General features: G+C 43.5%; 50 protein-coding genes (2 of these 50 cut by a window edge). All 50 read left to right on the top strand.

All coding sequences use genetic code 11. The features are described from left to right. On the top strand, positions 1-775 hold the 3' portion of the coding sequence (gene cdsA / locus JMN17_RS05710) for a phosphatidate cytidylyltransferase (protein WP_087991627.1). The gene continues 35 nt to the left of window position 1, outside the view; only the last 775 of its 810 coding nucleotides appear in the window; the start codon falls outside the window, past its left edge; the stop codon is at positions 773-775. Between the two features lie 60 nt (positions 776-835). Then, on the top strand, positions 836-1987 hold the full coding sequence (gene dxr, locus JMN17_RS05705; protein WP_087991628.1) for a 1-deoxy-D-xylulose-5-phosphate reductoisomerase: 1152 nt from the start codon (positions 836-838) through the stop codon (positions 1985-1987). Positions 1988-1993: 6 nt separating this feature from the next. After that, positions 1994-3262, top strand: coding sequence for an RIP metalloprotease RseP (rseP, locus tag JMN17_RS05700; RefSeq protein WP_087991629.1), 1269 nt, complete (start codon positions 1994-1996; stop codon positions 3260-3262). Between the two features lie 32 nt (positions 3263-3294). After that, positions 3295-4989 carry a proline--tRNA ligase gene (gene proS, locus JMN17_RS05695; protein WP_087991630.1) on the top strand — a complete coding sequence of 565 codons (1695 nt, stop codon included), beginning with the start codon at positions 3295-3297 and terminating at the stop codon, positions 4987-4989. A 109-nt stretch (positions 4990-5098) separates the two neighbouring features. Continuing rightward, positions 5099-9412, top strand: coding sequence for a PolC-type DNA polymerase III (locus JMN17_RS05690; protein ID WP_087991631.1), 4314 nt, complete (start codon positions 5099-5101; stop codon positions 9410-9412). A 327-nt stretch (positions 9413-9739) separates the two neighbouring features. Next, positions 9740-10210 carry a ribosome maturation factor RimP gene (gene rimP, locus JMN17_RS05685; RefSeq protein ID WP_202327674.1) on the top strand — a complete coding sequence of 157 codons (471 nt, stop codon included), beginning with the start codon at positions 9740-9742 and terminating at the stop codon, positions 10208-10210. A gap of 34 nt (positions 10211-10244) precedes the next feature. Next, positions 10245-11363: a transcription termination factor NusA gene (gene nusA / locus JMN17_RS05680; RefSeq protein ID WP_087991632.1), complete on the top strand. Its 1119-nt coding sequence runs from the start codon at positions 10245-10247 to the stop codon at positions 11361-11363. A gap of 13 nt (positions 11364-11376) precedes the next feature. Continuing rightward, on the top strand, positions 11377-11652 hold the full coding sequence (rulR, locus tag JMN17_RS05675) for a glucose-induced regulator RulR (protein WP_010334283.1): 276 nt from the start codon (positions 11377-11379) through the stop codon (positions 11650-11652). 1 nt (position 11653) lies between these two features. Continuing rightward, positions 11654-11956, top strand: a complete 303-nt coding sequence (locus JMN17_RS05670; RefSeq protein ID WP_087991633.1) for a YlxQ family RNA-binding protein — start codon at positions 11654-11656, stop codon at positions 11954-11956. A gap of 19 nt (positions 11957-11975) precedes the next feature. Next, entirely contained in the window at positions 11976-14123 is a 2148-nt protein-coding gene (gene infB, locus JMN17_RS05665; protein WP_087991634.1) for a translation initiation factor IF-2, read from the top strand. Then, the gene (locus tag JMN17_RS05660; protein WP_010328005.1) at positions 14120-14398 is read left to right on the top strand and encodes a DUF503 domain-containing protein; all 279 of its coding nucleotides are present in this window, start codon (positions 14120-14122) and stop codon (positions 14396-14398) included. The genes infB and JMN17_RS05660 overlap by 4 nt, the downstream gene beginning before the upstream one ends. 16 nt (positions 14399-14414) lie before the next feature. Continuing rightward, on the top strand, positions 14415-14768 hold the full coding sequence (gene rbfA / locus JMN17_RS05655) for a 30S ribosome-binding factor RbfA (RefSeq protein ID WP_009967251.1): 354 nt from the start codon (positions 14415-14417) through the stop codon (positions 14766-14768). An 82-nt stretch (positions 14769-14850) separates the two neighbouring features. After that, on the top strand, positions 14851-15780 hold the full coding sequence (truB, locus tag JMN17_RS05650) for a tRNA pseudouridine(55) synthase TruB (protein ID WP_087991635.1): 930 nt from the start codon (positions 14851-14853) through the stop codon (positions 15778-15780). An 18-nt stretch (positions 15781-15798) separates the two neighbouring features. After that, entirely contained in the window at positions 15799-16749 is a 951-nt protein-coding gene (ribF, locus tag JMN17_RS05645) for a bifunctional riboflavin kinase/FAD synthetase (RefSeq protein WP_087991636.1), read from the top strand. 156 nt (positions 16750-16905) lie between these two features. Then, positions 16906-17175: a 30S ribosomal protein S15 gene (gene rpsO, locus JMN17_RS05640; RefSeq protein ID WP_003154182.1), complete on the top strand. Its 270-nt coding sequence runs from the start codon at positions 16906-16908 to the stop codon at positions 17173-17175. Between the two features lie 173 nt (positions 17176-17348). Further along, positions 17349-19466 (top strand): polyribonucleotide nucleotidyltransferase, encoded by a 2118-nt coding sequence (pnp, locus tag JMN17_RS05635; protein ID WP_202327673.1) that lies wholly within the window; start codon positions 17349-17351, stop codon positions 19464-19466. A 116-nt stretch (positions 19467-19582) separates the two neighbouring features. Next, positions 19583-20542, top strand: coding sequence for a polysaccharide deacetylase family protein (locus JMN17_RS05630; protein WP_202327672.1), 960 nt, complete (start codon positions 19583-19585; stop codon positions 20540-20542). A 40-nt stretch (positions 20543-20582) separates the two neighbouring features. After that, positions 20583-21812: a M16 family metallopeptidase gene (locus JMN17_RS05625; RefSeq protein ID WP_087991639.1), complete on the top strand. Its 1230-nt coding sequence runs from the start codon at positions 20583-20585 to the stop codon at positions 21810-21812. Positions 21813-21890: 78 nt separating this feature from the next. Beyond that, on the top strand, positions 21891-22148 hold the full coding sequence (locus JMN17_RS05620) for a YlmC/YmxH family sporulation protein (RefSeq protein WP_003238478.1): 258 nt from the start codon (positions 21891-21893) through the stop codon (positions 22146-22148). A gap of 186 nt (positions 22149-22334) precedes the next feature. Then, on the top strand, positions 22335-23228 hold the full coding sequence (gene dpaA / locus JMN17_RS05615) for a dipicolinic acid synthetase subunit A (protein ID WP_087991640.1): 894 nt from the start codon (positions 22335-22337) through the stop codon (positions 23226-23228). Between the two features lie 2 nt (positions 23229-23230). Next, entirely contained in the window at positions 23231-23833 is a 603-nt protein-coding gene (gene dpaB, locus JMN17_RS05610; RefSeq protein WP_087991641.1) for a dipicolinate synthase subunit B, read from the top strand. Between the two features lie 125 nt (positions 23834-23958). Continuing rightward, complete coding sequence (gene asd, locus JMN17_RS05605; protein WP_087991642.1) at positions 23959-24999, top strand: aspartate-semialdehyde dehydrogenase; 1041 nt, start codon at positions 23959-23961, stop codon at positions 24997-24999. A 91-nt stretch (positions 25000-25090) separates the two neighbouring features. Beyond that, positions 25091-26305, top strand: a complete 1215-nt coding sequence (gene dapG, locus JMN17_RS05600) for an aspartate kinase (RefSeq protein WP_202327671.1) — start codon at positions 25091-25093, stop codon at positions 26303-26305. Between the two features lie 30 nt (positions 26306-26335). Then, complete coding sequence (gene dapA / locus JMN17_RS05595) at positions 26336-27208, top strand: 4-hydroxy-tetrahydrodipicolinate synthase (RefSeq protein WP_087991644.1); 873 nt, start codon at positions 26336-26338, stop codon at positions 27206-27208. A 179-nt stretch (positions 27209-27387) separates the two neighbouring features. Continuing rightward, entirely contained in the window at positions 27388-29055 is a 1668-nt protein-coding gene (gene rnjB / locus JMN17_RS05590) for a ribonuclease J2 (RefSeq protein WP_087991645.1), read from the top strand. Between the two features lie 115 nt (positions 29056-29170). Then, on the top strand, positions 29171-29908 hold the full coding sequence (gene tepA / locus JMN17_RS05585; protein WP_087991646.1) for a translocation-enhancing protein TepA: 738 nt from the start codon (positions 29171-29173) through the stop codon (positions 29906-29908). Then, positions 29905-30117 carry a TepA modulator TepJ gene (gene tepJ, locus JMN17_RS05580; RefSeq protein WP_087991647.1) on the top strand — a complete coding sequence of 71 codons (213 nt, stop codon included), beginning with the start codon at positions 29905-29907 and terminating at the stop codon, positions 30115-30117. Before tepA ends, tepJ begins: the two co-directional genes overlap by 4 nt. 130 nt (positions 30118-30247) lie before the next feature. Further along, a complete protein-coding gene (gene spoIIIE / locus JMN17_RS05575) occupies positions 30248-32617 on the top strand; it encodes a DNA translocase SpoIIIE (protein WP_141113400.1) in 2370 nt (789 codons plus the stop codon). A gap of 141 nt (positions 32618-32758) precedes the next feature. Beyond that, positions 32759-33484 (top strand): GntR family transcriptional regulator, encoded by a 726-nt coding sequence (locus JMN17_RS05570; protein WP_087991649.1) that lies wholly within the window; start codon positions 32759-32761, stop codon positions 33482-33484. Positions 33485-33622: 138 nt separating this feature from the next. Further along, positions 33623-34834, top strand: coding sequence for a bacillibactin exporter BcbE (gene bcbE / locus JMN17_RS05565; RefSeq protein ID WP_087991668.1), 1212 nt, complete (start codon positions 33623-33625; stop codon positions 34832-34834). A gap of 345 nt (positions 34835-35179) precedes the next feature. Continuing rightward, positions 35180-36460 (top strand): EF-P 5-aminopentanol modification-associated protein YfmF, encoded by a 1281-nt coding sequence (gene yfmF, locus JMN17_RS05560; RefSeq protein WP_202327670.1) that lies wholly within the window; start codon positions 35180-35182, stop codon positions 36458-36460. Then, a complete protein-coding gene (gene yfmH, locus JMN17_RS05555; RefSeq protein ID WP_202327669.1) occupies positions 36457-37743 on the top strand; it encodes an EF-P 5-aminopentanol modification-associated protein YfmH in 1287 nt (428 codons plus the stop codon). The genes yfmF and yfmH overlap by 4 nt, the downstream gene beginning before the upstream one ends. Positions 37744-37794: 51 nt before the next feature. Continuing rightward, positions 37795-38523: an elongation factor P 5-aminopentanone reductase gene (gene ymfI, locus JMN17_RS05550; RefSeq protein WP_087991652.1), complete on the top strand. Its 729-nt coding sequence runs from the start codon at positions 37795-37797 to the stop codon at positions 38521-38523. 80 nt (positions 38524-38603) lie between these two features. Beyond that, positions 38604-38861 (top strand): DUF3243 domain-containing protein, encoded by a 258-nt coding sequence (locus tag JMN17_RS05545; RefSeq protein WP_087991653.1) that lies wholly within the window; start codon positions 38604-38606, stop codon positions 38859-38861. Positions 38862-38990: 129 nt separating this feature from the next. Next, positions 38991-39782 (top strand): DUF3388 domain-containing protein, encoded by a 792-nt coding sequence (locus JMN17_RS05540; RefSeq protein WP_087991654.1) that lies wholly within the window; start codon positions 38991-38993, stop codon positions 39780-39782. An 18-nt stretch (positions 39783-39800) separates the two neighbouring features. Next, on the top strand, positions 39801-40715 hold the full coding sequence (gene rodZ, locus JMN17_RS05535) for a cell shape determination protein RodZ (RefSeq protein ID WP_087991655.1): 915 nt from the start codon (positions 39801-39803) through the stop codon (positions 40713-40715). Positions 40716-40764: 49 nt separating this feature from the next. Next, entirely contained in the window at positions 40765-41346 is a 582-nt protein-coding gene (pgsA, locus tag JMN17_RS05530) for a CDP-diacylglycerol--glycerol-3-phosphate 3-phosphatidyltransferase (RefSeq protein WP_087991656.1), read from the top strand. Between the two features lie 18 nt (positions 41347-41364). Then, complete coding sequence (locus JMN17_RS05525) at positions 41365-42615, top strand: competence/damage-inducible protein A (protein ID WP_087991657.1); 1251 nt, start codon at positions 41365-41367, stop codon at positions 42613-42615. Positions 42616-42787: 172 nt separating this feature from the next. Beyond that, positions 42788-43831, top strand: a complete 1044-nt coding sequence (gene recA / locus JMN17_RS05520; RefSeq protein WP_087991658.1) for a recombinase RecA — start codon at positions 42788-42790, stop codon at positions 43829-43831. 168 nt (positions 43832-43999) lie between these two features. Next, positions 44000-45175: a serine hydrolase domain-containing protein gene (locus JMN17_RS05515; protein WP_202327668.1), complete on the top strand. Its 1176-nt coding sequence runs from the start codon at positions 44000-44002 to the stop codon at positions 45173-45175. A 276-nt stretch (positions 45176-45451) separates the two neighbouring features. After that, the gene (gene rny / locus JMN17_RS05510; protein WP_003221010.1) at positions 45452-47014 is read left to right on the top strand and encodes a ribonuclease Y; all 1563 of its coding nucleotides are present in this window, start codon (positions 45452-45454) and stop codon (positions 47012-47014) included. Between the two features lie 72 nt (positions 47015-47086). Further along, a complete protein-coding gene (ymdB, locus tag JMN17_RS05505; protein WP_148961786.1) occupies positions 47087-47881 on the top strand; it encodes a 2',3'-cyclic-nucleotide 2'-phosphodiesterase in 795 nt (264 codons plus the stop codon). 199 nt (positions 47882-48080) lie between these two features. Beyond that, entirely contained in the window at positions 48081-48341 is a 261-nt protein-coding gene (gene spoVS, locus JMN17_RS05500; protein WP_003154135.1) for a stage V sporulation protein SpoVS, read from the top strand. Positions 48342-48606: 265 nt separating this feature from the next. Next, positions 48607-49650, top strand: coding sequence for an L-threonine 3-dehydrogenase (gene tdh, locus JMN17_RS05495; RefSeq protein WP_087991660.1), 1044 nt, complete (start codon positions 48607-48609; stop codon positions 49648-49650). A gap of 13 nt (positions 49651-49663) precedes the next feature. Further along, the gene (locus tag JMN17_RS05490) at positions 49664-50842 is read left to right on the top strand and encodes a glycine C-acetyltransferase (protein WP_087991661.1); all 1179 of its coding nucleotides are present in this window, start codon (positions 49664-49666) and stop codon (positions 50840-50842) included. A 144-nt stretch (positions 50843-50986) separates the two neighbouring features. Further along, positions 50987-52516, top strand: coding sequence for a tRNA (N6-isopentenyl adenosine(37)-C2)-methylthiotransferase MiaB (gene miaB, locus JMN17_RS05485; RefSeq protein WP_087991662.1), 1530 nt, complete (start codon positions 50987-50989; stop codon positions 52514-52516). Between the two features lies 1 nt (position 52517). Next, positions 52518-52949 (top strand): regulatory iron-sulfur-containing complex subunit RicA, encoded by a 432-nt coding sequence (gene ricA / locus JMN17_RS05480; RefSeq protein WP_202327667.1) that lies wholly within the window; start codon positions 52518-52520, stop codon positions 52947-52949. Positions 52950-53206: 257 nt separating this feature from the next. Next, complete coding sequence (cotE, locus tag JMN17_RS05475) at positions 53207-53752, top strand: outer spore coat protein CotE (protein WP_087991664.1); 546 nt, start codon at positions 53207-53209, stop codon at positions 53750-53752. A gap of 131 nt (positions 53753-53883) precedes the next feature. Further along, the gene (mutS, locus tag JMN17_RS05470; RefSeq protein ID WP_202327666.1) at positions 53884-56460 is read left to right on the top strand and encodes a DNA mismatch repair protein MutS; all 2577 of its coding nucleotides are present in this window, start codon (positions 53884-53886) and stop codon (positions 56458-56460) included. A 15-nt stretch (positions 56461-56475) separates the two neighbouring features. After that, a protein-coding gene (gene mutL, locus JMN17_RS05465) for a DNA mismatch repair endonuclease MutL (protein ID WP_202327665.1) crosses the window boundary here: on the top strand, positions 56476-57671 show its 5' portion. 691 nt of this gene lie beyond the right edge of the window; the window shows 1196 of its 1887 coding nt (coding positions 1-1196); it begins with the start codon at positions 56476-56478; its stop codon lies beyond the right edge, outside the window.

Here is a 57671-nt window from a genome sequence, read left to right as displayed (position 1 = left end):
TCTGGCAGCAATTGTATTTTTATTTTTGGTTATTGTCGGGAAATTGCCGTTCACCATATTAGTTTATGCTATGGGCAGTGTAGCGCTTTTTGAACTATTACGGATGAAAAAGCTGAGAATGGTTTCACTGCCAGGTTTGATCGGTCTTTTATTATTGTGGATGTTCTTATTGCCAAGCCAGTATTCGTTTTTAGAGGCGGATGGTATTTCAAAAGTGGAAATCGCTTTGTTCGCGGTACTGCTTTTGCTGACTTACACAGTGTTGGTGAAAAACACCTTTACTTTTGATGAAGTCGGGTTTATTACGCTTGCAGCAATTTACATTGGAATGTGTTTTCATTATTTTATAGAAATCAGAAATCTTGACCAATTTGGGTTAACATACATTTTTTACGCGTGTGTTGTGATTTGGTCTACTGATTCCGGTGCATATTTTGTCGGGAAAGCGCTCGGTAAGCGAAAACTGTGGCCTGAAATCAGTCCGAATAAAACAGTGGAAGGATTCGCAGGCGGAATTGTCATCGCACTTGTACTTGCGACGATTTTTCAACTTGTTGTACATCTTCCGATCCCGTATATCTATCTGCTGTTGATCACACTGTTTTTATCCATTTTCGGACAACTTGGAGATTTAGTGGAATCCGCCTTGAAAAGACATTACGATGTTAAGGATTCTGGGAATATTCTCCCGGGTCATGGCGGTATCTTGGACCGTTTTGACAGTTTCTTGTTTGTCATGCCTTTCTTGTACTTTCTGCTTGCTCTTTTTTCATAAAAAAGTCTAATATGAATATGAGAATGATTATGCAGCAAAAAGAATAGGAGTCGTGGCACTTTGAAAAATATTTGTCTTTTAGGAGCAACAGGATCGATCGGCGAACAGACGCTTGACGTATTGCGTACGCATCAAGATCAATTTCAGCTGGTATCTATGTCGTTTGGCAGAAATATTGATAAGGCTGTTCCGATGATAGAGGCTTTTCAGCCGAAGTTTGTCTCTGTCGGTGATCTGGATACATATCATAAATTAAAACAAGTTTCTTTTTCATTTGATTGCCAAATCGGGCTTGGAGAAGAAGGCCTGATTGAAGCGGCAGTTATGGAGGAAGTCGATGTTGTTGTCAATGCCTTGCTCGGAAGCGTCGGTCTTATCCCGACGTTAAAGGCAATTGAACAGAAAAAAACAATTGCGCTTGCAAATAAGGAAACTCTTGTCACTGCCGGGCATATAGTTAAAGAACATGCTAAGAAATACGATGTTCCGCTGCTGCCTGTTGACAGTGAGCATTCGGCAATATTTCAAGCACTCCAAGGCGAACAGGCAAAAAATATTGAACGCCTCATCATTACAGCCTCCGGCGGAAGCTTTCGGGACAAGACGCGGGAGGAGCTCGAATCAGTAACAGTTGAGGACGCATTAAAACATCCGAATTGGTCAATGGGTGCAAAAATTACGATCGATTCGGCTACAATGATGAATAAGGGATTAGAGGTGATCGAGGCACATTGGCTTTTCGATATCCCATATGAACAAATTGATGTGGTTTTACATAAGGAGAGCATCATCCATTCAATGGTTGAGTTTCATGACAAAAGTGTGATCGCACAGCTTGGAACTCCTGATATGAGGGTTCCAATTCAATATGCCCTAACCTATCCTGACCGGTTGCCATTACCAGATGCCAAAAGGCTTGAATTATGGGAAATCGGCTGCCTTCATTTTGAGAAAGCTGATTTTGACAGGTTCCGATGCTTACAATTTGCGTTTGAATCAGGTAAAATGGGAGGAACAATGCCGACAGTGCTAAATGCAGCAAATGAAGTAGCTGTCGCTGCCTTTTTAGCCGGTAAGATACCGTTTTTGGCTATTGAAGACTGTATCGAAAAGGCACTATCCCGCCATCAGGTAATGAACAAACCGAACCTGGCGGACATTCAAGAAGTGGACAAAGATACCCGGGGATACGTCAATTCAATACTCACATAAGGTGGTATGTTCGTGAATACAGTTATAGCGTTTATTATTATTTTCGGAACGCTCGTTTTCTTCCATGAACTGGGTCATTTATTGCTAGCCCAAAGAGCGGGAATTCTCTGCCGTGAATTTGCGATCGGATTCGGTCCGAAGATTTTTTCTTTCAAAAAAAATGAAACAGTTTATACCATCAGGCTGCTTCCGGTCGGCGGATTTGTCCGTATGGCCGGCGAAGATCCGGAAATGATTGAGGTAAAACCCGGTTACACGGTCGGGCTTCTGTTTAATAAAGACGATCAAGTTGAGAAAGTCATCATCAATCAAAAGGAAAAATACCCGGATGCTTTAGTCATTGAAGTAGAAACTGCGGATTTAGAGCATGACATGAAGATCACCGGCTATGAACAGGGGAAAGAAGATGAACTTTCCAGCTTTGCTGTCAGTGAAACATCCTTTTTCATTGTAGACGGAGAAGAAGTGCAGATTGCGCCGTATAATCGCCAATTTGGTTCCAAACCTGTGTGGCAGCGAATTAAAGCGATTGCTGCAGGGCCGATTATGAACTTTATTTTAGCTTACGTCATTTTAGTGATGCTTGGGCTGATTCAAGGCGTGCCGTCAAATGAGCCTGTGCTCGGGCAGCTGACTGACAATGGACGGGCGGCCGAAGCGGGGCTAAAAGAAGGGGACTATATTCAAAGCATTAACGGAGAGAAAATGAGGTCTTGGACGGACATTGTCTCTGCTGTAAAAGAAAATCCGGAAAAAGAAATGGACGTTGCAGTAAAAAGAGATAACAAAACGCTTCATATTTCAGTGACTCCGGAAGCTGTTAAAGATGAGAACAAAAAAACAATCGGGCGTTTCGGTTCCTATGCGCCGACTGAAAAAGGCGTTCTCTCAGCAGTTGCTTACGGCGCTACTTCAACAGTTGATGTCACTAAAGCCATTTTAACCAACTTAAGCAAATTAGTAACAGGCCAATTTAAACTTGATATGTTGTCAGGTCCTGTCGGCATATATGACATGACAGACCAGGTGGCGAAAACAGGGTTAGTGAACTTATTCCAGTTTGCTGCGTTTTTAAGCATTAACCTTGGGATTGTCAACCTGCTTCCGATTCCGGCGCTTGACGGAGGAAGGTTGTTATTTCTATTTATTGAAGCGATTCGGGGCAAACCGATTAACAGGGAAAAAGAAGCATTTGTTGTGTTTATCGGAGTAGCTTTCTTAATGCTTCTTATGCTGGTTGTCACATGGAACGATATCCAGCGGCTGTTCTTGTAAACGAAAAGTAAATCAATCAGAGGTGCGAAGAAATGAGACAAAGCTTGACGCTTATTCCTACGCTCCGTGAAGTTCCAGCTGATGCCGAAGCAAAAAGCCATCAGCTTCTTCTGAGAGCAGGGTTTATCAGACAGAATACGAGCGGGGTATACAGCTATATGCCTCTTGCGTATAAAGTGATTCAAAACATTCAGCAGATTGTTCGTGAAGAAATGGAGAAAATAGATGCCGTGGAAATGCTTATGCCCGCATTGCAGCAGGCTGAGACATGGCAGGAATCAGGCAGATGGTATACGTATGGTCCTGAACTGATGAGACTAAAAGACCGTCATGGCCGTGAATTTGCTTTAGGGGCAACGCATGAAGAAGTTATCACTTCACTTGTTCGCGATGAGGTTAAATCTTATAAGCGTCTCCCTCTGACTCTGTATCAAATTCAGTCTAAGTTCAGAGATGAAAAACGTCCCCGCTTCGGTTTGTTAAGAGGACGCGAATTTATTATGAAGGATGCGTATTCTTTCCATGCATCTGAAGAGAGCTTGGATAATACGTATCAAAAAATGTACGAGGCTTATTCTAATATTTTTGCCCGTTGCGGCATTAATGTAAGACCTGTCATCGCCGATTCAGGCGCAATGGGGGGAAAGGATACGCACGAGTTTATGGCACTTTCTGCAATCGGAGAGGATACGATTGCATATTCTGATGAATCACAGTATGCGGCTAATATCGAAATGGCTGAAGTTCTTTATCAAGAAGTCCCTTCTGATGAAGAGCCTCAAGCTTTAGAGAAAGTCCACACGCCTAACGTGAAAACAATCGAAGAACTGACTGCGTATTTACAGGTTTCCGCTGAAGCCTGCATGAAGTCAGTGCTGTTTAAAGCAGATGACCGTTTCGTCTTAGTGCTTGTAAGAGGGGACCATGAAGTTAACGAGATTAAAGTGAAAAACTTGCTTCATGCAGAAGTTGTGGAGCTTGCCTCACAAGAAGAGGTTATTCAGCAGCTTGGAACAGAACCGGGTTTTGTCGGCCCTGTCGGTGTCAAACAAGATGTTGAAGTATATGCCGATCATGCTGTGAAAGCAATGGTCAATGCTGTTGCCGGTGCAAATGAAGGAGATCATCACTATAAAAATGTCAACGTAAACCGTGACGCGCAAATTAAAGAATTTGCTGATCTTCGTTTTATTAAAGAGGGTGATCCTTCACCAGACGGCAAAGGTACAATCCGTTTTGCAGAAGGAATCGAAGTCGGACAAGTCTTTAAGCTTGGAACACGCTATTCAGAGGCGATGAATGCGACATACTTAGATGAAAACGGTCGCGCGCAGCCAATGCTGATGGGCTGTTACGGAATCGGTGTGTCAAGAACGCTTTCTGCTATTGCTGAACAGCACCACGACGATAAAGGATTGATATGGCCAAAAAGCGTTGCGCCGTACGATCTTCATATTCTTGCTTTGAACGTGAAAAACGATGGGCAAAGAGAGCTTGCTGAAAAGCTGTATGCCGATTTAAAAGCGGAAGGCTATGGAGTGCTCTATGATGATCGTGCTGAGCGCGCCGGTGTAAAATTCGCTGATTCAGATCTCATCGGCCTTCCAATCCGCATTACTGTCGGAAAACGTGCGGACGAAGGAATTGTCGAAGTGAAAATCCGTAAAACGGGTGAATCAACTGAAATTTCAGCAGACGAACTATCTGCTTTTATCAGCAAGCAGTAATCACCATAACGATTTATTAAAAAACATGTTAAAATAGAAATAATAGAAGGTACCTCATTTGCCTGAGGTACCTTCACTTATGAAGTTTTTAGGGAGGGGTACTGTCTTAATGGAACAGTTATCAGTAAACAGAAGGCAGTTTCAAATTCTTCTGCAGCAGATTAATATGACAGATGATACCTTCATGACATACTTTGAAGATGGTGAGATTAAAAAGTTGGCGATACACAAAGCGTCTAAGTCTTGGCATTTTCATTTTCAATTTAAATCTTTGCTGCCTTTTCAAATATATGACACATTAACAACGAGGCTGACGCAATCGTTTGCCCACATAGCAAAAGTGACATCTTCAATCGAAGTGCAAGATGCCGAGGTCAGCGAAAGTCTAGTACAAGATTACTGGTCACGCTGTATTGAGGAACTGCAAGGCATTTCACCGCCGATTATCAGTCTTTTAAACCAGCAAAAACCGAAATTGAAAGGCAATAAACTGATTGTCAAAACAAAAACGGACACGGAAGCGGCTGCTCTTAAGAACAAATATAGTTCTATGATTCAAGCCGGATACCGTCAATTTGGTTTCCCGGATCTTCAGCTTGATGCCGAAATCTTTGTATCCGAGCAAGAAGTTCAAAAGTTTCGGGAGCAAAAGCTTGCGGAAGACCAAGAGCGGGCCATGCAGGCACTGATTGAAATGGAGAAGAAAGATCAAGAAAGTGATGAAGATCAAATACCATCTGGGCCTCTTGTCATCGGTTATCAAATTAAAGATAACGAAGAAATCCGGACACTTGACAGCATCATGGACGAAGAACGGAGAATAACGGTCCAGGGTTACGTGTTTGATGTGGAGACACGAGAGCTGAAAAGCGGGCGTACGCTGTGTATCTTCAAAATTACAGACTACACAAATAGTATTTTAATCAAAATGTTTGCACGTGAAAAAGAAGATGCGGCACTGATGAAGTCTCTGAAAAAAGGAATGTGGGTAAAAGCACGCGGCAGCATTCAAAATGACACTTTTGTCAGAGATCTCGTCATGATCGCAAATGACGTAAACGAAATGAAAGCAAAAACCCGTGAAGATTCTGCATCTGAAGGAGAAAAAAGAGTGGAATTGCATTTGCATTCCCCAATGAGCCAAATGGATGCTGTTACGGGTGTCGGAAAGCTTGTCGAACAGGCAAAAAAATGGGGGCATGAGGCCATCGCTTTGACTGACCATGCTGTCGTTCAATCCTTCCCTGATGCGTATTCTGCCGCAAAAAAGCATGGAATTAAAATGATTTACGGGATGGAAGCGAATCTTGTTGATGATGGCGTGCCAATTGCTTATAACGCTGCACATCGGCTGCTTGAGGAAGAAACATATGTTGTTTTTGACGTCGAGACAACAGGACTGTCTGCTGTATACGATACCATTATTGAGCTGGCTGCAGTAAAAGTAAAAGGCGGAGAAATTATTGATAAATTTGAGGCGTTTGCGAACCCGCATCGTCCGCTTTCAGCCACAATCATAGAGCTGACCGGCATCACCGATGATATGCTTCGCGACGCTCCTGATGTCGTAGATGTAATAAGAGATTTCAGAGAATGGATCGGCGATGATATCCTTGTCGCTCACAATGCAAGTTTTGATATGGGATTCTTAAACGTAGCTTATAAAAGGCTTCTTGAAGTCGAAAAAGCTAAAAACCCAGTCATTGATACGCTTGAGCTTGGCCGTTTTCTCTATCCGGAATTTAAGAACCACCGTTTGAACACACTTTGTAAAAAGTTTGATATCGAACTGACACAGCATCACCGTGCGATCTACGATACTGAGGCGACGGCTTATTTGCTCCTGAAAATGCTGAAGGACGCGGCTGAAAAAGGCATTCAGTACCATGATGAGTTAAATGAAAATATGGGTCAGTCCAACGCTTATCAAAGATCGAGACCTTATCACGCAACATTACTTGCTGTGAACAGCACGGGTCTTAAAAATTTATTTAAGCTTGTGTCACTCTCTCATATCCATTATTTTTACAGAGTGCCTCGTATCCCGAGATCTCAGCTTGAGAAATATAGGGAAGGGCTTCTGATCGGTTCAGCCTGTGACAGGGGAGAGGTTTTTGAAGGAATGATGCAAAAATCGCCTGAAGAGGTGGAAGATGTCGCGTCATTCTATGATTATCTCGAAGTTCAGCCGCCTGAAGTGTACCGTCACTTGCTAGAACTTGAACTGGTCCGCGATGAAAAATCGCTTAAAGAAATTATTGCGAATATCACGAAACTGGGTGAAAAGCTAAATAAACCGGTTGTTGCTACGGGAAATGTACATTACTTGAATGACGAGGATAAAATCTACAGAAAGATTTTAGTATCCTCTCAAGGCGGGGCAAATCCGCTGAACAGACATGAACTGCCGAAAGTGCATTTCAGAACGACAGACGAAATGCTTGAAGCATTTTCTTTCTTAGGCGAAGAAAAAGCGAAGGAAATCGTTGTCACCAATACCCAAAAGGTTGCTTCTTTAATCGATGACATCAAGCCAATTAAAGATGATTTGTATACACCGAAAATCGAAGGCGCTGATGAAGAGATCAGAGAAATGAGCTATCAGCGTGCAAGAAGCATTTACGGCGAAGAGTTGCCTGAAATTGTGGAAGCGCGGATTGAAAAAGAATTAAAAAGTATCATTGGCCATGGCTTCGCTGTTATTTATTTGATCTCTCACAAACTTGTAAAACGTTCACTAGATGACGGATATCTCGTAGGTTCCCGTGGTTCCGTAGGCTCCTCATTAGTTGCGACGCTTACTGAGATCACTGAGGTCAACCCGCTGCCGCCGCATTATGTATGCTCTGAGTGCCAACATTCTGAGTTCTTTAATGACGGGTCTGTCGGTTCCGGTTTTGACCTGCCTGACAAGATATGCCCTCATTGCGGAACGCCTTTGAAAAAAGACGGCCATGATATTCCGTTTGAAACATTCTTAGGATTTAAAGGGGACAAAGTACCTGATATCGATTTGAACTTTTCAGGGGAATATCAGCCGCACGCACACAATTACACAAAAGTATTGTTCGGAGAAGACAATGTATATCGTGCGGGAACGATAGGAACAGTTGCAGAAAAAACAGCTTACGGATATGTAAAAGGCTATGCCGGGGACCACAATCTCCACATGCGCGGGGCCGAAATAGATCGGCTCGTACAGGGATGTACAGGTGTTAAACGTACGACCGGACAGCACCCTGGGGGTATTATCGTTGTCCCGGATTATATGGACATTTATGATTTTTCACCAATTCAGTTTCCGGCGGACGCCACAGGTTCAGAGTGGAAAACCACTCATTTTGATTTCCACTCCATCCATGACAACCTGTTAAAACTCGATATTCTCGGACACGATGACCCGACCGTTATTCGGATGCTTCAAGACTTAAGCGGAATTGATCCGAAAACCATTCCAACAGATGATCCTGAAGTGATGAAAATCTTCCAGGGAACCGAATCACTCGGTGTTACAGAAGAACAGATCGGCTGTAAAACGGGTACTCTGGGAATTCCTGAATTCGGAACCCGATTTGTGCGGCAGATGCTTGAAGATACAAAGCCGACAACTTTTTCCGAGCTCGTTCAGATTTCAGGCTTATCTCACGGAACTGATGTATGGCTCGGCAATGCACAAGAGCTCATCCACAATAATATTTGTGAGCTGAGTGAGGTTATCGGCTGCCGTGATGACATTATGGTTTATTTAATCTATCAAGGCCTTGAGCCATCCCTTGCCTTTAAAATCATGGAATTTGTACGTAAAGGAAAAGGATTAACGCCTGAATGGGAAGAAGAAATGAAAAATAACAATGTCCCGGACTGGTATATTGATTCTTGTAAAAAGATTAAATACATGTTCCCGAAAGCCCACGCCGCGGCTTATGTATTAATGGCGGTCCGCATCGCTTACTTTAAAGTGCATCACGCGCTTTTGTATTATGCGGCTTATTTTACCGTTCGTGCAGACGACTTTGATATCGATACAATGATCAAGGGTTCTACAGCAATCAAAGCCGTAATGGAGGATATTAACGCTAAAGGGCTTGATGCTTCACCGAAGGAAAAAAACCTTCTCACTGTGTTAGAATTAGCGCTTGAAATGTGTGAGAGAGGCTATACATTCCAAAAAGTCGATTTATATCGCTCCAGCGCTGCAGAGTTTATTATAGACGGCAACAGCCTTATCCCGCCGTTTAACTCCATTCCTGGATTAGGAACGAACGCTGCTCTGAATATTGTAAAGGCTCGTGAAGAAGGCGAATTCCTCTCTAAAGAAGATTTGCAAAAGAGAGGGAAAGTGTCAAAAACGATTTTAGAGTATTTAGATCGCCATGGCTGCCTGGAATCACTGCCTGATCAAAACCAATTGTCATTGTTTTAATATAGAAGCAGAATTTCTCAGGAAATTCTGCTTCTATGCATACATAAGCGCAAAAAGTGACATTGTAACATTAGAGTCTCTGTCATTTGCTTAGGTGAAGTTAAGTGTATATCCATTTGCAATAAAAATATGGTTATGGTATAGTTTTATTGGAAATGCTAACGATTACCGAGGCAAAGAGTGGGGAAACCCGCTCTTTTGTATTGAACAGGAGAATTTTGTCTCGACATGTTCATCGTTTACTTTTAAGCCCCTGCTCTTTTGAAGCAGGGTTTTTATGCAGAGTGACGAGACGAACATGAGATCGACAGCACAAGGAGGAAGAACATGAGCAAAAAAGTGACTGACACCGTTCAAGAGATGGCTCAGCCAATCGTAGACAGCCTTCAGCTGGAACTCGTTGACATTGAATTTGTCAAAGAGGGTCAAAGCTGGTTCCTTCGCGTGTTTATTGATTCCGATGACGGTGTGGATATTGAGGAATGTGCCAAAGTAAGCGAAGCTTTAAGCGAAAAGCTTGATGATGCAGACCCAATCAGCCAAAATTACTTTCTTGAAGTCTCATCTCCAGGAGCTGAGCGTCCGCTAAAGAAAAAAGCCGATTTTGAAAAATCACTTGGGAAAAATGTGTACATTAAGACGTATGAGCCTATTGATGGCGTAAAAGTGTTTGAAGGTGAACTGGCTGAATTTGATGGACAAACAGTGACAGTTGAGATCACGATCAAAACAAGAAAGAAACGGATCAATATTCCGTATGAAAAGATAGCTAATGCACGATTAGCTGTTACGTTCTAATGAATACAAATGCTTTAAGGGGGGAGACCGTTAAATGAGCAGTGAATTATTAGATGCTCTCACGATTCTTGAAAAAGAAAAAGGCATCAGTAAAGAAATTATCATTGAAGCAATCGAAGCTGCGTTAATTTCTGCTTATAAGCGGAATTTTAATCAAGCGCAAAATGTACGAGTGGATTTAAACCGTGAAACAGGCTCCATCCGTGTATTTGCAAGAAAAGATGTCGTTGACGAAGTATACGACCAAAGACTGGAGATCTCTATTGAAGAGGCGCAGGGCATCCATCCGGAATATATGGTCGGCGATGTTGTCGAAATCGAAGTAACGCCTAAGGATTTTGGGCGCATAGCTGCTCAAACAGCGAAGCAGGTCGTCACACAGCGTGTGCGCGAAGCTGAGCGCGGTGTGATTTATTCTGAATTTATCGACCGTGAAGAAGACATCATGACAGGTATCGTCCAGCGTCTGGACAATAAGTTTATCTACGTGTCTTTAGGCAAAATAGAAGCCTTGCTGCCGGTTAATGAGCAAATGCCAAATGAAAGCTACAAGCCTCATGACCGCATTAAGGTATTTATCACAAAAGTAGAAAAAACGACGAAGGGCCCGCAGATTTATGTGTCAAGAACACACCCAGGCCTGTTAAAGCGTTTGTTTGAAATCGAAGTGCCTGAAATTTATGATGGAACTGTCGAGCTGAAATCTGTAGCCAGAGAAGCCGGAGACCGTTCAAAAATTTCGGTCCGCACAGACGACCCTGACGTGGATCCTGTCGGCTCATGCGTAGGCCCTAAAGGCCAGCGTGTTCAGGCGATCGTCAATGAATTAAAAGGTGAAAAAATTGACATTGTCAACTGGTCCAGTGATCCTGTAGAATTTGTCGCAAATGCACTCAGTCCTTCGAAAGTGCTGGAAGTCATCGTTAATGAGGAAGAAAAAGCGACAACTGTTATTGTCCCTGATTACCAGCTGTCTCTGGCGATTGGCAAAAGAGGACAAAACGCACGCTTAGCTGCTAAACTGACAGGCTGGAAGATTGATATTAAGAGCGAAACGGACGCAAGAGAACTTGGAATCTATCCGAGAGAACTTGAAGCAGACGACGATGAGCCGCTTTTTACGGAGCCTGAAACTGCTGAAACGGATGAATAAGAGGTGGCCTTAGGTGAATAAACACAAGAAGATCCCGTTACGCAAATGTGTAGTGACTGGTGAAATGAAGCCTAAAAAAGAATTGATCCGAGTTGTACGTTCGAAAGAAGGCGAAATCTCAGTAGACCCGACCGGAAAGAAGAACGGGCGGGGTGCTTATTTAACGCTGGATAAAGAGTGCATTTTAGCAGCAAAAAAGAAAAACACTTTACAAAATCAATTTCAATCACAAATCGATGACCAGATTTTCGAAGAATTGCTAGAGCTGGCGGAAAAGGTGAAAAAATAAAATGTCTGGAATGGAATGGTTTCCCTTGCTGGGTCTGGCCAATCGAGCTCGTAAGGTCGTGTCAGGCGAGGACTTGGTAATTAAAGAAATCAGGAATGCGCGTGCAAAGCTTGTCCTGCTTACAGAGGATGCATCATCTAACACAGCGAAAAAAGTAACCGACAAGTGCAGCTATTATAAAGTCCCTTATAAAAAAGTCGAGAGTCGCGCGGTTCTTGGACGCTCTATCGGTAAAGAAGCCCGTGTCGTTGTCGCCGTCACTGACCAAGGTTTTGCGAATAAGCTGATCAGCTTGCTCGATTAATATTTTTGGGGGTGAACGAATGGCTAAAATGAGAGTATACGAATATGCAAAAGCATTAAATGTTTCAAGTAAGGAAATTTTGACCGCACTGAAAAACATGAATTTAGAAGTGAATAATCACATGGCCATGCTTGAAGAAAAGGCTATTAAACAGCTTGATGCCAAATATAAAAAAGGCGGCGCAGCCGTTAAATCTCAAAAGCCTGCAGAAACGAACAAAAACAAACAGACGCAAGGGGTTAATCAGCAATCTGCTGGAAATCAACCAAATAAAATTCGAGACGGAAAGAAGAATGACGTGCAGAATAATCAATTTAACAAAAACAAGAAGAATAACAACAACAAAAAAAATAAACGCAACAACAACAATAAGAATCAATATCAGCAAAAGCCTGTAAAGCCGAAAAAAGAGCTTCCTGAGAAAATTACATTCTCCGGCACTTTAACAGTCGGCGCATTGGCTGAGGAGCTTGGCAAAGAGCCTTCAGAACTCATTAAAAAGCTGATGCTTCTTGGCGTAATGGCAACCATTAACCAAGAGCTTGATAAAGATACAATCGAACTCATTGCATCAGAATATGGTGTAGAAACAGAAGAAGTCATTGTGCTTGAAGAAACAGAACTGGAAAAATATGAAGAGCCTGATAAAGAAGAGGATCTTGAAATTCGTCCTCCTGTCGTGACGATCATGGGTCACGTTGACCATGGGAAAACGACGCTTCTTGACAGCATCCGTAAAACGAAGGTTGTTGAAGGAGAAGCAGGCGGAATCACCCAGCATATCGGTGCTTACCAAATTGAAGAGAACGGCAAGAAAATTACGTTCTTGGATACTCCGGGCCACGCCGCATTTACGACAATGCGTGCACGCGGTGCAGAAGTAACTGATATTACGATTCTCGTTGTGGCTGCAGATGACGGTGTAATGCCGCAAACTGTAGAAGCGATTAACCATGCAAAAGCAGCTGAGGTTCCAATTATCGTTGCTGTGAATAAAGTTGATAAAGAATCCGCAAATCCTGACCGTGTGATGCAGGAACTGACGGAATACGGACTTGTCCCTGAAGCTTGGGGCGGAGAAACCATTTTTGTTCCGCTTTCCGCTTTAACCGGAAAAGGCATTGATGAACTCGTTGAAATGATTTTGCTTGTCAGTGAAGTAGAGGAATTGAAAGCGAATCCGAAACGCCAGGCAAAAGGAACGGTTATTGAAGCGGAACTTGATAAAGGCAGAGGGTCAGTTGCGACATTGCTCGTACAGACTGGGACACTGAATGTCGGTGATCCTATCGTAGTTGGCAATACATTTGGCCGTGTCCGTGCCATGGTCAACGATATTGGACGCCGTGTAAAAACTGCCGGCCCGTCAACTCCGGTTGAAATTACCGGTTTGAACGATGTCCCTCAAGCTGGAGACCAATTCCTTGTCTTTAAGGATGAAAAAACAGCTCGTTCTGTCGGGGAAGCCCGTGCTTCGAAACAGCTTGAAGAGCAGCGCAGCGATAAAGCGAAACTCAGTCTTGATGATTTATTCGAGCAAATTAAACAAGGTGATGTAAAAGACATTAACCTCATCGTAAAAGCTGATGTTCAAGGATCTGCTGAAGCCTTAACGGCCGCACTTCAAAAAATTGAAGTAGAAGGCGTTAAAGTGAAAATCATCCACACAGGCGTTGGTGCAATTACTGAATCTGACATTATCTTGGCATCTGCTTCCAATGCAATAGTTATCGGGTTTAATGTGAGACCGGACGGAAATGCTAAGAGTACGGCTGAAGCTGAAAATGTAGATATTCGTCTTCACCGTATCATTTACAAAGTAATCGACGAGATTGAAGCTGCCATGAAAGGTATGCTTGATCCTGAATATGAAGAAAAAGTAATTGGCCAAGTAGAAGTACGCCAAACATTCAAAGTATCTAAAATAGGTACAATTGCCGGCGGATATGTTACTGAAGGAACCATTACGCGCGACAGCGGCCTCCGTTTAATTCGTGACGGCGTCGTCATCTTCGAAGGCGAAGTAGACGTTTTGAAACGTTTTAAAGACGATGTGAAAGAAGTTTCACAAGGCTATGAATGTGGTATTACAATTAAGAAATACAATGACATTCGCGAAGGTGACATCCTGGAAGCTTATGTCATGCAAGAAATTGAAAGAAAGTGATCGGATTTGCGGAATGTGAATGCATCATTTATGATGCAGGATCGCTAAAAGAAAAGCGTGCCGTTCTGAAGCGGGTTTTAACCAGGGTTCAAAACAAGTTCAATGTTTCGATTTCGGAGATTGACTATCAGGACACATGGCAAAGGACCAGCTTCGGAATCGCCGCTGTTTCTTCCTCTCGCGTTCAAACAGAAAAAGAGCTGCAGCGCGTCCTAGCGTTTATCGATTCTTTTCCTGAAATTGAACGGACGATCACTAGGACAGAGTGGTTTTAACTTAGAGGTGATTGAATTGAGTATGAGAGCAAACCGTGTCGGCGAGCAAATGAAAAAAGAACTCGGTGATATTATCAGCCGCAAGCTGAAAGATCCGAGAATAGGTTTTCTGACAGTAACGGATGTACGTGTATCAGGTGATTTGCAAATTGCAAAGGTGTATATCTCGGTTCTCGGCGACGAGAAAAAACGGGAGGAAGCGCTGAAAGGGCTGGCAAAGGCGAAAGGATTTATCCGATCTGAAATCGGCAGCCGCATCAGACTTCGAAAAACGCCTGAAATTGAATTTGAGTTCGATGAATCAATCGATTACGGAAATCGAATCGAAACGCTGATTCACGAATTACATTCAGAGAAACCATCTGAATAAAAAATGGAGAGGATAGGCGTATATCGTCTGTCCTCTTTTCTTCGTTTTAAAGAGAAAAAACCAAAAGAAGGAGTGAAAGACAATGGTTAACGGAGTTCTCCTTTTACATAAACCGGTTGGCATGACATCGCACGACTGTGTCATGAAGATCCGAAAACTGTTAAAAACAAAAAAAGTAGGACATACGGGAACACTCGATCCAGAAGTGTCAGGTGTACTTCCGATTTGTGTGGGAAGGGCGACAAAAATAGTCGAATACTTGACTGAAAAGTCTAAAACATATGATGCGGAAATAACACTTGGCTTTTCAACGACAACAGAGGATCAGACTGGCGAAAGGGTTGAAACTAAGCCTGTCAATCAAGCCATTGATAAAGCAGATGCAGTAAAAGTTTTAAATAGCTTAAAGGGTAAACAAGAGCAAATTCCTCCCATGTATTCCGCTGTCAAAGTAAACGGCAAAAAATTATACGAGTACGCAAGAGCAGGTATTCAGGTAGAACGTCCAAAACGTATGATTACTATTGAAGACATTGCCCTGACGACAGAGATTAAACATAATGGAGAAACGGCAAGCTTTCGGTTTACAGTGACATGCTCCAAAGGGACCTATGTAAGGACGCTGGCGGTCATGATCGGAGAAAAACTCGGATATCCGGCTCATATGTCTCATTTAATCCGTACGGCATCCGGAGACTTCTCTCTCGACGAATGCTTTACCTTTGATGAACTGGAAACACAGGCTCAGTCCGGGACCGTGGGAGAGCATACAGTTCCTATTGAAGGCGCGCTCAATCATTTGCCGAAATGGATCATAAGTGATACATTAGCTAAGAAAGTAGAAAATGGGGCTTTGCTTGAGACGCCCGAGCAGTTTTCTGAGATGACAAGCGAAGACCGCATTGCTGTCTTTACGGAATCTGGAAGTTGTTTGGCGATCTATTTTCCCCATCCTACAAAAAAAGGGCTGTTAAAGCCGGCAAAAGTATTGCTGCAAAAAAGCGAACAATAGAAAAAAGGTGACCGTTCTGTGAAGACGATACATATTACACATCCTCATCATTTAATCAAAGAGGAGCAGGCAAAGTCTGTGATGGCGTTAGGGTATTTTGACGGCGTTCATCTAGGGCATCAAAAGGTAATCGGCACAGCGAAGCAGATAGCTGAAGAAAAGGGCCTGGCGTTAGCTGTGATGACCTTTCATCCTCATCCTTCCCATGTATTGAGGAGGAATCAGGAGCCAAAGGATCTGATTACGCCTCTGGAAGATAAAATAAACCAAATTGAACAATTAGGCACAGAGATTCTGTATGTCGTTAAATTTAATGAAGCATTTGCTTCTCTTTCTCCTAAGCAGTTTGCAGGCCAGTATATTGTCGGTCTTAATGTACAGCACGCTGTTGCGGGCTTTGACTTTACGTACGGCAAATACGGTAAGGGAACAATGGAGACCATGCCGCATGATTTAGATGGAGAAGCTGAGTGCACAATGGTAGAAAAATTAACGGAACAAGATAAAAAAATCAGTTCCTCGTATATCCGTACCGCGCTTCAAAACGGAGACGTTGAATTGGCGAATGTCTTGCTTGGACAGCCTTATTTTATAAAAGGAATTGTCATTCACGGTGATAAAAGAGGGCGGACCATCGGGTTTCCGACAGCAAATGTCGGTTTAAATAACAGCTATATCGTTCCGCCGACGGGTGTATATGCCGTAAAAGCGGAAGTGAACGGCGAAGTCTACAACGGCGTTTGCAATATCGGCTATAAGCCGACATTTTATGAAAAACGCCCGGAGCAGCCTTCAATCGAAGTCCATCTGTTTGATTTTGATCAAGAGGTATACGGAGCCGCTATAAAAATTGAGTGGTATAAACGGATTCGGAGCGAGCGGAAATTCAATGGCATCAAAGAATTAACAGAGCAAATTGAGAAAGACAAGCAGGAAGCCATCCGTTATTTCAGCAATTTGCGGAAATAACATGCAATGTACACAAATTTCATTTTAAAATATTTGCATATAGGCGCGATTTTTAGTATGATAGTTTGCGTAGTCTTAAAACCATTGCTTGGCAATCCGAAGTCACCGACGGTTGCTAGGTAACTGGGGCTAAATATGATTTGGAGGTGAAACAGGATGGCAATTACTCAAGAGCGTAAAAACCAACTCATCAGTGAGTTCAAAACACACGAATCTGATACTGGATCTCCAGAAGTTCAGATCGCTATCCTAACTGACTCAATTAACAATTTGAACGAGCATTTACGTACTCATAAGAAAGACCACCATTCACGTCGCGGTCTTCTTAAAATGGTAGGTAAGCGTCGTAATCTTCTTACGTATCTACGTAATAAAGACGTAACTCGTTATCGTGAGTTAATTAACAAACTAGGCTTACGTCGATAATCGTAAAAAGCGGGAGGATTCCCGCTTTTTTATCGTATTAAAGCGAAAATTTCTTATAACAAATCATTGAAATCCTTTTACATACTACTTTGACATTGATATGTTCAATTCATTTCGTTCATAATAGGAGTAATTGATTATTTCACACAACGAAGAGAGGAGTTCGTAATCGTATGGGACAAGAAAAACATGTCTTTACCATAGATTGGGCCGGAAGAACGCTTACCGTTGAAACCGGCCAGCTTGCCAAACAGGCAAACGGTGCTGTTATGATCCGTTACGGTGATACAGCAGTGCTTAGTACAGCAACCGCTTCAAAAGAACCAAAACCACTTGATTTCTTCCCGCTTACTGTAAATTATGAGGAAAGATTATATGCGGTAGGGAAAATTCCGGGCGGATTTATTAAAAGAGAAGGGCGTCCAAGTGAAAAAGCGGTTCTTGCCAGCCGTTTAATCGACCGTCCGATCCGTCCTTTGTTTGCTGATGGATTCCGTAATGAAGTTCAAGTCATCAGCATTGTCATGAGTGTTGACCAAAACTGCTCTTCTGAAATGGCCGCTATGTTCGGTTCATCTCTGGCTCTTTCTGTATCGGATATTCCGTTTGAAGGACCGATTGCAGGGGTTACTGTCGGACGCATTAATGATGAATTTATCATTAACCCGACAGTCGATCAGCTTGAGAAAAGCGATATCAATCTTGTCGTTGCCGGCACGAAAGATGCCATTAACATGGTAGAAGCGGGAGCGGATGAAGTTCCTGAGGAAACCATGCTTGAAGCCATTATGTTCGGCCATGAAGAAATTAAACGCCTGATTGCATTCCAAGAAGAAATTGTAGCAGCAGTCGGCAAAGAAAAATCAGAAATTGCGCTCTATGAAATTGATGAAGAGCTTAGTGAAAAAGTAAAAGCTTTAGCAGAAGAAGATTTGCTGAAAGCCATCCAGGTTCATGAAAAGCATGCCCGCGAAGATGCCATTAATGAAGTGAAAAAAGCAGTTGTGGCGAAATTCGAGGATGAAGAGCATGATGAAGACACAATCAAGAAAGTGAAGCAGACTTTATCCAAGCTGGTGAAAAATGAAGTGCGCCGGTTGATTACTGAAGAGAAAGTAAGACCGGACGGCCGCGGTGTCGATCAAATCCGCCCGCTTTCTTCTGAGGTCGGCATCTTGTCAAGAACTCATGGATCAGGGCTGTTTACAAGGGGACAAACACAGGCTCTCAGCGTATGTACGCTAGGCGCTCTTGGAGATGTGCAAATCCTTGACGGCTTAGGTGTCGAAGAGTCGAAACGGTTTATGCATCACTACAACTTCCCGCAATTCAGCGTTGGGGAAACAGGGCCAATGCGCGGACCGGGACGCCGTGAAATCGGACATGGAGCACTGGGTGAGCGTGCGCTTGAGCCAGTTATTCCGTCTGAAAAAGACTTCCCTTACACTGTCCGTCTTGTATCAGAAGTGCTTGAATCAAATGGTTCTACGTCTCAAGCAAGTATTTGCGCAAGCACACTTGCAATGATGGATGCCGGTGTACCAATTAAAGCCCCAGTTGCGGGTATTGCGATGGGTCTTGTCAAATCAGGCGAACATTACACTGTTCTGACTGACATCCAAGGCATGGAAGACGCGCTTGGAGATATGGACTTTAAAGTAGCCGGAACTGAAAAAGGCGTCACGGCGCTGCAAATGGACATTAAAATCGAAGGACTTTCCAGAGAGATTCTTGAAGAAGCGCTTCAGCAGGCGAAAAAAGGAAGAATGGAAATTCTCAATAGCATGCTTGCGACATTAAGCGAATCAAGAAAAGAGCTTTCTCAATATGCACCTAAGATTTTAACAATGGCCATTAATCCTGATAAGATCCGCGATGTCATCGGGCCAAGCGGAAAACAAATCAATAAAATCATCGAAGAAACCGGTGTTAAAATTGATATTGAACAGGACGGCACCATCTTTATTTCTTCAACAGTTGAAAGCAGCAACCAAGAAGCGAAAAAAATCATTGAAGACCTTGTCAGAGAGGTTGAAGTCGGCCAGCTTTACCTAGGTAAAGTGAAACGAATTGAAAAATTCGGAGCTTTCGTTGAAATTTTCAGCGGAAAAGACGGTTTGGTGCACATTTCAGAGCTTGCGCTTGAACGCGTAGGAAAAGTTGAAGATGTTGTGAAAATCGGGGACGAGATTCTTGTCAAGGTCACTGAAATTGATAAACAAGGACGAGTCAATTTGTCCCGTAAAGCGGTGCTCCGTGAAGAGAAAGAAAAAGAAGAACAACAATCTTAAATGAAAACATAAAAGGAGCCTGGGAGACCCGGCTTCTTTATTTTGAAGCTTTTAAAATGCAGGCAGGTTCTACCTTGTCCTTATCCTTCATAATGTGAGGTGAGGGGGGACAGAACATGTACAAAAAATTTGTGCCGTTTGCCGTTTTTCTATTTCTTTTTTTTGTCTCATTTGAGATGATGAAAAATCCGCACACACTTGATTATATAGGGGCAATGAAAAAAGATACGGTGACTGTCACGGCGTCCAAAGACCCGCTATATGAAGAATTGCTTCAAAAAGCGCCGGAATATGAAGTTAGGCCCCAGGATGCCAGAGTAGATAAGGTCTGGAAAAGCATTCCCGGTTACAATGGGTTGATGGTCAATATTGAAAAATCATATAAAAAAATGAAAAAGCACGGCGAGTTTCGGGAAAACGATTTGGTGTACAGGCAAGTAAAACCAAACATTCATCTTGAGTCTCTTCAGCCTGAGCCTATTTATAAAGGAAATCCTGACAAACCGATGGTGGCTTTTTTAGTCAATGTGGCATGGGGAAATGAATATTTAGAAAAAATGCTCCCTGTTCTGCAAAAGCATCAGGTCAAGGCTACGTTCTTTTTAGAAGGCAATTGGGTGAGGAAAAATGAACAGCTTGCTAAAAAGATTGCGGAAGAAGGACATGAAATCGGAAATCATTCATACAATCATCCGGATATGAGCAAACTGACTACAGGAAGAATTTCCGAGCAGCTCGACAAGACAAATGAGCAAATAGAAAAAACGCTCGGTGTTAAGCCGAAGTGGTTTGCTCCGCCGAGCGGAAGTTTTAGAAAAGCGGTCGTCGACATTGCAGCTGAGAAACAGATGGGAACAGTCATGTGGACAGTTGATACGATCGATTGGCAAAAACCGTCTCCGTCTGTGCTTCAAACGAGAGTGTTAAGCAAGATACATAATGGTGCCATGATTTTAATGCATCCGACTGACCCTACGGCTGAAAGTCTTGAAGCGCTGATTACAAAGATAAAAGATAAAGGATACGCGCTTGGAACAGTCACCGAACTAATGGATGAAACAAGACTGTTGAAGTAACAGATGCAGGCAGCTTGTCTTTGAATAGGAGGAACAAAATTTGATTAAACGATATACGTGTCAAAATGGTGTAAGAGTTGTGCTGGAAAATAACCCGACAGTCCGTTCTGTTGCGATCGGCGTGTGGATCGGCACCGGTTCGCGGCACGAAAAGCCGGAGATAAACGGGATTTCTCACTTTTTAGAGCACATGTTCTTTAAAGGGACGAGCACAAGATCTGCACGAGAGATAGCAGAATCTTTTGATCGTATTGGCGGTCAGGTCAATGCGTTTACCTCAAAGGAATATACCTGCTACTATGCAAAGGTCCTTGACGAGCATGCAAATTACGCACTGGACGTATTAGCAGATATGTTTTTTCATTCAACGTTTGATGAAAACGAGCTGAAAAAAGAAAAAAATGTAGTATATGAAGAGATTAAAATGTACGAAGATGCGCCGGACGACATTGTGCATGATTTACTGAGCAAAGCCACTTACGGCAATCATTCTTTAGGCTATCCTATTCTTGGTACGGAAGAAACGCTTGCTTCCTTCAACGGCGACTCTCTCAGACAATACATGCATGATTATTATACACCGGACCGAGTGGTCATTTCGGTAGCGGGTAATATATCTGACAGTTTTATCAAAGATGTAGAGAAATGGTTCGGGTCATACGAGGCCAAAGGCAAAGCGACAGGCCTCGCGAAGCCCGAGTTCTACACGGAAAAACTGACGAGAAAAAAAGAAACAGAGCAGGCTCATTTATGCCTTGGCTTTAAAGGCCTTGAGGTTGGCCATGAACGCATTTATGATTTAATCGTCCTGAATAATGTGCTCGGAGGCAGCATGAGTAGCCGCCTGTTCCAGGATGTCCGTGAAGATAAAGGGCTCGCTTATTCTGTTTACAGCTATCACAGCTCTTATGAGGACAGCGGTATGCTTACCATTTACGGCGGGACCGGTGCAAATCAGCTTCAGCAGCTGTCAGAAACAATTCAAGAAACCCTTGCTACATTAAAACGCGAAGGTATTACCTCTAAAGAGTTGGAAAACAGCAAAGAGCAAATGAAGGGAAGCTTGATGCTGAGCTTAGAAAGCACAAACAGCAAAATGAGCCGAAATGGAAAAAATGAACTGCTGCTCGGCAAACATAAAACTTTAGATGAGATCATCAAGGAATTAAACGCTGTAAACTTAGAGCGAGTCAACGGCCTTGCCAGACAACTGTTTACTGAAGATTATGCACTGGCACTCATCAGCCCCTCCGGCAATATGCCATATTAAAAAGAAAAAGCCTGCCCCATAACGGAGCAGGCATTTTTTAATTCCTTTAATCATACATAGTACAAGGGGGTGACAGACATGCGGCTCAGTGAATTATCAGGAAAGGAAATTGTAGACATCAAAAGAGCTGAACGGCTGGGAGTACTCGGCCAGACCGATTTAGAAATCAATGAACAGGATGGACAGATTACGGCACTCCTCATTCCGACAGTTAAGTGGTTTGGTTTGAGAAAACACGGTCAAGACATTCGTGTCCCCTGGCATCATATTCAAAAAATCGGATCAGATATGATCATATTAGACGTGCCTGAGGAAATGTCTCCTCGGCAAGAGTAAGAAAAAAGCCCAAAAGAATATAGTGCGGGCTCCAAAGTAAACTTATGAAACATCGGCTTCGGCAGCCGGTGTTTTTTTCTATGAAAAAAGCGCTTTTTAATTCACCGGTAATTCCTTTTGATCATAAGATGAAGGGGAGCTTAACAACTAGAGATCCAGTATATACAAAGAAGGTGAACGTTTAAAATGTTAACCGGATTGAAAATTGCAGTTATCGGCGGTGACGCAAGACAGCTCGAAATAATAAGAAAGCTCACTGAACAGCAGGCTGACATCTATCTTGTCGGTTTTGACCAATTGGATCACGGTTTTACCGGAGCAGTAAAATGCAACATTGATGAAATTCCTTTTCAGCAAATAGACAGTGTTATTCTCCCAGTGTCTGCAACAACAGGAGAAGGTGTCGTATCGACTGTATTTTCGAATGAAGAGGTTGTGTTAAAACAGGAGCATCTCGACAAAACACCTGCACACTGTGTCATTTTCTCAGGAATTTCTAACGCCTATTTAGAAAACATTGCAGCTCAAGCAAACAGAAAACTTGTTAAGCTGTTTGAACGGGATGACATTGCGATATACAATTCTATTCCGACAGTAGAAGGAACCATTATGCTGGCTATTCAGCACACGGATTATACGATACACGGATCTCAGGTGGCCGTTCTCGGTCTGGGGCGCACCGGGATGACGATTGCCCGCACATTTGCCGCGCTTGGAGCGAATGTAAAAGTGGGGGCAAGAAGTTCAGCGCATCTGGCACGTATTACTGAAATGGGACTCGTTCCTTTTCATACCGATGAGCTGAAAGAGTATGTAAAAGATATAGATATTTGTATTAATACAATACCGAGTATGATTTTAAATCAAAAGGTACTTTCTAGCATGACACCAAAAACCTTAATATTGGATCTGGCCTCACGTCCCGGGGGAACGGATTTCAAATATGCCGAAAAACAGGGGATTAAAGCACTTCTTGCCCCTGGTCTACCAGGAATTGTCGCTCCTAAAACAGCTGGGCAAATCCTCGCAAACGTCTTGAGCAAGCTATTGGCTGAAATACAAGCTGAGGAGGGGAAGTAAGCATGTCGTCATTAAAAGGAAAAAGAATCGGGTTTGGGCTGACTGGATCGCACTGCACATATGAAGCGGTTTTCCCGCAAATTGAGGCCCTGGTCAACGGAGGGGCAGAAGTCCGTCCGGTTGTCACTTTTAACGTAAAATCCACAAATACCCGATTTGGAGAAGGAGCGGAATGGGTTAAAAAAATTGAAGACCTGACCGGATATGAGGCCATTGATTCGATTGTGAAGGCAGAGCCCCTTGGGCCGAAGCTGCCCCTTGACTGCATGGTCATTGCGCCCTTAACCGGCAACTCAATGAGCAAGCTTGCAAATGCTATGACAGACAGTCCGGTGCTGATGGCGGCAAAAGCGACAATCCGAAACAATAGGCCAGTCGTTCTTGGTATCTCGACAAATGATGCTCTCGGTTTAAACGGAACAAATTTAATGAGGCTCATGTCAACAAAAAATATCTTTTTTATTCCATTCGGGCAAGACGATCCATTTAAAAAACCGAATTCAATGGTAGCCAAAATGGATCTGCTTCCGCAAACCATTGAAAAGGCGGTTATGCATCAGCAGCTTCAGCCGGTTCTGGTTGAGAATTATCAGGGAAATGACTAAATTTACAGAAAATCTTTCCCAAACTAAAAAATTCGGTCATCACCCGCATATTCTATGGTAAAATAAAACGTAAAATCATAGTCAAATTAATTCAATGATGCTGATTGGCGGAAGGAGTTTTACAGATGGGAAGAGGTTTACACGTAGCAGTTGTCGGAGCGACAGGGGCTGTAGGACAACAAATGCTGAAAACACTTGAAGACAGAAACTTTGAAATGGACACACTTACATTGCTATCTTCCAAACGCTCTGCGGGGACAAAAGTCACGTTTAAAGGCCAAGAGCTGACTGTTCAGGAAGCTTCTCCCGAGAGCTTTGAAGGGGTAAATATTGCTTTGTTCAGCGCCGGCGGAAGCGTATCACAGGCATTGGCACCAGAAGCTGTAAAACGCGGCGCTATTGCTATAGATAATACGAGTGCGTTCCGCATGGACGAAAATACACCGCTTGTTGTGCCTGAAGTGAATGAGGCAGACTTGCATGAACACAACGGCATTATTGCCAATCCGAACTGCTCTACAATCCAAATGGTTGCGGCTCTTGAACCGATCCGCAAAGCATACGGCTTAAACAAAGTCATCGTATCAACTTACCAGGCGGTTTCAGGAGCGGGAAATGAAGCTGTAAAAGAGCTTTACAGCCAAACACAGGCGATTTTAAATCAAGAAGAAATTGAGCCCGCGATCATGCCTGTAAAAGGCGACAAAAAACACTATCAAATCGCCTTCAACGCGATTCCGCAAATTGATAAATTCCAAGATAACGGCTATACGTTTGAGGAAATGAAAATGATAAATGAAACGAAAAAAATCATGCACATGCCGGACCTTCAAGTAGCGGCTACATGTGTGAGACTGCCAATTCAAACTGGGCACTCAGAGTCCGTCTACATTGAGGTTGACCGTGATGACGCTACAGTTGAGGATATTAAAAAACTATTAAAAGAAGCTCCGGGCGTGACACTTCAGGATGACCCAAACCAGCAGCTTTATCCGATGCCTGCTGATGCCGTCGGTAAAAACGATGTGTTTGTTGGCCGCATCCGCAAAGATTTGGACAGAGCAAACGGTTTTCATTTATGGGTTGTTTCTGATAACCTGTTAAAAGGCGCGGCATGGAACTCTGTTCAGATTGCAGAAAGCCTGAAAAAACTAAACCTCGTATAAAAGAGAGAATTTCCTAAAGACGAATAGAAGAGAGTAAGGTGCTATCAGCCTGCTCTCTTCTGTTACGTCCGAATAATTTGGAGTGAAAACAGTGAAGATAATTGTTCAAAAGTTCGGCGGAACATCTGTAAAAGATGATAAAGGCCGTAAACTGGCTTTAGAGCATATGAAAGAAGCAATCAGTGAGGGATATAAGGTTGTCGTTGTCGTTTCAGCGATGGGCCGGAAAGGAGACCCGTACGCAACGGATTCTTTGCTGGGGCTGCTTTACGGCGATCAGTCAGCGATTTCCCCGAGAGAGCAGGATTTGCTTTTATCTTGCGGAGAGACCATTTCTTCTGTCGTCTTTACAAGCATGCTGCTTGATAACGATGTAAAAGCAGCTGCCCTGACAGGGGCTCAGGCTGGCTTTTTAACGAATGATCAGCATACCAATGCGAAAATCCTTGAAATGAGACCGGAGCGTTTATTCAGTGTTCTCGCAAATCATGACGCTGTAGTCGTCGCAGGGTTCCAGGGTGCCACTGAAAAGGGTGATACAACAACGATCGGCAGAGGGGGCAGCGATACGTCCGCAGCCGCACTTGGCGCAGCGATTGACGCGGAATACATCGATATTTTCACCGATGTAGAAGGTGTGATGACTGCTGACCCGAGAGTGGTGGAAAATGCGAAACCGCTTCCTGTCGTGACGTATACTGAAATTTGCAACCTGGCGTATCAAGGGGCGAAGGTCATTCATCCGCGGGCTGTAGAGATTGCGATGCAGGCAAAGGTTCCCATCCGCGTCCGTTCGACTTATTCGAAAGATAAAGGCACATTGGTGACATCGCATCACTCTTCCAAAGTCGGAAGCGATGTTTTCGAAAGGCTGATTACGGGAATTGCCCATGTCAAAGATGTCACGCAGTTTAAAGTGCCTGCGAAAATCGGTCAGTATAACGTACAGACTGAAGTGTTTAAGGCGATGGCGAATGCGGGAATCAGTGTTGATTTCTTCAACATTACACCTAGTGAAATCGTATATACGGTGGCCGGTAATAAAACAGAAACAGCTCAGCGTATTTTAATGGATATGGGCTATGATCCGATGGTAACGAGAAATTGCGCGAAGGTATCGGCGGTCGGAGCGGGCATTATGGGTGTTCCCGGCGTCACGTCCAAAATTGTTTCGGCTCTTTCCGATAAAGAAATTCCGATCCTTCAGTCGGCTGACAGCCATACGACGATATGGGTGCTTGTCCATGAAGCGGATTTGGTTCCTGCTGTAAACGCTTTGCATGAAGTGTTTGAACTTTCCAAGTAAATGTGATTGAATCATGATGAGGTGAATAAAATGAATTTCGGAAATGTGTCTACAGCGATGATTACACCCTTTGACAATAAAGGGAACGTAGACTTTCAAAAACTGTCTACACTGATTGATTACTTGTTGAAAAACGGAACGGATTCTTTAGTAGTGGCGGGAACAACTGGAGAGTCGCCAACCCTTTCAACTGAAGAAAAAATTGCGCTGTTTGAATATACGGTAAAAGAAGTGAACGGTCGGGTGCCGGTTATCGCGGGTACTGGCAGCAACAACACGAAAGATTCCATAAAGCTGACAAAAAAAGCTGAGGAAGCGGGCGTAGACGCGGTCATGCTCGTTACGCCGTATTACAATAAACCTTCTCAAGAAGGAATGTACCAGCATTTTAAAGCAATTGCGGCAGAAACGTCTCTTCCGGTCATGCTGTATAATGTGCCGGGCCGCACAGTAGCTTCTCTCGCTCCTGAAACGACGATTCGTTTGGCGGCAGACATCCCGAATGTAGTTGCGATTAAAGAAGCGAGCGGAGACCTCGAAGCGATTACGAAAATTGTTGCGGAAACGCCCGAAGACTTCTCTGTCTATTCAGGGGATGACGCCCTGACCCTTCCTATTCTCTCAGTCGGAGGAAGAGGAGTTGTGTCAGTGGCGAGCCATATTGCAGGCTCTGATATGCAGCAAATGATCAAAAATTATACGAATGGGCAAACAGCTAATGCGGCACTGATTCATCAGAAACTGCTGCCGATTATGAAGGAACTGTTTAAAGCGCCTAACCCGGCTCCTGTCAAAACAGCGCTTCAGCTGAAAGGCCTTGATGTCGGATCGGTGCGACTTCCTCTTATCCCGCTTAGCGAAGATGAGCGGCTGAGCTTAAGCAGCACGATCGGCGAACTGTAAGAAAAAATTTCATACAGTGAAACAAACGCGGTCATTCTCACATTCAGCTGAGTTTGACCGTTTCTTATACATATTGGTTTTCCTTAAACCTTCTGCTTTATCTTGTTTTCTAAATTTACTTTCAGTTATAATAGGAACAAGTGATGATGGACGGGTATGAGACTAGGAGGATATAGATTTTGAAAAAGAAAAATACAGAAAACGTTAGAATTATCGCCCTTGGCGGTGTCGGAGAAATTGGGAAGAATCTTTATGTCATCGAAATTGACTCAGACATATTTGTCGTTGATGCCGGCCTTATGCATCCAGAAAACGAAATGCTCGGTATTGATGTAGTGATTCCTGACATATCATATTTGATTGAACGGGCTGACCGCGTCAAGGCAATCTTTTTAACACACGGGCATGATGAAAATATCGGCGGCGTTTTTTACTTGTTAAACAAGCTGTCCGTTCCAGTGTACGGAACAAAGCTGACGCTTGCACTATTAAGAGAAAAATTAAAACAATACGGACATAACCGAAAAACTGATCTAAGAGAAATTCACTCCAAATCTGTCATTACATTTGAATCAACAAAAGTATCGTTCTTTAGAACGATTCACAGCATCCCTGATTCTGTAGGTGTGAGTTTTAAAACATCACTTGGATCTATAGTATGCACGGGAGACTTCAAATTTGACCAAACACCTGCACTTAATCAAATGTGCGACATTGGCGAGATCGCCAAGATCGGCAATAGCGGCGTGCTTGCCCTGCTTTCAGACAGTACAAATGCGGAACGTCCGGGTTATACGCCTTCGGAAGCAGCTGTCAGCGGAGAAATTTCGGACGCGCTGTATAATTCAGAGAACCGGGTAATTATTGCTGTTTTCGCATCCAATATTAACCGGATTCAGCAAGTCATTCATGCAGCTTCTCAAAATGGAAGAAAGATTGCCGTTGCCGGAAAAAATCTACAATCTGTCCTGCAGCTGGCAAGAAAGCTCGGATATATCGAAGCTGATGATGAACTGTTTATTTCTGTGCAGGATGTCAAGAAGTATCCAAAACGCGAAGTGGCCATTATTACAGCCGGCAGCCAAGGTGAACCGTTAGCTGCCCTGACAAGAATGGCAAACAAAGCTCACAAACAGCTGAACATTGAAGAAGGGGATACAGTTGTCATTGCGTCCACCCCAATCCCTGGACAGGAACTCATTTATTCTAAAACAGTAGATATTCTCGCGAGAGCCGGCGCGCAAGTCACCTTTGCCCAAAAGCGTGTCCATGTATCTGGCCACGGTTCACAGGAAGAGTTAAAGCTGATGATCAATCTGCTTAAACCAAAATATTTAATTCCTGTAAACGGCGAATACAGAATGCAAAAAGCTCATTCGAAAATCGCTGAAGAAATCGGCATGAAGCGCAGTGACATCTTCTTAATTGAAAAAGGAGACGTCGTTGAATTTCGCGGCCAGAACGTAAAAATTGGGGATAAAGTTCCGTATGGCAATATTTTAATTGATGGTTTAGGCGTCGGCGATATCGGCAATATCGTGCTGCGAGACCGCCGCTTACTTTCACAGGACGGAATTTTAATCGTTGTCATTACACTTGATAAACAAAAGAAACATCTTGTATCAGGACCAGAAATTATCACTCGCGGTTTTGTTTATGTAAGAGAGTCTGAAGGCCTTATCGTAGAGGCTACTGAGCTTGTCCGTTCCATCGTGACAGAAGCGACTGAAACATCAAATGTTGAATGGTCAACGCTGAAGCAGGCTATGCGGGATGCTTTGAACCAATTCCTATATGAAAAAACGAAACGTAAACCGATGATCATTCCAATTATTATGGAAGTGTGATGACTGACTAAGGCCGGAGCTGCTCCGGTCTTTATTTTTTGCCTTTTAAGCCGGGGATTGAATTGAGTAACTTTGTTCATAATACAAAGAGAAACTCGGAAAGGGTGAAAGCGAGATGGATCATCGTATGGAAAACACAGAAGAAGAGCGTCCTGAAAAAAATGATGCGAAAGACAGCATTATGAATAAAATACAGCAGCTTGGTGAAACGGCGCTCCCGCAGCTGCCCCAGGATACAAATATTCATTGTCTGACCATTATCGGCCAAATAGAAGGCCATGTTCAGCTTCCTCCGCAAAACAAAACAACAAAATATGAGCATGTTATCCCGCAGATTGTCGCAATTGAACAGAATCCCAAAATTGAAGGTCTGCTGATTATATTAAATACGGTCGGAGGAGATGTTGAAGCGGGTCTCGCAATAGCGGAAATGCTCGCATCTTTATCAAAACCGACCGTTTCCATTGTGCTTGGCGGAGGGCATTCTATCGGCGTTCCGATTGCGGTATCCTGTGATTACAGTTATATCGCTGAAACAGCAACAATGACCATTCATCCGGTTCGGCTGACCGGATTGGTAATCGGCGTGCCGCAAACGTTTGAATACCTGGATAAAATGCAAGAAAGAGTTGTTAAATTTGTAACTAGCCATTCCAATGTAACCGAAGAGAAGTTTAAAGAACTGATGTTTTCAAAAGGAAATTTAACACGCGACATCGGAACAAATGTAGTGGGTAAGGATGCAGTTGAATACGGACTGATCGATCACGCAGGCGGTGTCGGACAGGCGATCAATAAACTGAATGAGCTCATTGAGGAAGCAAGGGAAGAAGAAGGACGGATGATTCAATGATTCTGTATACCGTGATGCCGCAGGAAATTGTGTTTGCAGAACAGAACCAAGAGACAAGCGTTCATGAGCAGATTGAGTATAAAGGTGTACCGCTTCTTGTCGAGATGAAAGGCAATGAAGCGGAAGTCATTCAAATCATGAGCACAAATCCAATGCATTTTCTGCACCCGGACATTTCTCCGGGACAAAAGCTGAAATTAAACGTATAAGATTCCAACCCTTTTTCAAGTGCAAAATATGCTATAATAGGGGAATCCTACAGAAAAAACGCAGCCTGTAAACGGCTGCTTTCTTCATTATGTATGAACTTACATTTTTTAACGCAGTAAGGTGATGAGTGTGGCAAAGAAAAAACGAAAATCAAGAAAAAAACAGGCGAAACAGCTCAATATAAAATACGAACTTAACGGATTGCTGTGTATAGCCATTTCAATTATCGCGATTCTGCAGCTGGGGGTAGTCGGGCAAACCTTTATCTATTTGTTCCGCTTTTTTGCTGGAGAGTGGTTTATTTTATGCTTGTTAGGTTTATTGGTGTTAGGAGTCTCGCTGTTTTGGAAGAAGAAAACGCCGAGCCTATTAACGAGGCGAAAGGCCGGACTGTACTGTATTATCGCAAGCATATTGCTGCTTTCTCACGTGCAGCTGTTTAAAAATTTGACGCATAATGGGTCGATTGAGTCCGCAAGCGTGGTGCGCAACACATGGGAATTGTTTTTGATGGACATGAATGGAAGCTCCGCATCACCTGATTTAGGCGGAGGGATAATCGGAGCTTTGCTGTTTGCGGCTTCACACTTTTTATTTGCGTCAACCGGTTCTCAGATTATGGCGATTGTCATGATTTTGATCGGAATGATTTTAGTCACAGGGCGCTCTCTTCAAGAAACGCTCAAAAAGTGGATGAGTCCGATTGGCCGCTTTATAAAAGAACAATGGTTTGCATTTATTGATGATATGAAATCCGTCAAAACAAATATGAAGTCATCAAAAAAAACGAAAGCGCCTAGTAAAAAGCAAAAGCCGGCCCGCAAAAAACAGCAATTGGAACAAGAGCCTTCTGATGAAGAGGGGGACCTGGAAACGGAAACGGCATCGCCCCTCATTCATTCAGAGCCGATTATCTCAAGCTTTTCAGATCGGAATGAAAATGAAGAGTCTCCAGCCATAGAAAAGCGAGCTGAACCTGTATCAGAGCCGCTTCAGGAGATCCAGACTGAGACAGGTGATCAGGAAACTGTTTCTGCTCCCCCTATGACCTTTACGGAGCTTGAAAACAAGGATTACGAGATGCCGTCACTGGATTTACTGGCCGACCCGAAGCATACCGGCCAGCAGGCAGATAAAAAGAATATTTATGAAAATGCGAGAAAGCTCGAACACACCTTCCAAAGCTTTGGCGTAAAGGCGAAAGTCACACAGGTTCATCTCGGCCCGGCCGTAACAAAATATGAAGTGTATCCTGATGTCGGAGTGAAGGTTAGCAAAATTGTCAATTTAAGCGATGATTTAGCGCTAGCACTTGCTGCGAAGGATATCAGGATAGAGGCACCAATACCAGGGAAATCAGCAATTGGAATTGAGGTTCCGAATGCAGAAGTGGCGATGGTATCGCTGAAGGAAGTGCTGGAGTCTAAATTAAACGACAGACCGGATGCGAAGCTGCTAATTGGACTTGGCCGCAATATTTCAGGTGAAGCTGTGCTGGCTGAGTTAAACAAGATGCCTCACCTTTTAGTCGCAGGCGCAACCGGAAGCGGGAAGAGCGTTTGTGTCAACGGCATTATTACGAGTATCTTGATGCGCGCGAAACCGCATGAAGTGAAAATGATGATGATCGATCCTAAAATGGTAGAGCTGAATGTCTACAACGGCATTCCGCATTTGCTTGCTCCAGTTGTAACCGATCCGAAAAAAGCGTCACAGGCTTTGAAAAAGGTTGTCAATGAAATGGAGAGGCGGTACGAATTATTTTCTCATACGGGTACAAGAAATATTGAAGGATACAATGATTATATTAAACGCTCTAACAATGAAGAAGAAGCGAAACAGCCGGAGCTGCCCTATATCGTTGTCATTGTGGACGAGCTTGCCGATCTCATGATGGTCGCTTCATCTGATGTGGAAGATTCGATTACGAGATTGTCCCAAATGGCGCGGGCTGCCGGCATCCATCTCATCATTGCGACACAGAGGCCGTCGGTTGACGTTATCACAGGGGTGATCAAAGCGAATATTCCGTCAAGAATCGCTTTCAGCGTTTCTTCACAGACGGATTCAAGGACGATTCTTGACATGGGTGGCGCTGAGAAGCTGCTCGGCCGCGGCGATATGTTGTTTTTGCCTGTCGGGGCTAACAAACCTGTCCGCGTGCAGGGAGCATTTTTGTCGGATGACGAAGTGGAGAAGGTCGTCGACCATGTGATTACGCAGCAGAAAGCGCAATATCAGGAAGAAATGATTCCTGAGGAGACTACGGAAACGCATTCCGAGGTGACCGATGAACTTTATGATGAAGCTGTTGAATTAATCGTCGGCATGCAGACGGCATCTGTTTCAATGCTGCAAAGAAGATTCAGAATCGGTTATACGAGGGCGGCGCGCCTCATTGACGCAATGGAGGAACGAGGCGTTGTCGGGCCATATGAAGGCAGCAAACCGAGAGAAGTTTTATTATCCAAAGAGAAATATGATGAGCTCTCTTCTTAATGAAGGGAGTTCAGCTTTCTTTAGTTATCGATAATAACATTATGTAAACTGCAACCTTTCTATTTATTTTTTCGACAAAACATGATATAGTTGTCCCAATTGTTCAATAATTTTTATCGAAAGTGTTTACGGAGGGAAAACATGTCTACAAAAGCTGATAATCGGCACTTGTATTTAAAAGTAATTGAACGAATTAAAGAGGATATTAAAAATGGAATCTACACTGAGAAGGAAAAGCTGCCTTCTGAATTTGAGCTTTCCAAAAAGCTTGGTGTCAGCAGAGCGACGCTAAGAGAAGCCTTGCGGATCCTTGAAGAAGAGCATGTGATTATCAGAAGGCATGGTGTAGGCACTTTTGTCCATTCTAAGCCGTTATTTCTTTCGGGCATTGAACAGCTGAACAGTGTAACCAAGATGATTGAACAGGCAAATATGACGCCTGGCACGATTTTTCTATCATCACAAGTGCTTATGCCGTCTGAGGATGATATGATGAGATTTCACTTGGAAGAGGGGCAGGAACTTTTTTACCTCGAACGAGTCAGGACAGCTAACGGACAGCCGATTGTGTATTGTATAGACAAAATTCCGATGGATATTTTGCCGAATTCTTTTTCTCACCAGCAAGAATCTATGTTTGATTTACTTGAGAAAAATTCAGGCTCCGTGATCAGCTATGCCGTGACTGATATTGAGCCGATCGGCTATCATGATACCATTTCTCCGGTGCTTGAATGCGATCCGGAAACAGCTCTTTTGCTGTTAAAACAAACCCATTACGATCAGCACGATAAACCGGTGCTTTACTCTTTAAATTACTTTAGAGCGGATAAATTCAGATTTCATGTTTTGCGTAAACGATTCTAAAACGGACGCCTGTGATGTGTCTGTTTTTTTATTTGCACTGATTCATGTTTCTTTGTACATACTTTCACGCCCGTTAACGCAAGATATAAGGGATGACAAGAAAGTGAATGGGTGAAAATGTTGAGAAAGAAAGATGGAATGAAACATATTATTGCATTGTCTTCCGTACCGCTTGTGATGACACTTGGAAATTCCATGCTGATTCCCGTTCTGCCGATGATGGAAAAAAAGCTGTCGGTGACTTCATTTCAAGTGTCTTTAATCATTACTGTATATTCGGTGGTGGCAATTATTTGCATACCGATTGCGGGGTATCTGTCAGATCGATTCGGGAGGAAAAAAATATTGCTTCCATGTCTCCTCATTGCAGGATTGGGAGGGGCGGTGGCTGCTTTTGCTTCAACCTATATGAAAAATCCCTACGCTATGATTTTGGCGGGGAGGGTTCTTCAAGGCATCGGTTCAGCAGGTGCAGCTCCTATCGTCATGCCGTTTATCGGCGATTTGTTTGAAGGAGACGATGAAAAGGTCAGCGCCGGTCTTGGCGATATTGAAACCGCCAATACATCAGGGAAGGTACTGAGTCCCATACTTGGCGCCTTACTGGCTACATGGTACTGGTTTGTACCATTTTGGTTTATTCCGTTTTTCTGTTTGATCAGCTTTTTGCTCGTGTTGTTTCTGGTGGCCCAACCTGAAGAAGATGAGGATGCGCCTGCGGTTTCTGAGTTTATTAAGAATGTGCGGAAAATCTTTAAGCAGGACGGACGTTGGCTTTATACGGTCTTTATTATCGGGTGTGTCATTATGTTTCTGTTATTCGGCGTACTATTTTATTTATCAGATACGCTGGAGAAGAAGTATGCCATTGACGGAGTGGCTAAAGGCGGATTACTGGCAATCCCACTTTTATTTTTGTCAACCAGTTCCTATATAGCTGGCAAAAAGATTGGCAAAGATAAAGGCCGAATGAAGTTTTGTGTTGTTACAGGAATGATTATGTTAAGCCTGTCGTATATAGCTTTGTGGTGGAATCACAGTTTTTATTTTTTATTTGTCTTTTTAAGTTTTGGCGGGATTGGAATTGGAATGGCTCTTCCTGCTTTAGATGCACTGATAACCGAAGGAATTGAAAGCGAGGAATGCGGAACCATTTCCTCCTTTTACAATAGCATGCGCTTTATAGGAGTAGCTCTCGGCCCCCCTGTGTTTGCGGCATTAATGTCTAATGCAGACTGGCTGATTTTCATTTTATCGGCGTTTTGCAGCATCGTTGCTTTATTCTTAGTCATCTTCACTGTGGATACTAAAAAAAGTGAGGAGGAAGAAAAAAACTTGGGGACGGTCTAGCCAACCGTCTTTTTTTCGCTGTGAAAATAGCGAATATTGACACTCTTCTCTCGGATCATTATGCTGTAATTTATAATCGGAAGAGCCCCGCTGTCGTTCTGACAGGGCTTCTCTTTGAGCGCATTTATCGTTCTGCCGCTGTTTGTGCCTGTCATGGTGCGGCTATTCGGCGGCGGCCTTTCAAATCAAAAAGGATGAATCGATACAGCCCCCGTCTTGTCTGGCGGAGGTTATTATTTCCTTATAAATCCTACAGTTGCTATAATTACATGAAAGAGTGATTCTGCGTATGCTGAAAATGGGTCATAATACATACTAATAAGAAATGAACGAAGGAGGTTCCATATGTCATATGTAAATGAAATCAAAACAAAGCATGGCGGTTTAACCGCGCACATTGTAGAAACAGAAAAATTCAAAACCGTCTCGCTTATTTTTAAAATGCTTGCGCCGCTGACAAAGGAGCAAGTCACCAAAAGGGCGCTGCTCCCGCATGTGCTCCTTCGCGGAACAAAAAGCCATCCGAAAACCGCAGAATTACGTTCTTATTTAGATGAACTGTACGGCACGTCCGTTTCAGCTGATCTTTCGAAAAAAGGAGAGCGGCACGTCATTACGTTCAGGCTTGAAATCCCGAATGAAAAATATTTAAAAAATCAAACGCCGCTTCTTGAAAAAGGACTGCAGCTTCTCGCAGAAATCGTCTTTTCACCTGCTCTGGAGGAGGGCGCTTTTCAATCACAATATGTGGCTCAGGAAAAACGTACGCTCAAGCAGAGAATTCAAGCGGTCTATGATGATAAAATGCGCTACTCGAATTTAAGGCTGATACAGGTAATGTGCAAAAATGAGCCTTACGCGCTCCATGTCAATGGGGAAATGGAAGATGTCGATGCCATTACAGCTGATCAATTATATGAAACATACCAAAGCGCTATCCAAAAAGACCAGCTTGATCTTTATGTCGTTGGCGATGTGGACAGTAACCAAGTGCAAGCGTCAATTGACAAGTATTTTCAAACAGAAGAGCGCACCCTTGGCATGATTAAAAACAATCACTCTGAACAAAACGCACAGCCTAAAGAAGTAATTGATGATGAAGATGTCAAACAAGGGAAGTTGAATATTGGCTACCGCACCAGTATCACTTATACGGATCAGGATTATCCTGCCTTGCAAGTGTTTAACGGGCTGTTTGGCGGATTCTCTCACTCCAAGCTTTTCATCAATGTTCGGGAAAAAGCCAGTCTTGCATACTACGCCGCTTCGCGTATAGAAAGTTTTAAAGGCTTGTTAATGGTGATGTCGGGCATTGAAGTGAAAAATTATGAACAGGCTGTTTCTATTATTACTGAGCAATTTCAGGCAATGAAAAACGGCGAATACAGTGAGCAGGATATCGCTCAGACAAAGGCTGTCATTCGAAATCAAGTGCTGGAAACCATTGATACTGCGTACGGTCTATCTGAATTTTTATATCAGCAGGCTGCTGCCCAAGTCGATGTTCCAATAGAAGACTTTCTCGCCAATATTGATCAGGTCACAAAAGAGGATATCATGAAAGCCGGCGAAAAGATTCAGCTTGATACGACTTATTTCTTAAAAGGGACGGAGGGTGCATCTTGATCAAACCAATCAAATATGAACAGCTTCAGGAGACGCTGTACCATGAAAAAATGCCAAACGGCCTTGACGTTTACGTTTTGCCGAAAAAAGGCTTCAACAAGACGTATGCGGTTTTCACTACAAAGTATGGTTCTATAGATAACCGATTCGTCCCTTTAGGTAAAAATGAAATGGTTCACGTGCCGGACGGCATCGCTCATTTTCTTGAGCACAAGCTGTTTGAAAAAGCGGATGGAGACGTTTTTCAAGATTTCAGCAAACAGGGCGCTTCTGCTAATGCGTTTACGTCATTTACAAGAACGGCTTATCTTTTCTCAAGCACATCGAATGTTGAACGCAATTTAGAGACGCTGATTGATTTTGTGCAGGATCCGTATTTTACTGAAAAAACGGTTGAAAAGGAAAAAGGGATTATCGGGCAGGAGATTAACATGTATGACGACAACCCTGATTGGAGGCTTTACTTCGGGGTCATTGAAAACATGTACAAAGAGCATCCTGTCAGAATTGACATAGCCGGAACAGTGGAAAGCATTTCGCATATTACCAAAGACCTTCTTTATGAATGCTATGAAACGTTCTATCACCCGAGTAATATGCTCCTCTTCATTGTCGGCCCTGTAGATCCTGAAGCGCTCATTTCTCAGGTGAGACAAAATCAGGAGAGAAAGCCGTATACTGATCAGCCGGAAATCAAACGGGAGGAAGTACAGGAGCAAGAAGCGGTGTTCCGGAAAGAAAAAGAAATCAAAATGAACGTGCAGGGACCGAAATGCCTTGTCGGGCTAAAATCAAAGAACCCGTTTAAATTAGGTAAAGAGCTGTTAAAGCATGAACTTTCAATGAACTTATTGCTTGAATCTCTTTTCGGCAAAAGCTCTGCCCAGTACGAATCACTTTATGAAAAAGGGTATATTGACGAAACGTTCAGCTTTGATTTTACTGCTGAATATGGGTTCGGTTTTGCCGCGATCGGCGGTGATACGCCGGAACCTGATCAATTGGCTGAAGACATTTCAAGCATGCTTCTGCGCGCCGGTGAATTGATTACTGCTGAAAAGATTGAACTTGCCAGAAAGAAAAAGATCGGTACATTTCTAAAAGCGCTGAATTCACCTGAATACATCGCCAATCAATTTACCCGTTATGCTTTCTTGGATATGAGCCTGTTTGACGTCGTATCGGTTCTCGAGCAAATTACCCTCGAAGATGTCCGGCAAGTCATACAAGAGGAAATTTCTGCAGACAGATTGACTGTCTGTAAGGTTGTTCCCAAATCATAACAAAACATCCCTCCTGTGAGGGGTGTTTTTCTGCGGAAAGAAGGAAAGAGGATGAAAAAAACAGCATTGATCACCGGAGCAAGCGGCGGCATCGGTAAAAGCATAAGCGAAACGCTTGCGGCAGAGGGATACAATCTGCTGCTGCATTACAATACAAATCAAAACGCAGCATCGGAGCTTGCTGAAAAACTAAGAGAGGCGTTTGGCATTCATGCTGAGATTTTGCAAGCCGATCTGTCCGTACCAGAAGGAGCAGATAAGCTGACAAGATCAATTGTTCAGCCGGTTGATGCCATTATTTTAAATAGCGGCAGAAGCCATTTTGGGTTGATTACGGATGTAGATAATGCAACGGTCCAGGAAATGGTTCAGCTCCATGTGGCAAGTCCGTATATGTTGACGAGAAACCTTCTTTCAGGCATGATCCGGAATAGAACAGGAGCGATTGTGGCTGTCAGTTCTATTTGGGGAGAGACTGGAGCATCTTGTGAAGTGCTGTACAGTATGGCAAAGGGAGCTCAACACTCGTTTGTAAAAGGACTGGCTAAGGAGCTGGCGCCAAGCGGAATCAGAGTAAACGCTGTAGCGCCGGGCGCGGTTGATACAAATATGATGAATCAATTTACCCCGTCTGAAAAAGAAGAGATCGCTGATGAGATCCCGATCGGGCGGCTGGCCCGGCCGCAAGAAATTGCGGATGCAACAGTTTTTCTCCTGTCTGAAAAAGCGTCATATATCACCGGCCAAATTCTGTCGGTGAATGGCGGCTGGCACTGCTGATCCGAAAATATTCGGTGTATAGTTTCTTTTGCGAAGGACACAATAATCTTGTAACTTCACATGAAATGGAGGAAACGAGCATGTCAGTATTAGAAAACTGGGATAACTGGAAAAACTTTCTTGGCGACCGTTTGAACTATGCGCAAGATAAAGGCATGAGCCAGGATACCATTACAGAACTTGCGACAGAAATCGGCGGTTACTTGGCTAATGAAGTGGAATCTAAAAACGAGCAGGAAAAAGTGCTGGCAGATCTTTGGAGCGTAGCATCAAAAGATGAACAGCACGCTATTGCCAATATGATGGTTAAGCTTGTTGAAAATAACAGCACTCACTAGGAAGAGAGGAGATTTTTCCTCTCTTTTTTATGTTTTCCTCATCACAGCAACATTCTTCTTTCTAATTAGAGAAAAATGCTTTATGATAAAGGAAGGTAAAATTTTGCCACAATGAAGGGGGTATATCATTTGGCAAAGCTCGAATGGTATTTTGAATATGAAATTCAAGTGAACCGCCCCGGACTGCTCGGGGATATTTCATCTCTTCTTGGGATGCTTTCTATTAACATCGTAACGATAAACGGCGTCGATCTTTCCAGAAGGGGAATGCTCCTCAGGTGCCGCCATATAGATCAAATTAAACGATTAGAATCAATCTTAAAAACGATGGAAACAATTAAAGTAACGAAGCTGAGAGAACCGAGGCTTCGCGACCGTCTTGCCGTACGTCACGGCCGTTACATTCAAAGGGATGCCGATGACAAGAAAACGTTCCGCTTTGAACGAGACGAGCTAGGCTTATTAGTCGATTTTATGGCCGAACTGTTCAAAAAAGAAGGCCATAAATTAATCGGAATCCGAGGTATGCCGCGTGTCGGAAAAACGGAATCAATCGTGGCCTCCAGCGTGTGCGCAAGCAAAAGGTGGCTGTTTGTGTCATCAACCTTGCTGAAGCAGACAATAAGAAGCCAGCTGATTGCCGATGAATACAGCACTGAAAATGTTTTTATCGTTGATGGAATTGTATCAACACGAAGAGGGTCAGAACGCCATCTCCAGCTGGTCAGAGAAATCATGAGGCTGCCTGCAACAAAAGTGGTGGAGCATCCTGACATATTCGTTCAAAACACAGAGTATACACTAGATGACTTTGATTATATTATTGAACTGAGAAATGGCCCCGATGAGGTTATTACATATGAACATGCTGAGGAACCCCAACTGTTTGATCAATCCGGGTTTTCAAGCTTTGATTTCTAAAATTGGAAGGTGTTTGTTGTGACTGAACTAGGAATCCGGCTGAAAGAGGCCAGAGAGGAAAAAGCAATGTCATTGGATGATCTCCAAGCGGCAACAAAGATTCAAAAAAGGTATTTAACCGCCTTGGAGGAAGGAAACTATGACATTATTCCGGGGAAGTTTTATGTTCGGGCATTCATCAAGCAATATGCCGAGGCCGTCGGGCTTGATGCCGATCAGCTGTTTGAGGAGCATAAAAAAGATATCCCGAATACGTATCATGACGATGTGTCTGAAAAGATCTCGGGCATGAAGCTTCAAAAGGAGATGCCAAAGTCGGCATCTAAGGCGCTGGAACTGCTGCCAACGATACTTGTGATTCTAGGTGTAATTGTTGTGATTGCGATTGTGTACGCGATTATACAATTTACGAATCATAAAAGCAGCGATGATAATCATTCAGCTTCGGAAAAGACAATTACGCAAAGTGAAAGCAAGTACGAAATCCCTAAAGATTCAACGCTAAAAGAGAATCAAAATAACAGCTCTGAAAAAGAGGCTGACACTAAAAAAGAAACAAAAGAAAATGAAGATAAAAAAGAAGAAAGTGACAGTGATAAACTGGAGATTAAAGCAACTGGCACTGAAGGATCGTTAACAACTTATGAAGTGTCCGGCGCTGATAAAATCGAGCTTGAATTGAAGGCATCAGACAGCTCTTGGATTCGAGTGCGCGATGAAAACAGCAGCTCTTTAAAAGAGGGAACGCTGAAAAAAGACGAAACCTATAAAAAAGACATAACCGATCAGAAACAAGTTGAAATCCGCACCGGATATGCACCTAATCTGAAAATAAAAATTAACGGTAAGGTTCTTTCCTATGAACTTGATCCGAAAGATGTGATGGCACAAACCATAAAGATTGTAAATAAAAAGGAAGAAAAGTCATCTTAATTACCAGGTGACTTTTCTTCACGTCCGAGTATGAAATTGGAGGGGCTTTATGTTTAACTTACCAAATAAAATCACACTAGCTAGAATCGCATTAATCCCAATCTTCATGGTGATCATGCTGGCGCCGTTTGACTGGGGCAGGCTCGAATTTGGAGACGAATCGATCCCAGTCGCACACTTGGCGGGCGCTATTCTATTTATTGTTGCAGCCACAACAGACTGGGTGGACGGGTATTATGCCCGAAAGCTGAATCTCGTGACAAACTTCGGGAAATTTCTTGATCCGCTTGCGGACAAACTGCTTGTATCCGCAGCGTTAATTATCCTTGTTCAATTTGATCTTGCTCCAGCTTGGATGGTCATTGTGATTATCAGCCGGGAGTTTGCCGTGACAGGTTTAAGGCTTGTCTTAGCCGGAACTGGAGAAGTCGTAGCAGCTAATATGCTTGGTAAAATTAAAACCTGGGCACAAATCATTGCGGTTTCCGCATTGCTTCTTCATAATCTTCCGTTTGAACTTGTGTCATTCCCGTTTGCTGACTTGGCGCTGTGGGTAGCCGTCTTCTTTACTGTCGTTTCAGGTTGGGAATACTTCTCCAAAAATTGGGAAGCGCTGAAAACATCTAATTAAGAAAGAAGGACTTACGTCATGGAATTTCCAAAAAAAGCAGAAATTATTGCAGTCGGTTCTGAGCTGCTGCTTGGCCAAATCGCCAATACAAATGCTCAATTTATCAGCAAACAGCTCGCTGAAATCGGAGTGAACGTATTTTATCATACAGCAGTCGGAGATAATCCGGAGCGGCTGAAGCAGGTCATCCGTACTGCTGAAGAACGATCTGACTTCATTGTTTTTTCAGGAGGTCTCGGACCGACAAAAGATGATCTGACGAAAGAAACGATTGCAAATGTGCTGGGCCGTCCGCTCGTATTAAATGATGAAGCGTTCCAATCCATTGAGGATTATTTCAAACGGACAAAACGAACGATGTCACCTAATAACCGAAAACAGGCGCTTGTGATCGAAGGATCTGACGTACTGGCGAATCACTTCGGAATGGCGCCGGGAATGCTCACAGAGCACGATTCGCGCTTTTATATGCTTCTTCCTGGGCCGCCAAGCGAATTGCGTCCCATGTTTGAAAACGAGGCAAAGCCTCTTCTGCTGAAAAAGATGGGCTCAAATGAAAAAATTGTGTCAACCGTTCTTCGCTTTTTCGGTATCGGCGAATCTCAGCTTGAAGCCGACTTGGAAGATATTATTGATGCGCAAACGAACCCGACAATCGCTCCTTTGGCGGCTGACGGAGAGGTAACGCTGCGTCTGACAGCCAAACATGCTGACGAAAAGGAAACGGGGCGTCTGTTAAAAGAAACAGAGGCTGTTATCTTAGAACGTGTCGGGGAATTTTTCTATGGCTACGATGATACTTCCCTTGTAAAAGAGCTTTCTAAAGCATGTAAGGAAAAAGGCATTACGATTGCCGCCGCAGAAAGCTTTACCGGCGGGCTGTTTTCTGAATGGCTGACGGATCTTAGCGGTGCTTCAACACTATTTACCGGCGGCGTTGTTTGCTATTCAAACGACGTGAAGCAGCATGTGCTTGGCGTCAAGAAGGATACTTTAGACCGTTTTGGGGCGGTCAGCAAGGAGTGCGCATCAGAGCTGGCAAAGGGTGTTCAAAAGCTCACTGGCAGCGATATCGGCATCAGCTTTACCGGTGTAGCAGGTCCTGATACGCAAGCAGGGCATGAGCCTGGACATGTGTTTATCGGCATTTCAGCAAATGGAAAAGAAGAGGTTCACGAGTTTCACTTTGCGGGTTCCAGAACGGGAATCAGAAAACGCGGCGCCAAATACGGCTGCCATTTAATCTTGAAGCTTTTAGAACAAAAATAATATTTTCAGCACATTATCCTCCTAAGAAAACATGATTTCTCTGATCCATTATGGTATTTTGATAGAAATCACGCCAAGAAAAAATCCGAATATGCGTTCGCTTTTTTCTTGGCAAATCCCTTCAAACAGGGTATAGTATATGTAGTGGTAACATAAAGGAGGAAAAAATAGAATGAGTGATCGTCAGGCAGCCTTAGATATGGCTCTTAAACAAATAGAAAAACAGTTCGGCAAAGGTTCCATTATGAAACTGGGAGAAAAGACAGATACAAGAATTTCTACTGTCCCAAGCGGCTCCCTCACTCTTGATACGGCACTAGGAATTGGCGGATATCCGCGCGGACGGATTATTGAAGTATACGGTCCTGAAAGCTCGGGTAAAACAACTGTGGCGCTTCATGCGATTGCTGAGGTTCAGCAGCAGGGCGGACAAGCCGCGTTTATCGATGCAGAGCATGCGTTAGACCCGGTATACGCGCAAAAGCTCGGTGTCAACATCGAAGAGCTTTTACTGTCTCAGCCTGACACAGGCGAGCAGGCGCTTGAAATTGCGGAAGCGTTGGTTCGAAGCGGTGCAGTTGACATTGTTGTTGTCGACTCTGTGGCGGCTCTCGTTCCGAAAGCGGAAATTGAAGGCGACATGGGAGATTCGCATGTTGGTTTACAAGCACGCTTAATGTCTCAAGCGCTTCGTAAGCTTTCAGGAGCCATTAACAAATCGAAGACAATCGCGATTTTCATTAACCAAATTCGTGAAAAAGTCGGTGTTATGTTCGGGAACCCGGAAACAACTCCTGGCGGCCGTGCGCTGAAATTCTACTCTTCCGTACGTCTAGAAGTGCGCCGTGCTGAACAGCTGAAACAAGGCAACGACGTAATGGGGAACAAAACGAAAATCAAAGTCGTGAAAAACAAGGTGGCACCGCCGTTCCGTACAGCCGAAGTTGATATTATGTACGGAGAAGGCATTTCAAAAGAAGGCGAAATCATTGATCTTGGAACTGAACTTGATATCGTGCAAAAAAGCGGTTCATGGTACTCTTATGAAGAAGAGCGTCTTGGACAAGGCCGTGAAAATGCAAAACAATTCTTGAAAGAAAATAAAGATATCATGCTAATGATCCAGGAGCAAATTCGCGAACATTACGGCTTGGATAATCACGGAGCAGTGCAGCAAGCTGAAGAGGCACAAGAAGAATTAGAATTTAAAGAATAAAAATAAAATCAGTTTGAAATGATACTAAAGGCTGGGTGAAAAACTCAGCCTTTTTATTTTTGCAAAAAATGATAAAAATATTGCTTTTTTTGACAACTTTTTCAGTGCCTCATTCGTCTAACAAAACGTGTGCAAAATGGATTTATTTATTTTGGGAGGAAAAAATAAATGACAAGCCCAACCAGCAGAAGAACTGCGAAACGCAGACGGAAAAAACTAAATAAAAGAGGCAAACTTTTGCTTGGTTTTTTAGCGGCGATGATTTGCTTTTCGATTTGGAATGCGCTTCATCGAGATAGTGAAGAGAACGAGCCATCTCAAGAAACTGCAGCAGTTTCAGATACCGGTCAGAAAAAAGAGGCTAAAGAGAAAACCGCCAAAAAAACAGAGGAACAAATCAAAACAGTGGACCGTAATCAAAAAATCAGCAATTATTTAAATGAGATCGGTTTCAGCGGAACAGCCATGATTGTCAGAAATGGAGAAATCGTAACTCATAAAGGTTTTGGTTATGCAGACCGTAAACATCACATTCACAATAATCCTTTGACATCTTTTTATGTCGGTTCGTCACAAAAAGCGCTGATTGCAACCGCTATTTTGCAGCTTGAGGAAAAGGGAAAACTTCAGACAAGTGATCCGGTAAGCACGTATTTACCTCAATTCCCTAACGGACAAACGATTACTTTGAAGAATCTGCTCACACATACATCTGGAATAAACGGACATATTGAGGGTAACGGGGCAATCACTCCGGACGATTTAATAAAAGACATAGAACGTCAGGGAATCAAACGTCAGCCGGGCGTATGGGACTATCAGGATTCCAACTATTCTGTTCTCGCTTATATTGTTGCTGAAGCAAGCGGTGAGTCCTATGAACAATACATAACGAATCATATTTTTAAATCGGCGGGGATGACGCATGCGGGCTTTTACAAAACATATCATAAAGAACCTTATCCGGCTGTCGGTTATAAGCTGAAGGCCAGCAGATCAATTACACCGTATATGCCCGATTTATCCCAGCTGTATGGAGCCGGTGATATCTATATGAGCGCTGGAGATATGTACAAATTTGACCAAGCGCTAATAGACGGCAAACTGTATTCGCAAAAAAGCTATGAAAAGATGTTTACACCGGGGAGCAGCTCCACATACGGTATGGGATTTTATATTGCTCCCGGGAGCTATTCAAACCATGGTGTCATGCCGGGCTTCAACATCTTGAACAGTTTTAGCAAATCTGGGCAAACCATTGTTATTTTGTTGTCGAACATTCAAAATAACGCTAAACTAGGCCAAGTGAACAATAAAATATACCAGCTTCTGAATCAAGAGTGATTCATGATCTTTTTTTGGGAAGGATTGCACGCAGCACCAAAAAGGCAACTGGTCTGCAAACGTTAAGATGGCAAGCTTGACAAGTATTTCCGACACATTTACAATGAAGTTGTAACATTTGTTTTTTTAACATGATTGTTAAACCATTTAAACTTGACAAGGGCGATGAAAATACTCATTCCCTGTGAAGGTTCTGTATGTTGAGAAAACTAGACAATGTACATGCCGACACTTATTTAAGCAACAACCAAGTTCATAGCAAGAGGAGGTGAAAGTATGACCCCAATTATGATGGTTCTCATCTCCATTTTGCTGATTCTACTCGGTTTAGTTGTTGGCTACTTTGTTCGTAAAACCATTGCCGAAGCGAAAATTGCGGGCGCACGCGGTGCAGCCGAGCAAATTCTTGAAGATGCAAAGCGTGATGCTGAAGCACTGAAAAAAGAAGCTCTGCTTGAAGCAAAGGATGAAATCCACAAACTTCGAATAGATGCTGAACAGGAAGTTCGTGAAAGACGAAATGAGCTTCAAAAACAAGAAAACCGTTTACTCCAAAAGGAGGAAAACCTTGATCGCAAACATGAGGGAATTGATAAACGGGAAGCGATGTTGGAGAAGAAAGATCATTCTCTGAATGAACGACAACAACATATTGAAGAGATGGAAAGCAAAGTGGATGAGATGATTCGTATGCAGCAGTCAGAGTTGGAACGAATTTCGAGTCTGACTCGTGATGAGGCAAAACAAATCATCCTTGAACGGGTTGAAAACGAGCTTTCACATGACATCGCCATCATGACAAAAGAAACTGAAAACCGCGCGAAAGAAGAGGCGGATAAGAAAGCGAAAAACATTCTTTCACTCGCCTTACAGCGCTGCGCAGCGGACCACGTTGCTGAAACAACGGTATCAGTTGTTAATCTTCCAAATGATGAGATGAAAGGACGTATCATCGGACGGGAAGGGCGTAACATTCGTACGCTTGAAACGCTGACAGGAATTGACCTGATTATTGATGATACACCTGAAGCTGTCATTCTTTCCGGATTTGATCCGATCAGACGTGAGACAGCAAGGATTGCTCTTGATAAACTCGTTCAGGATGGCCGTATTCATCCGGCACGGATTGAAGAAATGGTAGAAAAATCTCGCCGCGAGGTCGATGACTATATTCGTGAGATGGGTGAGCAAACGACATTTGAGGTTGGCGTTCATGGCCTCCACCCAGATCTCATCAAGATTCTCGGCCGCTTAAAGTTCCGTACAAGCTATGGTCAAAATGTGCTTAAGCATTCCATGGAAGTCGCATTCTTGGCCGGCCTAATGGCATCGGAGCTTGGAGAAGACGCAAAGCTTGCTAAACGTGCAGGCCTACTTCACGACATCGGAAAAGCAATTGATCATGAAGTAGAAGGAAGCCACGTTGAAATCGGAGTTGAGCTTGCGACTAAATATAAAGAGCACCCAGTCGTGATTAACAGTATTGCATCACACCACGGGGATGAAGAGCCGACTTCCATTATCGCTGTGCTGGTAGCGGCAGCAGATGCGCTTTCCGCTGCAAGACCTGGCGCAAGAAGTGAGACGCTCGAGAATTATATTCGAAGACTTGAAAAGCTCGAAGAAATTTCTGAGTCCTACGAAGGTGTTGAAAAATCATTTGCCATTCAGGCTGGACGCGAAGTGCGTATTATGGTGAAGCCGGATTCAATTAATGATCTTGAAGCTCATCGACTGGCGCGAGATATCCGTAAGCGAATTGAGGACGAGCTCGATTATCCAGGTCATATTAAAGTGACAGTAATCAGAGAAACCCGAGCCGTTGAGTATGCAAAATAAAGTGATGCGCTAAGCATCACTTTATTTTTTTGACGGCCAAAGAATTTGAAGAATAGGAAGGATTTTTACAAAATGAGAATTTTATTTATCGGAGATGTTGTCGGTTCACCGGGCCGTGACATGGTCAAAGAATATGTACCAAAGCTAAAATCAAAATATAAGCCTCACTTTACTATTATTAATGGTGAAAATGCCGCACATGGCAAAGGCCTGACGGAAAAAAATTATCACAGCTTAATCCAGGCTGGCGCCGATGCAATCACTATGGGGAACCACACATGGGATAAAAAAGAAATTTTCGATTTTATAGATGACGTTCCGAATTTGGTTCGCCCTGCAAACTTTCCAGAAGGAACACCGGGAAAAGGGATCACATATGTGAAAGCAAACGGCAAAGAGCTTGCCGTCATTAATTTACAAGGACGCACGTTTTTACCGCCGCTTGATGATCCGTTTTTAAAAGCGGATGAGTTGATTGCCGAAGCTGCGAAAAGAACACCGTACATTTTTATCGACTTCCATGCCGAAGCGACAAGTGAAAAGCTCGCACTTGGCTGGTATACAGACGGCCGGGCATCAGCTGTCGTCGGAACTCATACACATGTGCAAACAGCGGATAACCGCATTTTTCCAAAGGGTACGGCATATATTACTGATGTAGGAATGACTGGCCCATATGACGGTATACTGGGGATGGACAGAGAGACGATTATTAAGCGATTCAAAACGAACCTTCCAGTCCGTTTTACTGTCGCTGAAGGAAAAACAACGCTGAGCGGAGTTGTCATTGACATCGACGACCAAACGAAAAAAGCTGTCAAAATTGACCGGATCTTGATCAATGATGATCACATGTTCTTTGAATAATTGAACATATGGTTATTTTATAAAAATATTAAAAAGAAAAGCAGGAATATAGCAACTCCTTAGTGAATATAGTAAAAATGGAAGGTAGCCCGCTATTTTTGAAAAGCATTGTGGGGATGGCTTTTTGGATAGCAACATCTAATAATGATTGTTCTAATGAACACTCACTTATCCATTGTAAAACTAAGGGGGAGCAGAAATGGAAATCTTAAAAGTTTCAGCAAAATCGAGTCCAAATTCAGTGGCAGGTGCGCTTGCGGGTGTGTTAAGAGAGCGAGGAGCCGCCGAGATTCAAGCGATTGGAGCGGGTGCATTAAACCAGGCTGTAAAAGCTGTGGCGATTGCCAGGGGATTTGTGGCGCCTAGCGGCGTTGATTTGATTTGTATTCCGGCTTTTACCGATATTCAGATCGACGGGGAAGAAAGAACGGCAATTAAATTAATCGTGGAGCCTCGCTAAAAACAAATAAAGCATTCTCAACCTGTTTGCATGATGCAAACAGGTTGTTTTTCATTTATTGTGATGTTTTCTTCCAATAGTATTTTCGTCATATAAATGAGTGATATACAAAAGTCAGCAATGACCTAGAACGTTTCAGAAAAAAAATCCGCCCATTTTTCAAGACGGATACTTTTGTCTTTCTCAAGAAGACAGTGCTGTTTACGCTTATTCCATATCATGGTACAATCCAAATGTAACAAGAATTTTTCAAGGAGGATTGTACATGCAGAGTGGAAAGATGAAAGCTCTAATGAAAAAGGACGGGATGTTCGGTGCTGTGCTGACTGAAGTTCCCATTCCTGAGATCGATAAACATGAAGTCCTCATAAAAGTGAAAGCTGCTTCAATATGCGGCACGGATGTGCACATTTATAATTGGGATCAATGGGCACGTCAGAGAATCAAAACACCCTATGTTTTCGGCCATGAGTTCAGCGGTATTGTTGAAGCTGTAGGAGAGAATGCCGGCAGTATAAAAGTGGGGGAGTATGTGTCTGCGGAAACGCACATTGTCTGCGGAGAATGTGTCCCTTGCGTAACCGGAAAATCTCATGTTTGTACCAATACTGCTATTATCGGGGTGGACACGGCAGGCTGTTTTGCGGAATATGTAAAAGTTCCTGCTGATAACGTTTGGAAAAACCCCGCCGATATGGATCCGGCGATTGCTTCCATTCAAGAGCCTTTAGGAAATGCGGTTCATACAGTGCTTGAGAGCCAGCCAGCAGGAGGAACAACTGCAGTCATTGGATGTGGACCGATTGGCCTTATGGCTGTTGCGGTTGCAAAAGCAGCAGGTGCTTCTCAAGTAATAGCGATTGATAAAAATGAGTATCGGTTGACGCTTGCCAAACAAATGGGAGCTGCATGTACTGTTTCTATTGAAAAAGAAGACCCGCTCAAAATTGTAAGCGCTTTAACAAGTGGGGAAGGAGCGGATCTCGTTTGTGAGATGTCCGGCCATCCCGCAGCTATAGCGCAGGGTCTGGCGATGGCCGCAAATGGGGGAAGATTTCATATTCTCAGCTTGCCGGAACACCCAGTGACAATTGATTTGACGAATAAAGTGGTATTTAAAGGACTAACAATCCAAGGAATCACCGGAAGAAAAATGTTTTCGACTTGGCGGCAGGTGTCTCAATTGCTCAAATCAAATGTACTCGATCTTTCACCTGTTATTACCCATCAGTTTCCGTTAGAGGAGTTTGAGAAAGGATTCGAACTGATGAGAAGCGGCCAGTGCGGAAAAGTGATTTTAATTCCATAAAAGGGGGATAAACATGACGAAGGAATTTGAGTTTTTAAAAGCAGAGCTTGATAGAATGAAAGAAAATCATACGTGGCAAGAGATAAAACAGCTTGAATCAATGCAGGGCCCTTCTGTCACAGTAAATCATAAAAATGTTATTCAGCTTTCTTCCAATAATTACCTCGGATTCACTTCACACCCAAGACTCATCAAAGCCGCACAGGAGGCCGTCCAGCAATTTGGAGCCGGCACCGGATCAGTGAGAACGATTGCCGGTACATTTACAATGCATCAAGAGCTCGAGAAAAAGCTGGCAGCCTTTAAAAAAACGGAGGCGGCACTTGTATTCCAATCAGGCTTCACAACAAACCAAGGCGTACTTTCAAGTATTCTTTCAAAAGATGATATTGTCATCTCAGATGAATTAAACCATGCCTCTATTATTGACGGTATCAGACTGACAAAGGCGGATAAAAAGGTGTATCAGCACGTTGGTATGAGTGACTTAGAGAGGGTGCTGAGAAAGTCAATGAATTATCGGATGCGTCTGATTGTGACTGACGGTGTATTTTCTATGGACGGCAATATAGCCCCTTTGCCTGATATTGTAGAGCTAGCTGAGAAATATGACGCATTTGTGATGGTGGATGACGCCCATGCATCAGGAGTGCTTGGCGAAAACGGCAGGGGAACGGTGAATCACTTCGGTCTGGATGGCAGAGTCCATATTCAAGTCGGAACGCTAAGCAAGGCAATCGGAGTGCTCGGCGGCTACGCTGCCGGTTCAAAGGTGCTGATCGATTATTTGCGCCATAAAGGCCGTCCGTTTTTATTCAGCACGTCCCATCCGCCGGCTGTCACTGCAGCTTGTATGGAAGCGATTGATGTCTTGCTGGAAGAGCCGGAGCATATGGAGCGCTTATGGGAGAATACGGCCTATTTTAAATCTATGCTTGTAAAGATGGGTCTAACTCTCACACAGAGTGAAACGCCGATTCTGCCTATTTTAATAGGTGATGAAGGTGTGGCAAAGCAATTTTCTGATCAGCTCCTTTCTCGCGGCGTTTTTGCCCAAAGCATCGTTTTCCCGACTGTTGCAAAGGGGAAAGCCAGAATCCGCACAATGATTACCGCTGAGCACACCAAAGAAGAACTGGATCAGGCGCTTGACGTCATCGAAAAGACGGCTAAGGAGCTCCGGCTATTGTAAGGGGAAGAGTATACTCTTCCTCTTTTGATTCCTTATTGATTATTATTCTCAATAAGTGTACAATGATAGGTTGCCAGTTGTGCAGAGCTTCAATAACCTTTATACTGAAGGGTGGAAGTTTGGTTTGAAAGGAGAAATCATGACATGAATGAAAAACAAAAATTAGAGAGCGGACAAGTTCATCCATCGGACAAAAAATCCGAGAAGGATTACAGCAAGTACTTTGAAGCTGTTTATATTCCGCCTTCCTTAAAAGATGCGAAAAAACGAGGCAAGGAAGCCGTTACCTATCATAATGACTTTAAAATTTCTGAACAATTTAAAGGATTAGGAGACGGAAGAAAGTTCTATATCCGTACGTACGGCTGCCAAATGAATGAACATGATACAGAGGTTATGGCAGGGATCTTTATGGCGCTCGGTTACGAAGCGACAAACTCTGTTGACGATGCCAATGTCATTTTGTTAAACACATGCGCCATCCGTGAAAATGCCGAGAATAAGGTGTTTGGTGAACTGGGGCACTTAAAAGCGCTGAAAAAGAACAATCCTGACCTTATTTTAGGTGTCTGCGGCTGTATGTCTCAAGAGGAATCAGTCGTGAACCGGATATTAAAAAAACATCCGTTTGTCGATATGATTTTCGGAACGCATAACATCCATCGCCTGCCGGAGCTTTTGTCAGAAGCATACCTTTCAAAAGAAATGGTCGTAGAAGTTTGGTCCAAGGAAGGGGACGTTATTGAAAACCTTCCGAAAGTCCGGAACGGAAAAATTAAGGGCTGGGTCAATATCATGTACGGCTGTGACAAATTCTGTACGTATTGCATTGTGCCTTACACACGCGGAAAAGAAAGAAGCCGCCGCCCTGAAGAGATTGTTCAGGAAGTGAGAAGGCTCGCAAGCGAAGGCTACAAAGAAATTACATTATTAGGCCAAAACGTAAACGCGTATGGAAAAGACTTTGAAGATATCACGTACGGCCTCGGTGATTTGATGGACGAATTGAGAAAAATCGATATCCCGAGAATCCGTTTTACAACGAGTCATCCGCGTGACTTTGACGACCGTCTCATTGACGTGTTGGCAAAAGGCGGCAACCTGCTCGACCACATTCATCTTCCGGTTCAATCAGGAAGCTCAGAGGTTCTGAAGCTGATGGCCCGAAAATATGACAGAGAGCGATACATGGAGCTTGTTAGAAAAATCAAAGAGGCAATGCCAAACGCTTCTTTAACAACGGACATTATCGTCGGATTCCCGAACGAAACGGACGAACAGTTTGAAGAAACGCTTTCTCTATACCGCGAAGTGGAATTTGACAGCGCCTATACGTTTATTTACTCTCCGCGTGAGGGCACTCCGGCTGCTAAAATGAAAGACAATGTACCGATGCGCGTGAAAAAAGAACGTCTGCAGCGCCTGAACGCACTGGTGAATGAAATTTCTGCTAAAAAAATGAAGGAATATGAAGGCAAGGTTGTCGAAGTATTAGTTGAGGGTGAAAGCAAAAATAACCCTGATATTCTTGCCGGCTACACTGAAAAAAGCAAGCTTGTCAATTTCAAAGGGCCGAAGGAAGCCATCGGCAAAATTGTCCGCGTGAAAATCCAGCAAGCGAAAACATGGTCGCTTGACGGAGAAATGGTAGGAGAAGCAATCGAGGTGAAATAAGATGACGCTCTACTCAAAAAAAGACATCGTGCAACAGGCACGAAACCTTGCAAAAATGATCTCTGAAACTGAAGAGGTTGATTTTTTCAAACGGGCTGAAGCGCAAATTAATGAGAATGACAAAGTATCTGCAATCGTTAATCAGATTAAAACCCTCCAAAAGCAGGCTGTCAATCTGAAGCATTATGAAAAGCATGAAGCGCTCAAACAAGCAGAAGCAAAAATTGACGCGCTGCAAGAAGAGCTTGAACAGATCCCTGTCATCCAGGAATTCAGGGACTCGCAGACGGAGGTAAATGACCTTCTGCAGCTCGTTGCACACACCATTTCCAATCAAGTCACAAATGAAATCATCACGTCAACCGGAGGCAACCTGCTGAAAGGGGAAACCGGTTCGAAGGTGAAACATTCAAATAACAGCTGTTCTTTCTAAACACGGTGCCTTTACAGGCCCGTGTTTTTTTATATTCAAGCGAAAAAATGAACTAAATAATCTATGTGCCAAATGTTCATTTTGTTTTTCTGTGCTCAGCCGCGATGAACTTTATCGCACTTAAAAGTAAAGTTTCTAGGCACGCCTGCATACAATGGAACAGAAACTTTGTATTTTTATATTTTATTTATAAAAATGCACACTAGACAAATGCCCAGCATAAGATAACACGAAGAAGAACAAGGAGGCATGCCGGAATGTCTGAATACAGGGAAATTATTACGAAGGCGGTAGTAGCGAAAGGCAGAAAATTCACCCAATGCACCAATACCATCTCCCCTGAGAAAAAACCGAGCAGCATTTTGGGCGGTTGGATCATTAACCACAAGTATGACGCTGAAAAAATCGGGAAAACAGTAGAAATTGAAGGGTATTATGATATAAACGTATGGTACTCTTACGCGGACAACACAAAAACAGAGGTTGTCACAGAACGGGTAAAATACGTAGATGTCATTAAACTCAGATACAGAGACAACAATTACTTAGATGATGAGCATGAAGTGATTGCCAAAGTCCTTCAGCAGCCAAATTGCCTTGAAGTGACCATTTCACCGAATGGAAATAAAATTGTTGTGCAGGCAGAAAGGGAATTCTTAGCGGAAGTGGTAGGGGAAACAAAGGTTGTTATTGAGGTTAATCCTGACTGGGAAGAAGATGACGAAGAAGATTGGGAAGATGAGCTTGATGAAGAGCTCGAAGACATCAATCCTGAATTTTTAGTGGGAGATCCTGAAGAATAAAAAAGAGACTAGGGGAGACGGTACCCCAAGTCTCTTTTTTATATTGATATATCATTCTTTTATCACTTTTTGTTTATGTTATAATGAAGTCTGGAAAATAGAAACGTTGATACATAGTGAGGGATTAAACGATGGCCGGTTATACGCCTATGATACAGCAATATTTAAAAATAAAGGCAGAGCATCAGGATGCCTTTTTATTTTTTCGCCTTGGTGATTTTTATGAAATGTTTTTTGAGGACGCCAAAAAAGCGTCACAAGAGCTGGAAATTACATTAACGAGCAGAGACGGCGGTGCGGCTGAAAAAATACCGATGTGCGGTGTGCCGTATCATTCCGCTTCTGCGTATATCGAGCAGCTGATTAAAAAAGGGTACAAAGTGGCTATCTGTGAACAGACGGAAGACCCGAAAGCCGCAAAGGGTGTTGTAAGAAGAGAAGTGGTACAGCTGATTACGCCCGGAACTGTAATGGACGGCAAAGGCATCCATGAATCAGAAAACAACTTTATCGCATCTGTTTCTGACTGCTCGAACGGATACGGGGTGGCACTGTCTGATTTAACAACGGGAGAAAATTTGGCTGTCTTGATTGAGCGGATAGAAGATGTCATATCAGAAATTTATTCAGTCGGCGCACGGGAAATCGTCGTTTCAGGAAGCATGGATGCCGATACAGTCGCACAGCTGAAAGAGCGGTGCGGTGCAACGATCTCAATTGAAGATGGAGAAACAGACGAACACGTAACGATCATTGAGCACTTAAATAATGAAGATGTCACAAAAACATTTTTGCGTTTATACACGTATCTGAAAAGAACCCAAAAGCGCAGCCTCGATCATCTTCAGTCCGTACAGGTGTATGAGTTAGAGGAAGCAATGAAAATTGATTTGTATTCAAAGCGCAATCTGGAGCTGACTGAAACGATCCGTTCAAAAAATAAAAAAGGCTCTCTTTTGTGGCTGCTGGATGAAACAAAAACGGCAATGGGAGGCAGGCTGCTGAAACAGTGGATTGACCGGCCGCTTATCAGAGTCAATCAAATTGAAGAGCGCCAGGAAATGGTGGAAACATTGATGTCCCATTTCTTCGAACGGGAAGACCTGCGTGAACGTTTAAAAGAAGTATATGACTTAGAGCGCCTTGCAGGCCGCGTCGCCTTCGGAAATGTCAATGCCCGGGATTTAATTCAGCTGAAGGAATCGTTAAAGCAAGTGCCTGGCATCAAACAGCTGGTTGCTTCACTGGCTCATGACAAAGCCAAGAAACGCGCGGAGCGGATTGATCCTTGCGGGGATGTACTTGAATTGCTGGAAGAAGCGCTGTACGCAAACCCTCCTTTATCGTTAAAAGAAGGGAACCTGATTAAAGACGGATACAATCAAAAGCTTGATGAATACCGTGATGCAAGCAGAAACGGGAAAGACTGGATTGCCCGCCTGGAACAGCAGGAGCGGGAATACACGGGCATTCGCTCTTTAAAGGTCGGCTTCAATAAAGTTTTCGGTTATTACATTGAAGTGACAAGAGCGAATTTGCACTTGCTTGAGGAAGGGCGCTATGAGCGGAAGCAGACGTTAACGAATGCAGAACGCTACATTACACCTGAATTAAAAGAAAAAGAAGCGCTCATTTTAGAAGCGGAAAATAACATCTGTGAGCTGGAGTACGAGCTGTTCACCGAGCTGCGTGAAAAAGTGAAACTGTATATTCCGCGGCTGCAGCAGCTTGCCAAGCAGATGAGCGAGCTTGACGCACTGCAATGCTTTGCGACAATCAGTGAAAATCGTCACTATACGAAACCGGAATTCTCTGAAGATGAAGTCGAAGTGGTAGAAGGCAGACACCCGGTTGTGGAAAAAGTCATGGACAGCCAGGAATATGTCCCGAACAATTGTATGATGGGCGATAACAGACAAATGCTTCTCATTACCGGTCCGAACATGTCAGGGAAGAGCACGTATATGAGACAAATCGCGCTCATTTCCATCATGGCGCAAATCGGCTGCTTTGTCCCCGCGAAGAAAGCGGTGCTTCCGATTTTTGATCAGATTTTCACGCGAATCGGCGCTGCAGATGATTTGATTTCCGGACAAAGTACTTTTATGGTGGAAATGCTAGAAGCTAAAAATGCGATTGTCAATGCGACGAAAAACAGCCTTATTCTGTTTGACGAAATCGGGCGGGGAACGTCCACTTATGACGGGATGGCGCTGGCACAAGCGATTATCGAATATGTTCACGATCATATCGGCGCCAAGACGCTATTCAGTACGCACTATCACGAGCTGACCGTTCTTGAGGACAAGCTGCCGCAGCTGAAAAACGTTCATGTTCGCGCTGAAGAATATAACGGAACGGTTGTCTTTCTTCATCAAATAAAAGAAGGAGCAGCCGACAAAAGCTACGGTATCCATGTAGCCCAGCTTGCCGAGCTGCCGGAAGATCTCATTGCGCGCGCTCAAGATATTTTAAAGGATCTTGAGCATTCAGGGAACAAACCGGAAGTGCCGGTGCAGAAATCTGTGGTGAAAGAAGAGCCGGCACAGTTGTCCTTTTTTGACGAAGCGAAAAAGCCGGCTGAAGCACCGAAGCTTTCAAAAAAAGAAAAGCAAGTGCTCGATGCCTTCAAATCACTTAATATACTGGATATGACACCTCTTGAAGCGATGAATGAAATGTACAAGTTGCAAAAGAAATTACATTAAAACGGGGTGATGAATGTGGCTAAAGTCATCCAGCTGTCAGATGAGCTTTCAAATAAAATAGCGGCGGGCGAGGTTGTGGAGAGGCCCGCCTCAGTCGTCAAAGAATTGGTGGAAAATGCGATCGACGCTGACAGCACAGTCATTGAAATCGATATTGAGGAAGCAGGTCTTGCATCCATTCGGGTATTGGATAACGGCGAAGGAATGGAAAATGAAGATTGCAAGCGTGCTTTCAGCCGCCACGCAACGAGCAAAATAAAAGATGAAAATGATTTATTCAGGGTTAGAACGCTTGGTTTTAGAGGAGAAGCACTGCCGAGTATCGCGTCAGTCTCTCATCTGGAGATGACGACAAGCACCGGTGAAGGAGCAGGGACGAAGCTCGTACTTCAAGGAGGAAATATGATTTCCGAATCGCGTTCCTCAAGCAGGAAGGGAACTGAAATTGTCGTATCCAATCTGTTTTTTAACACACCGGCCCGCTTGAAATATATGAAAACTGTTCATACAGAGCTTGGGAACATTACAGATGTGGTCAACCGTATAGCGCTTGCACACCCAGAGGTATCGATCCGCCTGCGCCATCATGGGAAAAACCTGCTTCAAACGAACGGAAACGGAGATGTGCGCCATGTCCTGGCAGCGATTTACGGTACGGCTGTCGCCAAAAAAATGCTTCCGCTGCACGTGAGCTCATTGGATTTTGAAGTCAAGGGATATATCGCCCTCCCAGAGATTACACGGGCGTCGAGAAACTATATGTCGTCTGTCATCAATGGCCGTTATATTAAAAATTTCCCGCTCGTCAAAGCGGTGCATGAAGGATATCATACGCTTCTGCCAATCGGGCGTCATCCAATTACCTTTATAGAAATTACGATGGACCCGATTTTAGTCGATGTCAACGTGCATCCATCGAAGCTTGAGGTTCGTCTCAGCAAGGAAACAGAGCTTCATGACTTAATTCGTGACGGAATTAAAGACGTATTTAAACAGCAGCAGCTGATTCCGAGTGCCCAGCTCCCGAAAAAATCGGCACCTGTTATCAAAAATGAGCAGCAGTTCATCACATTTGATGAAAAGCCTGCGGAAAGAAAAGTTCCGGAAAAAGCGCCTGCGCCGTCTTATTCACCAATGAAGCTCAGCTCAGTCGTGAAAGATCCGGTTGATGCGGAGGAAGAATTGCCTTCTGTTCAATTTGATGCTCCTCC

Origin of the sequence: Bacillus sp. RHFS10, assembly GCF_016757475.1 — a bacterium.
In the GTDB taxonomy this organism is placed as follows: Bacteria; Bacillota; Bacilli; order Bacillales; family Bacillaceae; genus Bacillus; species Bacillus subtilis_G.
Note: the sequence above shows the minus strand (reverse complement) of the source record. Positions and strands in the feature narration are given on the sequence as shown.

Excerpts from the sequence above, each read along its gene's own strand:
- dpaA (WP_087991640.1), top strand. The coding sequence starts at position 22,335 with ATGTTAACCGGATTGAAAATTGCAGTTATCGGCGGTGACGCAAGACAG.
- JMN17_RS05690 (WP_087991631.1), top strand. The coding sequence starts at position 5,099 with ATGGAACAGTTATCAGTAAACAGAAGGCAGTTTCAAATTCTTCTGCAG.
- proS (WP_087991630.1), top strand. The coding sequence starts at position 3,295 with ATGAGACAAAGCTTGACGCTTATTCCTACGCTCCGTGAAGTTCCAGCT.
- dpaB (WP_087991641.1), top strand. The coding sequence starts at position 23,231 with ATGTCGTCATTAAAAGGAAAAAGAATCGGGTTTGGGCTGACTGGATCG.
- dapA (WP_087991644.1), top strand. The coding sequence starts at position 26,336 with ATGAATTTCGGAAATGTGTCTACAGCGATGATTACACCCTTTGACAAT.
- spoVS (WP_003154135.1), top strand. The coding sequence starts at position 48,081 with ATGGAAATCTTAAAAGTTTCAGCAAAATCGAGTCCAAATTCAGTGGCA.
- tepJ (WP_087991647.1), top strand. The coding sequence starts at position 29,905 with ATGATTCTGTATACCGTGATGCCGCAGGAAATTGTGTTTGCAGAACAG.
- infB (WP_087991634.1), top strand. The coding sequence starts at position 11,976 with ATGGCTAAAATGAGAGTATACGAATATGCAAAAGCATTAAATGTTTCA.
- rpsO (WP_003154182.1), top strand. The coding sequence starts at position 16,906 with ATGGCAATTACTCAAGAGCGTAAAAACCAACTCATCAGTGAGTTCAAA.
- mutS (WP_202327666.1), top strand. The coding sequence starts at position 53,884 with ATGGCCGGTTATACGCCTATGATACAGCAATATTTAAAAATAAAGGCA.
- JMN17_RS05525 (WP_087991657.1), top strand. The coding sequence starts at position 41,365 with ATGGAATTTCCAAAAAAAGCAGAAATTATTGCAGTCGGTTCTGAGCTG.
- ymdB (WP_148961786.1), top strand. The coding sequence starts at position 47,087 with ATGAGAATTTTATTTATCGGAGATGTTGTCGGTTCACCGGGCCGTGAC.
- JMN17_RS05620 (WP_003238478.1), top strand. The coding sequence starts at position 21,891 with ATGCGGCTCAGTGAATTATCAGGAAAGGAAATTGTAGACATCAAAAGA.
- tdh (WP_087991660.1), top strand. The coding sequence starts at position 48,607 with ATGCAGAGTGGAAAGATGAAAGCTCTAATGAAAAAGGACGGGATGTTC.
- nusA (WP_087991632.1), top strand. The coding sequence starts at position 10,245 with ATGAGCAGTGAATTATTAGATGCTCTCACGATTCTTGAAAAAGAAAAA.
- rny (WP_003221010.1), top strand. The coding sequence starts at position 45,452 with ATGACCCCAATTATGATGGTTCTCATCTCCATTTTGCTGATTCTACTC.
- asd (WP_087991642.1), top strand. The coding sequence starts at position 23,959 with ATGGGAAGAGGTTTACACGTAGCAGTTGTCGGAGCGACAGGGGCTGTA.
- miaB (WP_087991662.1), top strand. The coding sequence starts at position 50,987 with ATGAATGAAAAACAAAAATTAGAGAGCGGACAAGTTCATCCATCGGAC.
- ymfI (WP_087991652.1), top strand. The coding sequence starts at position 37,795 with ATGAAAAAAACAGCATTGATCACCGGAGCAAGCGGCGGCATCGGTAAA.
- rimP (WP_202327674.1), top strand. The coding sequence starts at position 9,740 with ATGAGCAAAAAAGTGACTGACACCGTTCAAGAGATGGCTCAGCCAATC.
- JMN17_RS05515 (WP_202327668.1), top strand. The coding sequence starts at position 44,000 with ATGACAAGCCCAACCAGCAGAAGAACTGCGAAACGCAGACGGAAAAAA.
- recA (WP_087991658.1), top strand. The coding sequence starts at position 42,788 with ATGAGTGATCGTCAGGCAGCCTTAGATATGGCTCTTAAACAAATAGAA.
- pnp (WP_202327673.1), top strand. The coding sequence starts at position 17,349 with ATGGGACAAGAAAAACATGTCTTTACCATAGATTGGGCCGGAAGAACG.
- JMN17_RS05670 (WP_087991633.1), top strand. The coding sequence starts at position 11,654 with ATGTCTGGAATGGAATGGTTTCCCTTGCTGGGTCTGGCCAATCGAGCT.
- JMN17_RS05490 (WP_087991661.1), top strand. The coding sequence starts at position 49,664 with ATGACGAAGGAATTTGAGTTTTTAAAAGCAGAGCTTGATAGAATGAAA.
- tepA (WP_087991646.1), top strand. The coding sequence starts at position 29,171 with ATGGATCATCGTATGGAAAACACAGAAGAAGAGCGTCCTGAAAAAAAT.
- yfmF (WP_202327670.1), top strand. The coding sequence starts at position 35,180 with ATGTCATATGTAAATGAAATCAAAACAAAGCATGGCGGTTTAACCGCG.
- JMN17_RS05545 (WP_087991653.1), top strand. The coding sequence starts at position 38,604 with ATGTCAGTATTAGAAAACTGGGATAACTGGAAAAACTTTCTTGGCGAC.
- ricA (WP_202327667.1), top strand. The coding sequence starts at position 52,518 with ATGACGCTCTACTCAAAAAAAGACATCGTGCAACAGGCACGAAACCTT.
- bcbE (WP_087991668.1), top strand. The coding sequence starts at position 33,623 with ATGAAACATATTATTGCATTGTCTTCCGTACCGCTTGTGATGACACTT.
- cotE (WP_087991664.1), top strand. The coding sequence starts at position 53,207 with ATGTCTGAATACAGGGAAATTATTACGAAGGCGGTAGTAGCGAAAGGC.
- truB (WP_087991635.1), top strand. The coding sequence starts at position 14,851 with ATGGTTAACGGAGTTCTCCTTTTACATAAACCGGTTGGCATGACATCG.
- JMN17_RS05630 (WP_202327672.1), top strand. The coding sequence starts at position 19,583 with ATGTACAAAAAATTTGTGCCGTTTGCCGTTTTTCTATTTCTTTTTTTT.
- JMN17_RS05570 (WP_087991649.1), top strand. The coding sequence starts at position 32,759 with ATGTCTACAAAAGCTGATAATCGGCACTTGTATTTAAAAGTAATTGAA.
- pgsA (WP_087991656.1), top strand. The coding sequence starts at position 40,765 with ATGTTTAACTTACCAAATAAAATCACACTAGCTAGAATCGCATTAATC.
- rseP (WP_087991629.1), top strand. The coding sequence starts at position 1,994 with ATGTTCGTGAATACAGTTATAGCGTTTATTATTATTTTCGGAACGCTC.